This is a genomic window from Zoogloea sp. (genome assembly GCF_041911615.1).
Lineage (GTDB): Bacteria > Pseudomonadota > Gammaproteobacteria > Burkholderiales > Rhodocyclaceae > Zoogloea.
The window spans coordinates 1-49,403 of record NZ_JAYROR010000129.1; the positions used below are offsets into that span (position 1 = coordinate 1).

Consider the following 49,403-nt stretch of genomic DNA (forward strand, 5'->3'; position numbering starts at 1 on the left):
CAGGTGGGCGCGCTCGTCGTCGCGGCCGGGCCCGAAGGCGAGGCGCCCCAGCACCAGCGCGTCGGACACCGTTTCGGCCGGCGGCGCGGAACGGCGGCCGGTTTTCAGTTGCGCCATCGTCATCCTCCAGGCATCGCATCGCGGCGGATGATAGCCCGCGCGGTTTGCAGCGGGCTTGCAGACGCCCGGAACCGACACCGCCGTTTCGTATCCAATCGTTAAGATCCGCCCCGGAACCGGGCGTGGCCCACGAAGCCGCGCACCTCCCGCAGTCGCACCCCGATTTTGCGAGGATTCCACCATGGCCGAGCAGGACCCGTTGCGCGCCCCCGTCGGCGCCAGCCTCGACGACAAATACACTGCCGCCGGACGCGTCTACCTCACCGGCTACCAGGCGCTGGTGCGCCTGCTGCTGATCCAGCGCGAACGCGACCGGGCCGCCGGGCTCAACACCGCCGGCTTCATTTCGGGCTATCGCGGCTCGCCGCTGGGCGGGCTCGACCTGAGCCTCTGGAAGGCCCGCCAGCACCTCGAAAACCACGACATCGTCTTTCAGCCCGGCATCAACGAGGACATGGCCGCCACCGCCGTGTGGGGCAGCCAGCAGGTGGCCTTGTCGCCGCGGGCGCGGGTGCAGGGCGTGTTCGCGATGTGGTACGGCAAGGGGCCGGGCGTCGATCGCTGCGGCGACGTCTTCCGCCACGCCAACGCCGCCGGCAGCGGGCGCTTCGGCGGTGTGCTGGCGATCGCCGGCGACGACCACGCGGCCAAGTCGTCCACCCTGCCCCACCAGACCGACCACTTCTTCAAGTCGATGATGATGCCGGTGCTGGCCCCCGCCGGGGTGCAGGAATACCTCGACTTCGGCGTGCATGGCTGGGCCCTGTCGCGCTATTCGGGCTGCTGGGTGGCCTTCAAGGCGCTGGCCGACACGGTGGAAACCTCGGCCTCGGTGGACGTGGACCCGCAGCGGGTCGTGACGGTGATGCCCACCGACTTCGCCCTGCCGCCGGACGGGCTCAACATCCGTTGGCCCGACCCACCCCTGGTGCAGGAAAAACGCCTGCTCCACTTCAAGCTCTACGCCGCCCTGGCCTACTGCCGGGCCAACGGCCTGAACCGCGTGGTCATCGATTCGCCGACGCCCCGGCTCGGCATCATCACCAGCGGCAAGAGCTACCTCGACGTTCGCCAGGCCTTCGACGACCTGGGCATCGACGAGGCGCTCGCCGCCGAGATCGGCATCCGGCTCTACAAGGTGGGCATGGTGTGGCCGCTCGAAGCCGAAGGCGTGCGCCGCTTCGCCGAGGGGCTGGACGAGATCCTAGTCGTCGAGGAAAAGCGCCAGCTCATCGAGTACCAGCTCAAGGAAGAGCTCTACAACTGGCGCGAGGACGTGCGCCCGCGGGTGATCGGCAAGTTTGACGAAAAGGGCGAATGGGCGCTGATCGCTGCCGCCGGACCGGACGGACGGCGCACCGTGGACCACGGCGACTGGCTGCTGCCGGCCGCCGGCGAGCTCTCGCCGGCGCTGATCGCGCGGGTGATCGCAGCGCGCATCGGGCGCTTCTTCACCTCGGCCCGCATCGAGACGCGGCTGGCCTTCCTCACCGCCAAGGACCACACCCTCGCTCACCGGGTGTTCGCCATCGACCGGGTGCCCACCTTCTGTCCCGGCTGCCCCCACAACACCTCCACCCAGGTGCCCGACGGCAGCCGCGCCACCGCCGGCATCGGCTGCCACTACATGGCCAGCTTCATGCCCGACCGGCGCACCGGCGCCTTCACCCACATGGGCGGCGAAGGCGTGCCGTGGGTCGGCCAGGCGCCCTTCACCGACGAGCCGCACATCTTCGCCAACCTGGGCGACGGCACCTATTTCCACTCCGGCATCCTGGCGATCCGCCAGGCGGTGGCGGCCTTCAACCGCGCGCCCCACGGCCGTCAGCCCACCCGCGGCATCACCTACAAGATTCTCTTCAACGACGCGGTGGCGATGACCGGCGGCCAGCCGGTGGATGGCGAGCTCACCGTGCCCAGGCTGATCCGCCAGCTCCAGGCCGAAGGCGTGGGCAGCATCGTCCTCGTCACCGACGGCACCGACCGCCCGTGGCACGTGGCCGACATCCCCCACGGCGTGTCCATCCGCCACCGGGACGAACTGGACGTGATCCAGCGCGAACTGCGCACCCTGCCCGGCGTGTCGGCGCTGGTGTTCGACCAGACCTGCGCCGCCGAAAAGCGCCGCCGCCGCAAACGCGGCACCTACCCCGACCCGCAGACCCGCGTCTTCATCAACGAGGCGGTGTGCGAGGGCTGCGGCGACTGCGGGCGCGAATCCAACTGCATGGCGATCCTGCCGGTCGAGACCGAGTTCGGCCGCAAGCGGCAGATCGACCAGTCGGCCTGCAACAAGGATTTCTCGTGCATGAACGGCTTCTGCCCGAGCTTCGTGACCATCGAGGGCGGGCGGGTGCGACGCGGCAAGAGCGCCGAGGTGGACGCCAGCCGCATCAAGGCGCCGCCGCCCCCGACCCTGCCCGCCACCGCCGACCCCTGGAACATCCTCGTCACCGGCGTCGGCGGCACGGGTGTCGTCACCATCGGTGCGCTGATCGGCATGGCCGCCCACCTGGACGGCAAGGGCGTCACCGTGCTCGACATGACCGGCCTGGCCCAGAAGGGCGGCTCGGTGTTCAGCCACATCCGCATCGCCGACCGGCCCGAACATCTCCACGCGGTGCGCATCGCGGTGGGCGAGGCCAACGCGGTGATCGGCGGCGACGTGGTCGTCACCGCCAGCACCGACGCCCTGTCGCGGATGGCGGTGGGCACCACCCACGGGGTCGTCAATTGCAGCGAAACGCCCACCTCGGAATTCACCCGCAACCCCGACTGGCAGTTTCCCCTCGACAAGATGCAGGCCGCCATCGTCGAGGCGGTCGGCAGCGACGCCTGCCGCTTCCTCGACGCCCACGCGCTGGCCACCGCGCTCATGGGCGACGCCATCGCCACCAACCTGTTCCTGCTCGGTTTTGCCTGGCAGAAGGGCTGGGTGCCGGTGAGCGAAGCCAGCCTCGACAAGGCGATCGACCTCAACGGGGCCGCGGTGGAGATGAACCGCCAGGCCTTCCTGTGGGGCCGCCGCGCGGCGGTGGACCTGACCGGCGTGCAGCGCCTGGTCAACCCGGCGCCGGTCATCCCGATCCGCCCGGCCACTGGCGCGGACGCCCTGGACGCCCGCATCGCCCGCCGCGCAGCCTTCCTCACCGACTACCAGGACGCCGCCTACGCAAAGCGCTACACCGATTTCGTCGCCCGCGTACGCGCTGCCGAGGCGCCCTTCGGCGGCCAGCGCCTCACCGAGGCGGTGGCCGACAACCACTTCAAGCTGCTCGCCTGCAAGGACGAGTACGAAGTGGCCCGCCTGTTCGCCGACCCGGCCTTCTGGGCGCAGATCGACGCGCGCTTCGAGGGCGATTTCACGGTGAACTTCCACCTCGCGCCGACCTTCCTGGCGCGGCCCGACCCGGCCTCCGGGCGCATCCGCAAGCTGAAGTTCGGGCCGTGGATGAAGACCGCGTTCCGCTGGCTCGCCAAGCTGCGCCGCCTGCGCGGCACGCCCCTCGACGTGTTCGGCTACCACCCGGAACGCCGCGCCGAACGGGCCCTCACCGCCCAGTACGAGGCCGACATCGGCAAGCTCATCGGCGAACTCGACGCCGGCCGGATCGGCCTCGCCACCGAGCTCGCCCGCCTGCCCGAAGACATCCGCGGCTACGGCCACGTCAAGGCCGGCGCGATGAAGCGGGCCGCGGAAAAGCGTGAGGCGCTGCTGACGAAGTGGCGCGAAGCGGGCAAGCGGCCGGCCCACGTGGCGTGAGAGGGGGCGGCGGACGGCGCCGGTGGGTCTCCCGTAGGTCAGGGCCGCCGGTCATCCCCTCCGACTCCGCTCGAAGCCATCGGAGCCCGTCGGCGACAGCTTGCGGTCTGACGGCAAGCCGGGCGGGGCCTTCGCCGTCGGGCTACGCAGTTAGAATCCGCCCCTCGCTTCACCCCGCGCGACGCTCACGCGCGTCTCCGGGCGTGAGCGCCCTATCCGGGAGATGCTCGCGAGCCTCTCCTGGAGTGTGCTGCCCTATCGGAAAGACTCTCGCGTGCCTCTCGCGGACAGGCCTGGTCTATCCGGGAGAGGCACGGGTTGCCTCTTTTTGACGCTCGCGAGCCTCTCCGGGAGTGCGCTGTCCTATCGGAAAGATGCTCGCGTGCCTCTCGTGGACAGGCTTGGTCTATCCGCGAGAGGGACGGGTTGCCTCTTTTTGACGCTCGCGAGCCACTCCGGGAGTGTGCAGCCCTATCGGAAAGATGCTCGCGTGCCTCTCGCAGACAGGCTTGGTCTATCCGGGAGAGGGACGGCTTGCCTCTTTTTGACGCTCGCGAGCCACTCCGGGAGTGCGCCGCCCTATCCGGAGACGCTCGCGAGGGGCTCGCCGACTGGCGCGGGCAGCTCGCCGGTGGTCGTGGGGGTGTCGGCTGGCGGCGCGACGGTGTCCGCCCCCGTCCGACGCGACACGCTAAACTGGCGCCCCATGCGCCGCCCGCTCCCCTTCGTCCTGCCGCCCGCCCTCAAGGCCTTGCTCGCCCAGCTGGCCGGCCTCGCCGTGGCCTTCGGCGTCGGGCGCAGCGGCGTGCTGCCGGCGGGCATCTGGCCGCTGGTGGCGGTGCAGGCGCTGGCCGCCGCCGGGGCCGCCACGCTGCTCAAAAGCGCCCGCTGGTGGCGCTGGATTCACCTGGGTTTCACGCCCCTGGTGGCCGGGGCGCTGCTGCTGGGGATCGCGCCGGGCTGGTATCTGGCGGCCTTCGTGGTGTTTGCGCTGATCTACTGGAGCAGCTTCCGCACCCAGGTGCCCCTGTTCCTGTCCAACCCGCAGGTCGCCGAGGCCGTCGCCGGGCTGCTGCCGCGGGAGCTGCCGCCACGGGTCATCGACCTGGGCAGCGGCACCGGCTCGCTGCTGCGCCCGCTGGCGCGCCTGCGCCCCGACTGCCGCTGCGAAGGGGTCGAGTCGGCCCCCGCGCCCTACCTGCTGTCGCGCCTGCTGGCTCGCCGCCAACCCAACATCGCCCTGGCGCGGGGCGATTTCTGGAAGATCGACTGGTCGGACTACGACCTAGTGTACGCCTTCCTCTCGCCGGTGCCGATGCCCGCGGTGTGGCGCAAGGCCTGCGCCGAGCTGCGCCCCGGCGCCGTGCTGGTGAGCAACAGTTTTCCGGTCGAGGATGTCGAGCCGGAACGCATCGTCACCCTCGACGACCGGCGCGGCACGCGACTCTACTGCTACCTGCCGGCCGGCCCCAAGCCTTTGGCGAAAAAAGGAATTGGCAACCGATAAGCGGCCTTTTCCGCCCTCAATTCCATCGCTCCCCGTGCCGTTAGTGCGGCAATAATGGCGTCATCGCGCCGTGCGTTCAGCGAGAGGAATTCGACCATGTCCCGGATCATCTGCATCATCGGCAACAAGGGCGGCACCGGCAAGACGACCCTGTCCCACATGCTGTGCCAGGGGCTCGGCCTGCTCGGCCAGCGCTCCGCCTGCGTGCTCACCGACACCCACCGGGAGCCCCTGTCGCCCGACGGCCGCCGCTACGTGACCGCCGACGCCCGCACCCCCGAGGCGCTGACCAAGATCGTCGGCAAGCTGCGCACGATGCAGGGCTGGGTCGGCGTCGTCGATGGCGGCGGCAACCGCGCCGAGGTGGATCGCACCCTCGACGGCCTCGCCGACGTGGTCATCCTGCCCTTCCGCGACTCCCACGAAGACCTGCGCACCGTGCTGGGCGACCTGCAGCAGTTTCCCCACGCCTACGCCCTGCCGTCCCAATGGCCCACCAACGCCTGGCAGCGCGACGCGGCCGACCGCAACGTGGCGCAGCTGCTCGGCGACTACCGCGATCGCCTGCTCAACCCGGTCGTCAGCCTCTCCGCATCCAAGCTGCTGCTGCAGAAGCACATCCCGGACGGCCTTCCATCCAACCTCGCCAACGCCTGCCGGGCGCTCGCGCGGCAGGTGATGGAGGTGGTCGAGATCGGCGACACCGACGGCGCGCACGCCGTATCCGGCACCGACGCCCCCGTGCGTGCGTCCGGCCCGACCGGCTACGAAGCGGCAGCCCACCCCTGACAGCACGGCCACCGGGCGCCGACGACCGCAAAAAAAACCCTACTCACCCCTGGAGAATTCCCCCCGCCACGCCGAAAACAATCCATCGAGCCGCCAATTCGAGCCGGCCGGGGGGATTTTCGATGCGAACCAATCAACCGATCACCAGCAACGAACACGTTTTCGGCGACGACGTCGCGATCATCTCCCACACCGACGCCGAGGGACGGATCACCTTCGTCAATGACGACTTCGTCGCCGTCAGCGGCTTCGACGTGGACGAACTGATCGGCGAACACCACAACATCGTCCGCCACCCGGACATGCCCGAAGGCGCCTTCCGCGACCTGTGGGCCACCCTGCGGCGCGGCCGGCCCTGGTCGGGGCTGGTCAAGAACCGCTGCAAGAACGGCGACTTCTACTGGGTGCGCGCCTCGGTCACGCCCAAGCCCGACGGTGGCTTCATGTCGGTACGGGTCAAGCCCGGCGCCGCCGAAGTGCGGGCCGCCGACGCCCTGTACCGGCGCATGAAGGCCGACCCCACGCTTCGCCTGCGCGAAGGCCGGCTGCGGCGCAGCGGCCCCGCCGGACTGGCCGACCGCGCCCTGGCGCTGATCGACGACATGCCGATCGGCCGCCGCCTGCTCGGCGTGATGCTGATCGTGATGATCCTGCTGGCCGGCACGCTGGTGGACAGTCAGCGCTCGGCCAGCCAGATCGAGGCCCGCTACCACGCCCACATCAGCCGCGACGTGGCGCGCCGGGTGGATTTCTACGGCCTCTACGCCCAGGGGCTGCAGATGGGGCAGGCACTGCGCAACGCGATGCTCGACCCGACCAACCCGAAGGCCTACGAAAACTACCAGAGAGCCGCCCGCAGCTTCGACGACATCGTCGGCAAGGCCCGCGGCCTCGACGAGCAAGCCTTCAAGTCCGGCCTGCCCGACCGCATCCAGCAACTGCGCAACGAGCAGAAAGCCATCCACGACACGCTGTTCGCCCTGGTCAAGGCCGGCCAGGCCGACGACGCCCGCGCGGCCCTCAACAAGGACGAAACACCCAAGTGGCGGGCCATGCGCGACCTGCTGCTGGCCGAGATCCAGCGCCTCGACGACGCCTCGCCACGCCTGCTCGAAGCGCTCAGCGCCGAATCCGACGCCGCCCGCCAGCGCAGCCTGGCCTTCGGGCTCGGCGCCATCGTGCTCGGGCTGGCCCTCGGCGCCGGGCTGCTCGCCCGCACCGCCCATCAGGCCGAACACGCCAAGACCACCGTGGCGGCCGTCGCCGGCGGCAACCTGACCCTCGCGATCCAGCCCGGCAGCAGCGACGAGATCGGCGAAATCCTCACCCACGTCGCCATGCTGCGCAACCGCCTGCACGAGGCGATCAGCCTGATCCAGCAAAGCGCCCGCACCCTCGCCGACTGCAGCGGCCGGCTCGCCCAGGCCAGCGACGCCACCGTGCGGGCCACCGCCCAGCAATCGGCTACCCTGGTCAGCGTCGCGGCCACCGTCGAGCAGCTCTCCGCCGGCGCCGCCACGATGAGCGACGACGCCCACGCCGCGATGGAAGCCACCCAGCGCTCCGTGAGCACCACCCGCGACAGCGCCGCGATCAGCCGCGGCGCCGCCGAACGCATTGGCAGCGCCGCCACCCTGGTGGCCAACACCGAGGGGCGCATCGCCGAGCTGTCGCAAATGTCCGGCGAGATCGGCCGCGTCACCCAGGTCATCCGCGAGATCGCCGACCAGACCAACCTGCTCGCCCTCAACGCCGCCATCGAAGCCGCCCGGGCCGGCGAGCAGGGCCGCGGCTTCGCGGTGGTGGCCGACGAGGTGCGCAAGCTGGCCGAACGCACCGGCCAGTCCACCCAGGAAATCTCCACCGTGATCCAGCGCATCCAGGCGATCAGCGGCGCGGTGGCCGGCGACATGGCCACCAGCAGCCGCGAAGTGGGCGACGGCGCACGCAACGCCCTGCACGCCGGCGACGTGGCGGCCTCGGTCGAAACCGAAGCGGTCGCCGCCGGGCTCGCCGTCGAACGCATCAACGCCGCCCTCGCGGAAAGCAGCAGCGCCACCCGCGACATCGCCCGACGCATGGAAGAGGTGGCCAACGACGCCCGCAGCGACGCCGAGATCGCCCGCCACTCCGCCGACGAAGCCCGCGAGATCGGCCGCCTCGCCGAAAAGCTCAACGCCCTGGCAGCGCAGTTCCACGCCTGACGGCCGGACATCGGCCACGCAGGCGTTTACCCACCCCGGGCGGTCGGGCAGAATGCGCGCGACTCCGACTTTCTGCCCCGCCGATGCTCACTGCCCACGGCCTAGCCTGCGACCGCGGCGACCGCCGACTCTTCTCCGCCGTGGATCTGTCCCTGGCCCCCGGCCAATGGCTGCAGGTCGAAGGCCCCAACGGCGTGGGCAAGACCAGCCTGCTGCGCATCCTCGCCGGGCTCGCCCCCGCGGCAGCCGGGCACATCGCATGGGAAGGCCGCCCGGTGGCCGAGGTGCGCGACGACTTCAACGCCCGCCTGCTTTACCTCGGCCACGCGCCGACCATCAAGGACGACCTCTCGGCCCTCGAGAACCTGCAGGGCGCCGCCGCCATCGCCGGCCGCCCGCTCGACGAATCCACCGCCCTCGCGGCGCTGCGCCGCATCGGCCTGAAGGGTCGTGAAGACCTGCCGACCCGGGTGCTCTCGCAGGGCCAGAAGCGCCGCGTCGCCCTGGCCCGCCTGCTGTGCAGCCAGGCCCGCCTGTGGATCCTCGACGAGCCTTTCGTGGCGCTGGACGTGGCCGCCGTCGCCCAGCTGTGCGAGATCCTCGACGAACACCTGGCCCGCGGCGGGCTGCTGATCTTCACCAGCCACCAGGCGGTCCACCTCGGCGGCGACGGCAGCAGCCTGCAACTGGCCGGAGCTGCCCGATGAACGCCTTCGTCGCCATCGTCCGCCGCGACCTGCTGCTCGCCGCCCGGCGCAAGAGCGAGGTGCTCACCGCGCTGTTCTTCTTCATGATCGTGGTGAGCATGTTCCCCCTCGGCATCGGGCCCGAGACGGCGCTGCTGCGGCGCATCGCCCCCGGCGTGCTATGGGTGGCGGCACTGCTGGCGGCGATGCTGTCCCTCAACCGCCTGTTCGCCGCCGACCACGCCGACGGCACGCTCGAGCAGATGGCCCTGTCGCCCACCCCGCTGGCCCTGCTGGTGGGCGGCAAGGTGCTCGCCCACTGGCTCACCGCCGGGCTGCCGCTGGTGCTGCTGGCGCCGGTGCTGGGCTTGCAGTTCGACCTCTCGGCGCGGGCGCTGGGCATCCTGATGCTGTCGCTGCTGCTGGGCACCCCGCTGCTGTCGCTGATCGGCGCGATCGGCGCGGCGCTCACCCTGGGCCTGCGCGGCGGCGGCGTGCTGCTGTCGCTGCTGGTGCTGCCGCTGTATATTCCCGCCCTGATCTTCGGCGCCGGCGCCGTCGAGGCCGACATGGCCGGGCTCGGCGCCGCCGGGCACCTGTCCCTGCTCGGCGCCCTGCTGGCGCTGGGCGCCTTCTTCGCCCCGTGGGCCGCCACCGCGGCGCTGCGGATCGCGCTCGAATAGCGTCGCCACCCTTTCGGATTCACGCCATGAGTCAGCGTCTCATCAACTGGTTCAAGTTCGCCTCGCCGGCCAGCTTCTACCCCCTCGCGGGCAAGGCCTGGCCCTGGTTCGCCGCACTCGCCACGGCCTTTTGCGCGGCCGGGCTGTGGATCGGCTTCTTCGTCGCCCCCACCGATTTCCAGCAGGGCGAGGGCTACCGGATCATCTTCATCCACGTTCCGGCCTCGTGGATGTCGATGTTCATCTACTGCGTGATGGCCTTCTGGGCCGCCATCGGCATCACCTTCAACACCCGCCTGTCGGGCATGATGAGCTCGGCCCTGGCCCCCACCGGCGCGCTGTTCGCCTTCCTGTCGCTGTGGACCGGCGCCCTGTGGGGCAAGCCCATGTGGGGCGCCTGGTGGGTGTGGGACGCGCGGCTCACCTCCGAGCTGATCCTGTTCTTCCTCTACCTGGGCTACATCGCCCTCACCGCCGCCATCGACGATCCGCGCCGGGCCGACAAGGCAGGTGCCATCGTGGCGCTGGTGGGCGTGGTCAATGTGCCGATCATCTATTTCTCGGTGAAGTGGTGGAACACCCTGCACCAGGGCGCGTCGGTGTCGATGACCAAGGCCCCGACCATGGCCACCACCATGCTGTGGGGCATGCTGCTGATGGCACTGGCCTTCTGGATGTACAGCATCGCCATCGCGCTCTACCGGGTGCGGGCGATCATCCTCGAACGGGAACGCCACACCACGTGGGTCGCCGAACTGCCGGAGATGCAACGATGAACTGGGGCAGCACCAGCGAATTCTTCGCGATGGGGGGCTACGGCCTCTACGTGTGGGGCAGCTTCGGCGTCACCGCCGCGGCCCTGCTGGTCGAGGCCCTGCTTGCCCGCAAGCGTTTTTCCGACACCCGCCGGGCCTTGCGCCGGGAACTGGCGGCCGACCGGGGCAGTCAAGACTGAACCTTTCCAGGACCACGCCATGAAACCACGTCACAAACGCCTCGCCATCATCGTCGGCGGCCTGGCGGCCCTCGGGATCGCCGCCGCCCTGGTCCTCAACGCCTTCCAGAGCAACCTGGTGTTCTTCTTCACGCCAACCCAGGTGGCGGCGGGCGAAGCGCCCAAAGGCCGCGCCTTCCGCATCGGCGGACTGGTGAAGGAAGGCAGCCTGCAGCGCACCGACATCACCGCCCGTTTCGTCGTGACCGACACCGCCAAGGAAATCCCGGTGAGCTACACCGGCATCCTGCCGGACCTGTTCTCGGAGGGCAAAGGCGTGGTCGCCCAGGGCACGCTCGCGGCCGACGGCCAATTCACCGCCACCGAGGTGCTGGCCAAGCACGACGAAAACTACATGCCGCCGGAAGCGAAGGCTGCCGTCGATCAGGCCCACGAGGCATCACGGACCTTGAAGCAGTGACAAGAACCGTGAGGAGCGAGGCGTCAGGAGCCCTTTCCTTCAGCCTTGTGCGCTCCCGACTCGTCTGATCACCACGCCACGCCTCAGCCCATACTCCTATCTCCTCACTAGAAAAACCATGATCCCCGAAATCGGTACCTTCGCCCTCGTTCTGGCCCTGCTGGTCGCCATCGTCCAGGGCACGCTACCGCTGATCGGCGCCCAGCGCGGCGTGGCGGCGTGGGTGCAGCTCGCCCGGCCGGCTTCGGCGACGCTGTTCCTGCTGGTGGCCATCGCCTTCGGCTGCCTCACCGCCAGCTTCATCGACAACGATTTCTCGGTGCTCTACGTCGCCCAGCACTCCAACTCCCGCCTGCCGATCGAGTACCGCATCGCCGGCGTGTGGGGCGGCCACGAAGGCTCGCTGCTGCTGTGGGTGATGATGCTGTCGCTGTGGGCGCTGGCGGTGGCGGCCTTCTCGCGCAGTCTGCCGGACGACATGGTGGCGCGGGTGCAGGGGGTGCTCGGCCTCGTCGCCGCCGGCTTCATCCTGTTCATCCTGACCACCTCCAGCCCCTTCGCACGCCTGCTCCCCGGCGCCGAGGACGGCCGCGACCTCAACCCGCTGCTGCAGGACCCGGGCCTGATCTTCCATCCGCCGATGCTCTACATGGGCTACGTGGGCTTCTCGGTGGCCTTCGCCTTCGCCATCGCGGCGCTGCTGTCCGGTCGCCTCGACGCCGCCTGGGCGCGCTGGTCACGGCCGTGGACCACCGCGGCGTGGATCTTCCTTACCCTCGGCATCGGCCTCGGCTCCATCTGGGCCTACTACGAGCTGGGCTGGGGCGGCTGGTGGTTCTGGGACCCGGTCGAGAACGCGTCCTTCATGCCGTGGCTCGTAGGCACCGCGCTGATCCACTCGCTGGCCGTCACCGAGAAGCGCGGCAGCTTCAAGAACTGGACGGTGCTGCTCGCCATCGGCGCCTTCTCCCTGTCGCTGCTGGGCACCTTCCTGGTCCGCTCGGGCGTGCTGAGCTCGGTGCACGCCTTCGCGTCCGACCCCAAGCGCGGCATCTTCATCCTGCTGTTCCTCGCGGTGGTGGTCGGCTCGTCGCTCACCCTGTTCGCCTGGCGGGCGCCCAAGGTCAGCCTCGGCGGCGCCTTCGCGCTGGTGTCCCGCGAGACTTTCCTGCTCATCAACAACCTGCTGCTGCTGTGCGCGGCCGGCGCGGTGCTGCTCGGCACCCTGTATCCGCTGGTGATCGACGCGCTCAATCTGGGCAAGCTGTCGGTCGGCCCCCCGTATTTCAACGCCGTGTTCACCCCGCTGATGGTGCCGGTGCTGTTCCTGATGGCCGCCGGGCCGGTGGCGCGCTGGAAGCAGGCCAGTCTGGCCGACATCGCCCGCCCGCTGAAGGGCGCCTTCCTGCTGGCGGTGATCGTCGGCATCGCCGTACCCTTCGCGGCGGGTGAATGGGCGGGTGGCGTCGCGCTGGGCATCGGGCTGGCGATGTGGATCGTCGGCGCGTCGGTGCTGCAGATCCTCGCCCGCAGCAAGTCCGGCGCCGCGCCGCGCGCCTTCTGGGGGATGCACCTCGCCCACATCGGCGTCGCCGTCACGGTGGTCGGCATCGTGATGGTCAAGCATTTCGAGACCGAGCGCGACGTGCGCATGGCCCCGGGCGACACTGTCGCGGCCGGCGGCTACACGATCCGCTTCCTGGGCGTCGAGGATGCCCCCGGCCCCAACTACACGGCCGCCCGCGGCAACCTCGAGCTGCTGAAGGACGGCGCGGTGGTCATGCCGCTGCACCCCGAGAAGCGCAAATATCTCTCGTCGGCGATGCCGATGACCGAGGCCTTCATCGATCCCGGCCTGACCCGCGATATCTACGTCTCGCTGGGCGATCCGCTCGAAGGCGGCGACGGCGCCTGGAGCGTGCGCGTCTACTTCAAGCCCTTCGTCAGCTGGATCTGGGCCGGCGCCGTGCTGATGGCCCTCGGTGGCCTGCTCGCCGCCAGCGACCGCCGCTATCGTCTCAAATCCACCGCGCGGGCCGCCACGCTCGCCTCCGGAGCCGCATCGTGAAACGTTTCCTGATCCCCCTCGGCATCTTCCTGGTGCTGGTCGTTTTCCTGGCGATCGGTCTCAACCGCGACCCGCACGAAGTCCCTTCGCCGCTGGTCGGCAAGCCGGCGCCCGAGTTCCGCCTCGAGACCCTCGCCGAGCCGGGCAAGCAGTTCTCGCCGGCCGACATGCGCGGCCAGGTGTGGCTGCTCAACGTGTGGGCCTCGTGGTGCGTGTCGTGCCGGGCCGAGCACCCGCTGCTGGTGGTCTTCGCCAAGCAGGGCCAGCTGCCGGTGGTCGGCCTCAACTACAAGGAAGTGCGCGGCGACGGCGAGACCGACGTGAAGAAGCTCGCCGCCGGCGAGGAGGCCACCCTCACCCGCCAGCGCGCCAACGCCTGGCTGGAACGCCACGGCAACCCCTACGCCCTGTCGGTGCTCGACATGGACGGCCGAGTCGGCATCGACTACGGCGTGTATGGCGTGCCCGAAACCTACCTGATCGACAAGAAAGGCGTGATCCGCTTCAAGCAGATCGGCCCGATCACCCCCGAAGCGCTGGAACAGAAGATCCTGCCGCTGGCCAAGCAGCTCGCCGAGGAATCCTGACATGCGCGCCCGCCCCCTTGCCGCCACGCTGGCCGGCCTGCTGCTGACGGCCAGCTGCCAGCTCCTCGCCGCCGACGCCACCCCGATGGCCGACGATCCCGTCGTCGAGGCGCGGATGGTCACCATCTCCGAAGAGCTGCGCTGCCTGGTCTGCCAGAACGAAAGCCTCGCCGCCTCCCGCGCCGAGCTCGCCAACGACCTGCGCGAGGAAGTCCGCAAGCTGATCCGCGACGGCAAGTCCGACGCCGAGATCCGCGACTACCTGGTCGCCCGCTACGGCGACTTCGTGCTCTACCGTCCGCCGGTCAAACCCACCACGTGGCTGCTGTGGTTCGGCCCCTTCGCGCTGCTCGCTGGCGGCGCGATCGGTCTCGTCGCCTACCTGCGCCGCCGTGCCGGCCGCATCGCGCCCGCCGAACTCAGCGCCGAACAGCGCGCCGCCGCCCGGGCGCTCCTCGCCGACGCCGCCCCTCAACGCCCGAAGAACCACCAATGACCGCATTCTGGATTGCCGCCGGGCTGCTCACCGCCCTCGTCCTGGCCGTGCTGTGCCGGCCCCTGCTGCGCCGCAAGACGGCGGCCCACGCCTCCCGCCAGGCCATCAACAGCGCGATCTACCGCGACCAGTTCGCTGAGCTCGAGCGCGATCTCGCCAGCGGCGCCCTGTCCGAGGCCGACTACGCCAGCGCCCGCGACGAGCTGGAGCGCCGCGTCCTCGAGGACGTCGCCACCGACGGCGCCGCCGCGCCCGTAGAAACCCACCGGCGCCTGCCCCGTACGGCCCTCGCCCTCGGCGTCGTCTTGCCGGCGGCGGCCGTGGCACTGTATTTCGTCCTCGGCACGCCCGCCGCCCTCGACCCCACGGCCCGCCAGGGTACCGAGCCCACCGCCGCCGAAGTCGAGAAGATGGTCGCCAGTCTCGCCGCCAAACTCGAAAAGAGCCCGGACAACCCCGAAGGCTGGGTCATGCTCGGACGCAGCTACAAAGTGCTCGGCCGCTTCGCGGAGGCCGCCGCGGCCTTCGACAAGGCCGGACCCGTCATCGAGGACGCCCCCGAGCTGATGCTCGAAGTCGCCGAACTGTCCGCCGAGCTCAACAGCGGCCGGATCGAAGGCAAGGGTCACGACTACCTCGAGCGGGTGCTCAAGTCACAGCCCGACAATCCCCAGGCCCTCGCCCTCGCCGGCACCGATGCCTTCTTCCGCCAGCAATACGCCGACGCCGTGCGCCACTGGGAGGCCGTCCTCGCCCAGGTCGCCCCGGATTCCCAGGATGCCCAGAACCTCAGCGCCGGCATCGACAAGGCCCGGAGCCTGATGGCCTCCGCCGGGCAGACGCCGCCGCCGGCCAAGCCCACGCCTCCCGCCACCGCCAAGGTCGGCGCGGCCGTCGCCACCAGCATCACCGGCCGGGTCGAACTGGCGCCAGCCCTCAAGACCAAGGCCGCGCCGGACGACGTGGTGTACGTCTTCGCCCGCGCCCTCCAGGGGCCGCGGATGCCCCTCGCCGTCGTCCGCGCCAAGGTGTCTGACCTGCCAATGGATTTCGCCCTGGACGACAGCATGGCCATGAGCCCCGAACTCAAGCTCTCCTCCGCCACCGAACTGCGCATCGAGGCCCGCGTCTCCAGGTCGGGCGACGCCATCGCCAAGCCGGGCGACCTCACCGGCGAACTGAGCCCGGTCAAGCCCGGGGCGAAGGGGCTCCAGCTCAGCATCGACCGCGTCGTCCCCTGAACCGGCGGCGTCGTCGAGCCCGGCGGCCGGGTCTCGATAGGCACAGCCTATTCAGAGCATACGCACAAACAATTGGCGCTATTCCTGCGCTCCCGTAGGATGGATCCATTCGTCACGGCTTCACGCCCGCAAGTGTGGCAGACGCGATTGAAGTGAGCTTGAGCGCGCCGGGATACCCAAAAGCACCCCCAAAAACCCAACAGAGAACCATCCCGGCGCAGCTTTTTTCCCTGCGCCCGACGGCCCCGCCGCCGTCCCTCAACTGCGATGCGCTGCGCCAATCTCCTCGCCGACCTGCCGCCCCCCGCGGCAGCCGAGCATCTCGAGACCCTCTTCGCCAACCCCCACGTGCGCATCGAGCGCATCGTCTCCCACCGTCACGCCAGCCCGCCGGACTTCTGGTACGACCAGCCCCACGACGAGTGGGTGATGCTCGTACAAGGCCACGCCGAACTTGCCTTCGACGATGGGCGCCGCCAGGCCCTGCAGCAGGGTGACTGGCTGCTGATCCCCGCCGGCTGCCGCCATCGCGTCGCCGAAACGGGCCCCGACACCGTGTGGCTGGCCGTACACGTCGCGGCCTGAACGCCACCCGTTTCTGTTTGTCGTATCCTTTCTTCCTTACGACATCAGCCCCCGCTGGTTTTTTTCCCAAGACGGAGCCCGCCTCATGATTCGACGCAGTCTCAGCGCCCTGGCCTTCGCCCTCGGCGCCGCCTTCCTCCCCTTCAGCGCCAGCGCCGAGGCCCCCGCCGCCGGCACCCAGGTTCCCGGCTACTACCGCGCCGCCCTGGGCGACCTGGAAATCACCGCCCTCTACGATGGCTACGTCGACCTGGGCGCCAACCTGCTGCTGGGCGCCAGCAAGGCCGACGTGCAACGCCTGCTGGCCAGACAGTTCCTTGCCGGCGAAAAGGTGCAGACCGCCGTCAACGCCTACCTCATCAACGCCGGCGGCAAGCTGATCCTCGTCGATGCCGGCGCCGCCAAGGCCTTCGGCCCGACCCTCGGTTTCGTCGGCGAGCAGCTGCGCGCAGCCGGCTACGCACCCGAGCAGGTGGACGTGGTGCTCCTCACCCACCTGCACGCCGACCACGTGGCCGGCGTGCTCACCCCGGACGGCAAGCCGCTGTTCCCCAACGCCGAGATCCACGTCGCCCAGACCGAAGCCGACTTCTGGCTGTCCGACGAGAACGCCGCCAAGGCGCCGAAAGACTTCAAGCCCTTCTTCGAGCTCGCCCGCAAGTCCGTCGCCCCCTACCAGGCGGCCGGCAAGTTCAAGACCTTCAGCGGCGAGGCGGATTTCGGCGGCATCAAGGCCGTGCCGTCCAACGGCCACACGCCCGGCCACACCAGCTATCTCGTCGAATCGAAGGGGCAGCGCCTGCTGATCCTCGGCGACGCGGTGCACAGCCACGCGGTGCAGTTTGCCCACCCGGAAGTCGCCATCGAATTCGACGCCGACAAGAAGGCCGCCATCGCCGCCCGCAAGCAACTGTTCGCCTGGGCCGCCAAGGACAAGCTGCTGGTCTCCGGCATGCACCTGCCCTTCCCGGGGCTCGGCCACGTCCGCGCCGAAGCCAAGGGCTTTGCCTGGGTGCCGGTGGAGTACAGCCCGCTCCGCAAGGACAAATAAGCCGCCGCGTCGGCAACAAAAAGGGCGACCCGCGGGTCGCCCTTTTTGCTGGCCCGGCCGGCGGGTCCGCCGCTTACAGGCCGGCGTCGGCGCGAAGCTGGGCGGCCTTGTCGGTGGTTTCCCAGGTGAAATCCACTTCGTCGCGGCCGAAGTGGCCATAGGCGGCGGTGCGCGAGTAGATCGGGCGGAGCAGATCGAGACTGGCGATGATGCCCTTCGGACGCAGGTCGAAGTGCTGCTGGACCAGCTCGACGATACGCTCGTCCGACACCTTGCCGGTGCCGAAGGTTTCGACCATCAGCGAAACCGGCTTGGCGACGCCGATGGCGTAGGCCACCTGCACCTCGCAGCGGTCGGCGAGACCGGCGGCGACGATGTTCTTCGCCACGTAGCGGCCGGCGTAGGCGGCCGAGCGGTCTACCTTCGACGGGTCCTTGCCCGAGAACGCGCCGCCCCCGTGGTGGGCCGCGCCGCCGTAGGTGTCGACGATGATCTTGCGGCCAGTGAGGCCGCAGTCGCCGTTCGGGCCGCCGATGACGAAACGGCCGGTCGGGTTGATGAGGTAGCGGGTGCTGTCGGTGAGCATGTCCTTGGGCAGCACCGGCTTGATGACTTCCTCGATCACCGCCTCGGTGAGCGCGGCATGGGAGATGTCCGGATGATGCTGGGTGGACACCACCACGGTGTCGATCGCCACCGGCTTGCCGTCCACGTACTTCACGGTGAGCTGGCTCTTGGCGTCCGGACGCAGCCACGGCAGACGGCCATCCTTCCGCACCTCGCCCTGGCGCTGCATGATGCGGTGGGCGTAGTAGATGGGGAAGGGCATCAGGCTGGGCGTCTCGTTGCAGGCGTAGCCGAACATCAGGCCCTGGTCGCCGGCGCCCTGGTCGAGGTCGAGCCCTTCGCCTTCGTTCACGCCCTGGGCAATGTCGGAAGACTGGCGGTTGATCGCGGTGAGCACCGCGCAGCTCTTGTAGTCGAAGCCGATGTCGGAATCGTCGTAGCCGATGCGCTTGATCGTCTCGCGGGCGATGTCCATGTAGTTGATGTCGGCCTTGGTGGTGATTTCGCCGGAAATCACCACCAGACCGGTGGACACCAGCGTTTCGCAGGCGACGCGGCCGCGCGGATCCTGGGCCAGGATGGCATCCAGCACCGCGTCGGAAATCTGGTCGGCAACCTTGTCGGGATGGCCTTCGGAGACGGATTCCGAGGTAAACAGGTATTCTTTGGCCATGAAGCACTCCTCCAAACAAAAATCCCCAGAACAGGCGCCGTTGCCGTCTCTGGGGATTTCTGGGAGCGGCGACGCTTTAGCAGTATTTTTTTGGCCCGGCACGCGCGAAATCCGCTAGCCTCCTCCGCCCTGCAAGTTGTCGGATTAACTCGGCGGAATCACAATTATAACTTTGCGTGTCCGGCCGTCAATTCGGCCGTTTTCCTACATTCCCGCACCCGGCCCGATGGCGTCGTTCATCCTATCGCTCCTCGCCCGCCTGCCCCTCGGCGCGCTCCAGAAATTCGGTGTCTTTGCCGGCTGGCTGACCTACGCCCTGTCGCCCACCTACCGGCGTCGCCTGCGCGCCAACCTCGAAAACGCCCTCGGCCCGACCGAAGCGGCGCGGGTGTGGCGCAGCGCGGTGGGCGAAACCGGCAAGCAGGCACTGGAACTGCCGTGGATGCTCAAGCGCCCGCAGGCCGAACTGGTCGCCAAGATGGTGAAGGTGAGCGGCTGGGAGCACGTCGAGGCGGCCGAGGCCAAGGGCGGCGGCATCCTGTTCATCACGCCGCACCTGGGCTGCTTCGAGATCACCGCGCAGTATTTTTCGACCCACCGGCCGATCACCGTGCTCTACCGCGCGCCCAAGAAGGCCGTGCTGCAACCGCTCATCAACGCCGGGCGCAGCCGTGGCGACATGCACATCGCGCCGGCCGACGTGGGCGGCGTGCGGCGGCTCATCAAGGCGCTGCGCGCACGCGAAGCGGTCGGGATGCTGCCCGACCAGGTGCCCGGCAGCGGCGAAGGCGCCTGGCTGCCCTTCTTCGGCCGCCCCGCCTACACCATGACGCTGGCGGCCCGCCTTTCGGAAGTCGCCGGGGTCACGACGATCTTCGCCTGGGCCGAACGCCTGCCCCACGGGCAGGGCTTCCACCTGCGCCTGCGCCCGCCGCTCGTCCCGCTCGAAGGTGACACCGAGACCCGCGCCGCCGCCATCAACCGCGAGATGGAAGCCCAGATCCGCGAGAACCCGGCCCAATACCTGTGGGGCTACAACCGCTACAAGCGCCCCAAGGGCGGAGCCCCCGCCCCTTCGACTCCGGAAAACCAAGCATGAGCCGAATCCTCGTCGCCCTGTTGTGGCTGCTCCACTGGCTGCCGCTATCCGTGCAGGCCCCCATCGGCCGCGGCCTGGGCCACCTGTTGTACTGGCTGATTCCGCCGCGCCGCAAGATCACCCTCACCAACCTGCGGCTGTGCTTTCCCGAGCTTTCCGAAGCCGAGCGCAAGGCCCTGGCGAAGGAGCATTTCGCGCTCGCCGGGCGCAGCATGATCGAGCGCGGGCTGGCGTGGTTCGCCCCCGAGGAACGCCTGCGCAAGCTGATCCGCATCGACGGCGAGGCGCGCCTTCGCGCGCTGGTAGACGCCCGCCAGCCGGTCATCCTGCTCACGCCCCACTTCCTCGGGCTCGATCTGGGCGGGAGCCGGATGGCGATGTCCTTCGACTGCGTCAGCATCTACGCCCGCCAGAAGGACCCGGTGATCGACCGCTGGCTCTACCACGGCCGCAGCCGCTTCGGCAGTCAGGTGCTGCTGCGCCGCGACGAGAGCGTCCGGGCATCGATCAAGGCGATGAAGGAAATCCGGCCGTTCTACTACCTCCCGGACATGGACAACGGGCCTCAGGATTCGATTTTCGTGCCGTTCTTCGGCGTGCCGGCGGCCACCCTGTCGGCGCTACCGCGCCTCAGCAAGCTGGGTGGCGCGGTGGTGATGCCGTGCGTCACCCGCATGCTCCCGGGCGGCCAGGGCTATGTGGTGGAGCTGGGGGAGCCGTGGACGGATTTCCCCTCCGCCGACGTGGAAGCCGACGTGCGCCGCATGAACGCCTGCATCGAGGACCGGGTGCGCACCATGCCGGCCCAGTACTACTGGGTGCATCGGCGCTTCAAGACCCGCCCGCCGGGCGAACCGAAAATCTACTGAACAGCGGGACGGCGCCTCAGCCGTCCTGGCGATCCTTGGCCGCCAGCTCGGCCAGCACTAGCGGAAACGCCGCGCTGCCCACCAGCGCCACGCCGGATACGACCAGCACCAGCCCGGCGCCCGATTCCTGCAGCAACGGGTGCAGCCCCTCGCCGAAGCCGGCGAGCAGCAGCAGGCCGGCGCCGAGGCAGGCCAGACCCGGAACGCCCATCAGCCAGGCGCCCGCCGGCAGTCGCTTGAGCGCCATCTTCACACCCGCTTGAAGACCAGATCCCACACCCCGTGGCCGAGCTTGATGCCGCGGTTCTCGAACTTGGTGAGCGGGCGGTAATCCGGCTTGGGCGCGTAGCCGTCGGCGGTGTTGGCGAGCAGCGGCTCGGCGCCGAGCACTTCGAGCATCTGCTGGGCGTATTCCTCCCAGTCGGTGGCGCAGTGCAGGTAGCCGCCAGGGGCAAGGCGGCTGGCGATCAGCTTGACGAACGGCCCCTGCACCAGACGGCGCTTGTGGTGACGCTTCTTCGGCCACGGATCGGGGAAGTAGATATGCACGCCAGCCAGCGAACCCTCGGGGATCATGTCGCGCAGCACCTCCACGGCGTCGTGCTGGACGATGCGCAGGTTGGTGATGCCGCCCTCGTCGATCAGCTTGCACAGGCTGCCCACGCCGGGCGCGTGCACCTCGATGCCGAGGAAGTCGTCTCCCGGCCGTGCCTGGGCGATGGCGGCGGTGGATTGGCCCATGCCAAAGCCGATCTCGACGATCTGCGGCGCCTTGCGGCCGAAAACCTCCGCCAGATCGAGCGGCGCGGGGCGGTACTGCACGCCCACCTTGGGCATCATCTCGTCGAGAAAACGATGCTGGGCGTCGGACATGCGGCCCTGGCGCAGGACGAAACTGCGAATGGACTGGGAAGTGAGGCGGCTGCCGGCTTGCGGCTGCTCGTCGGTCGGGGCGTGCTCTTGTGCGTCGCTCATGGCGGAATCCGGAATGGAAAACGGCGCGCCTGAGCGCGCCGCGGGTCGATCAGATACGGGGAATCACGAGCCGATCAGGCCGGTGGTCGGCGAACTCGGGCTGGCGGTGTAGAACTTCCTGGGCATGCGACCGGCGAGGAAGGCCTCACGGCCGGCCTCGACACCCTTCTTCATGGCGCCAGCCATCCTGACCGGGTCCTGCGCCAGGGCGATGGCGGTGTTCATCAGCACGCCGTCGCAACCCAGCTCCATCGCGATCGCCGCGTCGGAAGCCGTACCGACACCCGCGTCGAGCAGCACCGGCACCTTCACGGCATCGCGCACCAGCTGGACGTTCCAGGGGTTCAGCACGCCCATGCCGGAGCCAATGAGGCTGGCCAGCGGCATGATCGCCACACAGCCAATGTCCTCGAGCATCTTCGCCTGGATCGGATCGTCGGAGCAGTAAACCATCACCTCGAAGCCTTCCTTCACCAGCACCTCGGCGGCCTTGAGGGTTTCGGGCATGTTGGGGAACAAGGTGTGCGGATCGCCCAGCACCTCGAGCTTCACGAGGCGGTGGTCGTCCAGCAGTTCCCGCGCCAGGCGAAGGGTGCGCACCGCGTCGTCGGCGGTGTAGCAGCCGGCGGTGTTGGGCAGGTAGGTGAACTGCGAGGGCGGCAGGGCGTCGAGCAGGCTCGGCGCGTTCGGGTCCTGGCCGATGTTGGTACGGCGAATCGCCACCGTGACGATCTGCGCGCCACTCGCGTCGATGGCGGCGCGGGTCTCGGTGAAATCCTTGTACTTGCCGGTACCCACCAGCAGCCGGGAAGAATAGCGCTTGCCTGCAATCGTCAGGAAATCGTCCATCGGAGCATCAGCCTCATCAAAATCGGATCGAAAAAAACGCACGCACGGGCCGACAGGCCCGACCGGCAGGTACGAATCAACCGCCGCCCACCGCCACGACGATCTCGAGCTTGTCGCCATCGGCCAACGCCGTGCCGGCGTGCAGCCCCTTGGGCACGATCTCACCGTTGCGCTCGACGGCCAGCCGCTTGCCGGTCAGCCCCATCTCGTCGAGCAGGGCCGCAACCGTGGCCGGCGCAGCCAGCACCCGCGGCTCGCCGTTGATCGTCAGGGACAGCAAAGAAGAAGTCGTAGGCGTCATCATGGCCGCAGTTTACCACGCCCTCCCGGTTGCCCTCGCCCCTGCCGATGCGTACAATCCCGGGTTCCCGAGCGGGCGTCGTATAATGGTAATACCTCAGCTTCCCAAGCTGATGCCGTGGGTTCGATTCCCATCGCCCGCTCCACATCGAATTCCGGCAGGTCGTTGATCTGTAAAAGAAAAAGCCAACCGAGGACGGTTGGCTTTTTTGTTGTCTGGTCGATATCTGGTCTGAGCTGGGTAGGGCTCTATCGTTCTACATCCAGCACTTTCCAATCGGCAGGTCGTCGGCCTTTACGGTCATTGGGGTCCTAGGCGGCGTCGGTCAGCAATGCCCTGGTAAGCCGACCTTTACGAGGAAAACGCGATGAGTTGCAGCTTTTCTGGCCAGCGAACTCCCACTCCCGACCCGGAGCGGTCTTCAGTTTGACCTGAATGGCTGCCCGAAAGCGGGCGCTTAACGTAGAGCCAGCCGAACTCGTCGAGAACGAAGCAGCTCCGCGAGCAAACGCTTGGCAGGCCGAGGCGCGTATATGACCGCCTCTTCAACGGACGCTGCGCAAACATCATGCGTACAGCCGCAGGTCAGCTAATAGAGAGCAATCGCCCGAGTGCAACCCTCACCAGCGGAGCGATTCCTTCGCAGCCGACTGGTCCGCCTGCTCGGCTTCTCGCAGCCAGCTCTCCGCCACACGCATCAGCATGGCCGAGGTTCGCGGTGAGGCCGGCATCGCTGCAGCCCAGTCTTGGCACTGTTTTGCGAGCACCCGCTCCTGCTGCCCCCCTTCACCAATAGCCTTGCCGTAGACCCCCCGCATATTGAATCGCTCGATGACAAGCCCCCGCTCTACCTCTTCAGACGCGAGGTGCTCAATGACGGCCCGAACGGCCTCGTGGGGCCAGGCTCCGTCGGCTTGGCTGGAAGGCGCATGTGCGAACAGGGCGCCAATCCGTTGGTCTGTAATCTTTACGCGGTCGGCTTCAACCGCAATCCGTCGAACCTCTTGGCACCAAGCCCAAAGTGCGGCGTAGTCGACCTCTGCGCCGCTTTGCCCAGGAAGCACCTGCAAGCCCGTCAAAAGCTCGTACGCGGCCACTGCGAGCTTCTCGGCCCCCTCCGACACAGGCTCTGGCTCCCGATTCGCCGGCCTGAACACTGCGCAAATCGCATCCATGAACATACGAGGCCGCTGCACCAACAAAGTGTGGAGGACGAGCGGCTGCCGACGCGAATGAAAGACCGGCAGGTACCTGAACTCCAGCGCAGCTAGGTCGTCAGGGACGATGTCGCCCCGCTTGCGCAGTTCATCAAAGGCACGCTCAATGTTGTAAATACTGAGGTTCCCGCCGCCCCGTGCTGACGCATTGAGCTCTGGAACTGCGCCGTCAAGTAGCTGCACAAGCAGCGTCGTTGGCAACTCACCCAATCTGCGTGTTGCAGCATCCAGCGCGGCAAGGGGACGCCCATACTCGAGATAGCGCCGAACTCCAAAGAGCAACTCATCAGCATCCCCACGTACAAAGTACGAATGTTTCAGACGCCAATAGGCATCGTTCACCTCTGGACCGTATTCCTGAACATAGTTCCAGGTTTGAATCGAGTCATCCAACGCTGTGAGGAGTCGGGCCACCCGCTCAGGCACCACCTGCTCATGGACAAAAGTCTCACGTGCGAATTGAGTCCATTGCCCCTGGAATCGAGTGGCGCCCTCCGCCAGTACAGAGCCGGCAACGACATCAATGTTGGGAGCTGCGCGGAGGACCTCCAGGAAAAACTGCCCAAGCTCATCGAAACCAAACTCAAGGCTCCTTGCAGCCATAGCAACGTGCTGCGGAAGCTTTGACCGCTGGGCCAGCTCAATCAGGCCTTGTCTGCCTGACTCCCTCATCACATCCAAAACTGCTTCGTGCCGAGCCGCGTCAATCGCCTCAGTGGGGTCGTCAGAGTCAACCTTTCCGGGCACATCCGGCATCCAGTCATCGAACAGCCAGACGGATTTCTCCACTGCGGTTTGAGGGGCAAACCGGGCGAGCAAGGGGTCAATGCGGGTCAATGCCTCCTCCGAAACTGCCCAGTCAGTTCCCGCGTACGTCCGATGCTTGTTCACTTCCTTCCGAAGTGCGTCCCAAACATTGAATCGAGCCTCGCCGGCAGAACTGCTAAGCACGAGGTCCAACCCAGCAACCATCCTGTCGAACCCATCCTTCGGGAACTGACTCATCGCATCTATGAGCGTCATCCATCTGCCTGGCTCGGTTCCCGCACGCGCGATTGCCTGTTCGACAACAAAGTTTTGAGCGTCCCAGACGACAGCGTATGTCAGAACCTCCGACTCATCGAACTCTCGAAAGACCGGCGCCTGCGTCGGGCTTGAATGGTCATGTGGCCGAGGAAGGAGTTTGACCAGTAGGTCCCAGGCAACCTCCTGCACGGCATTCAAGACGTGCGCCAAGACACCCTTGCGCTGCGCGGCGTTGGCGCCTGTGTTCGGAGCCCAAGACAGGAAGATAGCCCTTAGGCTATTTATGGGTCGATTTGAAACGGTACCACCGGGGTCAATTTTGGCCAGCTTGGCAAGGCATACTGATGCACGCAGGAGGAACTGCGGGTCCCAAGCAACAACCTCAAGGCCCCACAGAACACCGTAGTAGTACGCGTGGGAACCAATCAGCCCCTTTTGCTCCTCGAAGATTGGCCGGATAGCCATGGCGTCGCCCTCGAGCAGACGCTCGAGGGCTTCAAGGAAAGGGATGGGAGCGGCCTCCGCGAGCAGTGCCATCTGGTCTTGCAGGCTGACCAAGAGCCGGTGGTCTCGTGAAAGGCCTGGAAGCCCTCTAACAATGCCATTAACATAGTCCTGAGGAGTGGTTCCCGGAACTACAAACTCAGCCTGCTCATGAAGCACTGCCATATGGAGCAGGGTATTCATCATCCCGTCGCGCACCCAACGGCTATGTGTGTCGGTACCTCTCTGCTCCGCGGGCCTGTAGACCTCATCCGCCTTTGGAGGTTCAATCGCCTTCCCAAACACCGCCTGTGCAGCTGCCGAAAACCTTTCAAGGTGCTCCGCCCCAATGAGGTGTCCCAGATTTACAAAGGCATCAACAGAGGCCCGAAGCGCCCAGACGTCCGAGACGTAGTCAATCGGTGGGTCCTGCAGTTTCGCGAGTTGCCGAAGCGGCGCCTCGCAAGCTGCGTAGTCCCGTACTGACGCGAGACCGCAGATGACCTGTTGGTCCGATTTATTCCTCACATGCCAGGCACCAGCCAGCAAGGCTGGCAAGAGCATCGCGCCTTTGTCTATCCACTCCGGCTTTGGCGCAGTACCGCTCGGAATTAGACGCGCAAGCACAGCCAAGCTGCGGCCGCAACTTCGCGCCATCGCGTAGGCATCCTTGGAATTGAACCCCATCCCTTCGAGTGCGTGCCCAAGGTCGGTACTTGATGGGCGACGTAGCACCTCATGGCCATGCTTCTTGTCGTCTGCTCCCGCGCTGACCACTGTCGGACCCTTTTGGGCAAGGAGGCCGGCCAACTGACGTGCCTGCGACCGAGGGAGGAATGACAGCCCTGACGACGCAGCAACTTGACGGGCTGCTTCCTCGGTGTCTACGACAAGAGTCCTTGCTTCAAGGAAGAAGCGGACATCAGTCGGGGCGCTGCGAATCGCAGCAATCGCGAAGGCAACCACCTCGTCGGTTGAGTCGGCCGCGTAAGGCAGTTTGCTGACGCCCTCGCTGAGCTTTCGAACGAGGTCCTCGGCCTGCTGCACTCGCCCGGCCAAGAGCACGGCTTCCACAAGTTGCGGTCCAAATCTGGTGGAGTATTCATCCCAGAACTCGTCTGTGCTTCGCACTCCAGCCGCCGGAAAACAGTTCAACTCATACTTGGCGTACCTGGCTGCGACCGCGGGCGCACTGCAAAGCCAGTCCTCGACCATAGTGCCATCGAGGTAAAGAACGTCCTTCCACTCAGCAAGCTTCTTTTTGTCGTCTACCCAGTCAGCCAGCTTCTCCTTCGGGTTGTCCCAAGTCCGCGGAGACACAAAGACAAAGGATGTTTCCATGCGCTTCGCCTTCTCGACTTCCTTGGTTCTCTTCGCGAAATCGGACTCGGCCTTGGCTGCGGCGCCGGCGTTGACGCCGAACTCCCAAATTGACAAGCCATCGGGCACGTATGGGGGAACACCAGCGGCTTCCAGTACGCCGTCAAATCCGCGCACCTGCCCCTTGTCGCCGTTGGGGAACCTGATGTTCGAGATGTCTCTTGCGGACGCCCGAATCAAGTCGGCGACCATTCCTGGGAAAACATTTCGAGCTGCAAGCGTGTCCGCCCACTGCTGCAGATTCAGAGCAGTAATCCATCGCATTTCTGTCCTCCCTCTCAATGCACGAACCAAAGTGCTTTCTGCTTGGTCATTCCGCAGCTCGGGCCCACAGCGCCTCATGCAACTGCGCAGGGCCCTAGAGAATGTCGCGCAGCCCTTCTCGAACCCTCACTGAGCCGAGCGCCTGCGAGCTCATCGTCTGGTGAGCTTCAAAGGCATCCATGATGGCATGATGAATGCGTATGCCGAAGATGCAGTGGACTATACACGCGCCAAGTTTGGCATTGCGCTCGATTACACCAACGAAAGCGTCGAGCATGTTGTCCGCTCACATAGGGGCCGAGGACCGCATTGGGTCGATAGCACGCGTTCATCCGGGGTAAACCGGTCGCTGGCTGACGCTTTGCGTTGTTGGTCCAGTGTGCGCCCTCAAGCTGACCCTCCTAACAGAACCCGCCAATGGCCGCTTCGGTTTAGGTTTGTTTGACGTCTGCCCTCCACGTGACGAAGCGTGGATGAGGCAAGAGCGCCTGCGGGCAGACGTTGAATAAACCTCCAGGGACGAAACCGCGGAACGCCGCTGCGCGGTTTGGGTGGGATGAGGCCTATGGTGATTTGACGCCAGCCGCTCTTCCCGAGAGGATCGATGATTGACGCATCGAACCATCGGCAACGTACAGATCGACACTGACCGCGGTCATTGGCGCCACGGTCACACGTGCCAGAGGCGGGGAATTCTGGCGATACGGCATCGAGCAACAGCTGGTCGCTCTCGGCGCCGGGAACGCGAGTGCCGATGCGGTCGTGTAACGAGAGCGTTGCAGGCGATGCTTCATGGCGGCGCGCGAATCGGCAGTCGACGCATCATGATCTCGACGACCTGCATGGTGCCGCCGCAGCAACGACAGACGAAGGTCGGCGATGGCGTGACGGCGCTGGCGTTGCCGGCCGGTTCGGGTCGAGGCACATCGAGCAAGGCACGCGCCGTGGCCAGATTCTGCTGTCGCCCGGCATTGGCCAGCAGGCCGTAGTGACGGATGCGGTGGAAACCCGTTGGCAACACATGCAGCAGAAAGCGCCGCATGAACTCGTCAGCGGCGATCGTCATCGTCTTGTGGCGGGTAGGTCCCTTGGCCCGGTAGTCCTTCCAGCGGAAGGACACGCCATGCTCATCCATCGCCACCAATCGCCGGTTTGAGATGGCCACCCGGTGGGTGTAGCGGGAAAGGTAGGCCAATACGGCCTCGGGACCGGCGAACGGACGCTTGGCATACACCACCCACTCGCACCCGCGCAGCGGCACCAACCACCTGCGGAACGCGCCGGCATCGACCAGGGGCGCGTACTCGCCGAAGAATTGCAGCTGGCCGGTGCGATAGCGCTTCTCGAGTTCCTCGATAAAGCGCCGACGGAACAGGCGCGACAGCACGCGCACCGGCAGGAAGAACCCGCGCCGGCAAGCGACCCAGCGTTGCCTATCTGGAGAAACGCCACCGCCGGGGACGATGCCATGCACGTGGGGATGATGCGTCAATGCCGAACCCCAGGTGTGCAGGACCAAGGTGGCGCTGATCTGGGCGCCGAGATGTTTCGGATCGGCGGCGAGGGTCGTCAGCGTTTCCGCTGCGACGTCGAACAACAGCCGGTAGATCACGGCCTTGTTGGTGTAGGCGATGGCACTGATGGGTTCGGGCAGCGTGAAGACGACGTGGTAATACTCGACGGGCAGCAGATCGGCGTGTTGGGCCTCGAGCCAGCGCTGGGCGGCACGCGCCTGGCACTTCGGGCAATGTCGATTGCGGCAGGAGTTGTAGCTGATCTCCTCATGCCCGCAGGCATGGCAACGCAATGCGTGTCCGCCCAGCGCCGCGGTACGGCACTGTTCGATGGCCGACATGACCTTGAGCTGGCCGAGGCTCAGGTGGCCTGACTGCTTTGCTCGCCACGCGGGGCCATGGGTGCGGAAGATGTCGGCGACCTCCAGGGCAGGCCGCTCCATGGCGGCGCTACGGGGCGTTCAGCCTCTCCAACGGACTGACGACCTCGCGCAGGATGTCGGTGGCGACCTGGGCATACAGGGCGGTGGTTTCCAGCTTCTTGTGCCCGAGCAGGACCTGGATCAGGCGGATGTCGACCTTCTGCTCCAGCAGGTGGGTGGCAAAGGCATGGCGCAGCGAGTGCATCGAGACCCGCTTCCCGATACCGGCTTCGTCGGCGGCAGCGTGGATGGCACGGTCGAGTTGCCGGGCGCTGAGATGCCGGACCGGATCCTGGCCAGGGAACAGCCAGCCGCCATCGAGCATCCTGCCCTGCGCGCGGGCCACCCGCCACCAGACGCGCAGCCGTTCCAGCAGCAACGGCGAAAGCATCGCATAACGATCCTTCTGGCCCTTGCCTTGTTCAACCCGCAGCGTCATGCGCTGGCTGTCGATGTCGGTGACCTTCAGGGACACGACTTCGCTGATCCGCAGGCCCGTCGCATAGGCCAGTGCCAGGGCGGTTTGGTGCTTCAGATTGCCGGCCGCTGCGATCAGGCGCTTCACCTCGTCCGGGCTCAGGATCACGGGTAACTTGCGCGGCAGATGCACCGGCTGCATCTTGGCCATCAGTTCGGGACGGTCGAGTGTGACGGAGAAGAAGAACTTCAAGCCGCAAATTGCTGCGTTGAGCGACGTGGGGGACGCCCCGTGATCAACGAGGTACAGCTGGTAGTTCCGCAGATCCTCGACGGTCGCGGTATCGGGGGAGTGCCCAAGATACTTCGCGAAGTAGCGCACGGCGCGCACGTACCCGTCCTGGGTTCTGTCGCCCAGCTTACGCATCCGCATGTCCTCGATCATGCGCTGGCGCAATGGGCTGATGGTGTGTGGGGAGGCGGTCATGGCTGCGGCTCCTTGAGAACGAGGCGGAGTGCCTCAGTTCTCAAGGTAGGAAACCGCGCGCTTCTGTCAGCAACCACTGCGCAGAATCGGAGGGCTACCGCGAGAGCGGTTTAGTCCAAGGCCGATGAACAGCCGATCCAATCCAACGTCCATAAGAATCTCGCCTTCCCCCAAAGGGGGAAAGCGAGATTCTGGAGCAGTAGCCTAATCAATCCTTGGCGGTGGCCGGCGTGCTGCTCAAGCGCTTCCGAAAAAGCGATTTCCCAGCCGTGGGCGCCGCACTTGGCAAAGGGCTAGCCGGTTTGGATGCTTGGCCATGCTGGCGCACCGCCAGCCATTCCTCAACGACAGCGACGTCATAGCGGATCGTGTGTCGGCCAATCACCAGATGCGGCGGCAGCTGGCCCTCACCCCGGGCACGTAGCCTTTCGATAGTGGACGTCGATAAACCCAGCCGCTTGGCGAGCCAGGACGTGGATTGCAGGGTGTTGGTGGTCATGGGGTCCTCCGGGGTCACAAAGTTGGTATCTACCGATTTGTTTCGGCAAAGGCCCGCCAAAAACATCAACTGCCGCAAACAGTGTGTTGATACCCACCCGCTCACCGAGGATTTAAAGATGATTGATACCAAAGCAGTACCTACCCCCGACCAAGGCCTTTCCGACGAGGCCATCGACACGTGCAGGGACTCGCTAGGCTGGTCTGTTTGGGCCTTGGGTCTGGCAACGGACATGACCGCCATACCGATGGACGACCTCGCCACCGAAATCACCCTGGATCCCGATTACGCCGGGCAGGTGGTCGAGGTGTACAAGATGATGGCGATCGAACGTGCCATCGCATCAAGTCGGGAACGGATCGCCGACGAGATACTCGATCGCCTCCGCCAGGCGTTGACCCAGGCCAAACAGTTGCCGGCCGGCGATCCGCTCTCGCTGGCCATCGACTACAACAAAGTCGGCCCGTGCTTCGGCATCCACCCAGACGACGTTCATTTCCTGCGGCCGGATCGACGCTAACTTCAAGACAACAGGAACCCCGTCAGGCGTGAGGCCTGACGGGGCGTCATGGCTCGCGATGTCATATCCATATCATCTCCTTAGGAGCATCCCTCCATCGCAGGCTCCAGGCCGGCGACACCCATCTCTTCCTAATGAGGTCCGAAATGTTTAATAACCCGCTTCCCGTCGTCGTCGACGCTCTCTGGCCCGACCATATTGAAATCGAATTGCGCATCGAGATCGATCGCTAATCAGCCTACCCCCAGCCCATCCAGAAGCCCGTGATCCTCCGCGATCACGGGCTTTTCTGTTTCTGGGCCACCGAAAGGATGCAAACCATGAGCAACGCACCCATTTATCTTCATCTCGCCACGCTGACCGCGCCCAAGACCAGCCTGAACGCGCAGGGCGAAATCGTTTACGCCATCCTCAAGGACGAGGCCTCCACCGAAGTCTTCTTCACCCTCCTGGAAAACCAGGGAGGCAGCGGTTACTTCGGCCGAGAGATCATCCCATTCGCCAATATCGAGGCTTGCCTGAACGGCGTCGACCTCAAGCAAACCATCCCGGCCAAGCGCTTCCTCAAGGCCTTTACGGCATCGCGCTCCGTCAATAACGGCGGCTTCCTCTGCGCCTGCCTTCGTCATCAAGGTCTGCTCAAGCCAGCGCCGGAATCACCTCAGCAGCATGTCATCGGCGACGACTGGGCCGCCTGGAAGGCCAAGATGCTGGAAACCCAATCCGACAAGGTGTACATCACCCCGGATGCGGAAAAACCGGCAAAGGCTGAGCCGGCCAGCAGTAAGGCCAGCGACAAGAAGGAGAAGAAGCAGGCCAAGGCCAAGAAGGAGGTTGCAATCCCGGTCGGCACTGAGGGCGACGGCAATGTTGATCCTGCGTGACCCTTCCCAACTCGACCAGGTTGAGGATGCATATATCCGGGGCCTCATCGCGCAGCGCTTTCAGGAAATCACCATCGAAGGCTATAGCTACGACGATCTGGGCATGTTCGTGCTGGCTCAGCCCGGCGACAGCATCGCCGACCTTGAGAAGGCTGGCGGGGTGTGGATCACTACGGGAATCTTCTCTGACGCGAAGTTCGGCGATCCAGATTTCGCGCCGTGCTTCGAGGTCCTGGAGGAACACACCAGCCACTGCTTTGAAATGGTCCACATTCTTGCCGGCGACTACGGCGTGTGCACCGTTATCCCTGATCAACAGGGCATCGATCCCGAACTGCTGCGCTTTTGCCGGGAGTATGCCGAACCGGTGCCGGTCATCGGCTGATTCCTATGCTCCGGGTACCTGACCTCGGATTGCCCACCACAAAACCTTAAGGCCAACTGCCCAGCGGCGGTTGGCCTTTCTATTTGGAGATATACGCATGTACCAAATCCAGACCACCACGGCCGACAGCGACATCGCCAAGGTGTTGGCCAGCCCGAAGTTCAGCCCCGGCCAGATCGTGGCGACACCCGGCGCACTGGCCGCCATGGAGGAACACCAGTGCTCACCCCTTACGCTTTTGGCACGTCACCTTTCAGCAGATTGGGGAGTACTGCCCAACGAAGACGCCCAATTGAACGATGAGGCCCTGAAATCAGACGGGCGCTTGCTATCGAGCTACCCGCTGGGTGGCGATACGCGAATCTGGGTCATTACCGAGTGGGATCGGTCGGTGACGACCTTCCTCAAGCCCGACGAGTATTGAGCCATGAATGCGCCGAAATACTCGCCGCCCCTCGACCCCAACCTCGCCATAAAGGTAGATGCCCTCGATGACGCAGCTCAAGAGTTTTATCAGGAACGGGCCGGCATTCGGCATTATGACGGAGGCATGTCGCGAACTGAAGCCGAGGCAGCCGCCTGGGAAGACACGCTGCGTTATCTGGAACAGCGCGATGCCGGCGGCAATAGGCCCTAACCACCGCCAGTAAAACCGGACATGGACCAGAGGTCGGTAGCGGCCAACGCTAGTCGTTACGTGCCGTTGCCGATCTCCAAGCCTATCTAGAAACCCTGACACGCCGCGTGGCATGCCAATGCCCCGGGCAAGGGATTTGTACATCTCAGCCCCAACTTCTACAGGAGAAATTTTCGATGACCTTCGTGTCCGCCATTCAACAACTCCCCGATGCTGAGTTACTGCGCATCATCCTTGGCGAAGAGTCCGCCGCGCGTATTGCCAACCGGCCGCTGATGGAGGTCTTCCGCCTGCTTCAGGCGCATTTCCCGCTGGAAGATGCGGAAACCTGCGTTTCTCTCCGCCCGCTGACGGCAGCGCGTGAGCTATTGGCGCGAATGCTCAACGGCACCTTGAGTACGCGGGATTGCATGACCGACCCCAAAGCCGTCCGCGAGCTATTACGGATGCGTCTTGCCGACCTCCAGCATGAGGTCTTCGTCGTGATGCTGCTCGATGCCCAGAACCAGCTGATCGAGTGTGTCGAGCTGTTTCGCGGGACGCTGACCGAGACGGCAGTCTATCCCCGGGAGGTGGTCAAGCTGGCCCTATCCTGGAACGCCGCCGCCGTCATCTTCGCCCATAACCACCCCTCTGGTGTCGCCGAGCCCAGCCAAGCCGATGAAGGTCTGACCAAGGCCCTGAAGCAGGCCTTGGCCTTGGTCGACGTCCGCGTGCTCGACCACTTCATCGTGGCCGGCGGCGCATCGCCCCTGTCCTTCACCGAGCGAGGTTTGCTCTGACCGAATGAAACCCACCTCAAGGAATTTACGACCATGAAACGGCAATTCCGCTTCAACAAACGCGGCATCGACGCCTTGCCGCCATGCCCGGCCGATGCGCGCAGCAAGGAGATAGAGCATGGAGACACCGATGTCGGCGGATTGCGGCTTCAGGTGAACCGGATTGGCCGCAAGTCCTTCCTTTTCCGATACCAGATCAACGGCCGCAAGCGGGCCATGAAAATCGGTGGCTATCCGGAAACGACCATCGAGGAAGCCCGCAACAAGGCAATCGAATGGAAAGCGATGATTGCCAAGGGGCAAGACCCGCAGGAGGCCAGGGACGAGGCGAGGGTGACGGGTATGACCTACCAGACCTTCTACGACGACTATCTATGGCCCCACATCCTGAGCACGAAACGTAGCCACCGCTCGGACGCCAGCCGTTACCGGGGACACATCCTTCCGGTGCTGGCTGATAAGGAGCTAAGCAAGATCACAACTCTCGAATTGCAGCGCTTTCATAACGAGAGCAAGAGCAAGGTTGCCGTTGCCACCAGCAACCGTATCTTCGAGTTGGTTCGGCATAGCTTCACCCTGGCCGAGCAGTGGGCCTTAATCCCACCGGGCAGCAATCCCGCCCGTGGCATCAAGCTTTGGAAAGAAAACAACAAGCGCGAGCGCTACCTGACCCAGGAAGAGTTGGTGCGGTTTATGAAAGCGCTGGAAGAGGAACGTTCGCTGACGGCGGCCGATTATTTCCGGTTTCTGCTGGCCACAGGATGTAGAGCGGCCGAGGCGGCAAAATTGCAGTGGTCCCACATCAGCATGGAGCGCCAGCAATGGCACCTGCCGATCGGCAAGTCCGGCAAGGGCCGGATGATTATCTTGAACGAGGTGGCGATGGAGATATTGCAGCGCCGGCCGCGTATCGAGGGAAATCCTTACGTCTTTGCCGGAAAGAAAGCCGGTCAGTCCATCGGCAACACGACGCGGGCCTGGCGCAGGGTGCTGAAACGGGCGGGTATCGACTGGCAGAATTTACGACGACATGATCTCCGGCACACGCATGCCTCGTATCTGGTGGAAGTGGCGAGTCTGCATGAAATCGCCGGCATCCTTGGCCACGCGAATACGTCCACAACGCAGCGCTACGCCCATTTGAATGACCAGCGGCTTCGGAAATGCAGTTCGCATGTATCCTCATTGATGCGCGCAGCGGCGAACGGCAGATAAGCAAAAGCCCGGTTTTCGCCGGGCTTCTGCTTTTTTTATTTTGATCAGGCCAGTTACGCCTGGCTACCGTCAGTGTTGAAAGTGCGCTGACGCAGCCACACTTCAATATCAGAGCGACGATAACGGATCGCGTGTCCAATGCGCAGGAAGGGTGGAAAGTCACCCAAGCGGGTGGAACGCGCCTTTTCCAGCGTGCAGCGCCGGATACCCAGCCAGGTCGCGAGCTCGTCGGTCGTGAGGAGCTTTTCCGGGACGTCGGCGGTAGTGCCAGCCGGCAGTTGTTGAGCGGATTTCAAGGGTGTCTCCTTGGGCGATCAGGCCGCTTTCGGCGGCATGAAGAGGGTGGAAATAAGCTCATTGGCTGCGACCAAATTCTCAGGCAGCGCATGGCTGTATATGCGTGTGACATTCACGCTAGAGTGCCGCGCACCCTGACTCATGATTTCGATGGGAATGCCGGCATTGACACCAGCGGATATCCATCCGTGGCGAAGATCGTGCGGGCGAAAGCCATCGGAAATACCTGCCTGCTTGCACAGGCGGCGGAAGACCCGGATGGCGCGGCCGGAACGTTCATTGCCGCGCTGGCCGGGGAAGACGAAATCGTTGCAACGGAACGCTTCCATGCGACGAATTACGTCTTTGGCGGGGGACGAGAGGTAGATCTTGCCCGGTCGATTCGATTTTTGGTCGGTCAGGTACCAGATACCGGCCTCCAGATCGATCTGATCCCATCGGCATTGATGGGTCAGTTCTCCCTGGCGAGCACCGGTCAGCGCCGACAGCATCAGCTTGTGACTGCCGATGACGTTCGGGTCGCGCTGGGCTGCCTCGAAAAATGCCCTGACCTGATCGGCCGTCAGGCATTGTTCGCGACGGTTATTGACCCTTGGCGTGCGCACGCCCTTGGTCGGATTACGGTCGATGATCTCGAGATCGACGGCCAATTCGAGGACCGTGCGGATCTGGCCGACGATGGTACGGATCGTGGCCGGGGCCAGGCCGGCATCGATCATTTTGACGACCAGTTGGTGGATATGCGACTTATTGATCTCGGTCACCGCGAGATGATCGAGCGCCTCGCCAATCCAGTTGTGGTGTCGGGAGATGTCAGTTTTGATCGTCTTCTTGCGCCGGCTCTGGCACTGGACGATGTAATGCTCCCAGAATAGCTCCCGGTAGAGCATTGGGGCGGTTTTGGGCTGGCGGGGGTTTTGCCCTTGCGCGGCCAATACGCGATTGGCGCGGTGCTGCTGCTTGGCTTGATCGATGGAGATCAGGCCGAATTCGCCCAACTTAATGCGGTATGGGCGGCGGAGGTACGAGTACCTCGAATAGAAGACGATCCGCCCGCTGGCGCCATAAATCAGCGCGAGCAGACCCGGATCGGTTTCGCACGTAAATTGGACTTGCACGAGTCCGAGGGCGCGAACCCGGGCTGCTTCCTCGCGCAACCGGGTCACCGTAAATGAGATACGAGTTGGGAATGAATATTTACGGGGCTTCATGATGCCGACCGTTTGATACTCCGAAGGGTTGGAATACGGACTTACGCAGATGCGTAAGCCCTACCAGGGCCAAGCGATCGTTGCTCTGCGAGCACCGCCCGCTTGGCAAAAGCGGTGCTCGATGGGTTTTCATCAACCCGAGGTGCGCTGCGCGCACCTCGGACTGCGTCCTTACCCATCGAAAAAGAAGTCCTTGACCGAAATTCCGGGAAAGCGCCGGGTGAGCTTCTTCCACATGGCCTCGGTTTGTGACGTGCGGGGAACGACACCCTGTACGAGGGCGCCTTTACTCGCGTTTTTCACATCGAATTCGCTGGTGTCACAACCACAGGCGGTGACCTGCTTGGCGAGATCGGCATTCATCAGGTCGCGCTGCAGCCCCCATTTCCCCCGGACATACGCCCGCAAGAAAACCCGCTGCAAAATCCCCGGGCTACCTTCCTTGGTAACCTGCAGCCCGTGGGCCTTGCCGGCCCGTCGGGTCAAGGTCAAGGTGCGGTGCGACAGATAGAAGTCGTGCCAGTCGGCCCAATCACCGAGGGTCTTCAAGCAGCGCTTTTCACGCCACTTATCAAAGAGGTCACGGGCAAGTTCCGCTTCCATCAGGTTCGGCCACGGCTCCGTGTCAAAAGCCAGATGCTCACCACCAGAAAATGCCACCATCCGGGGATTGACCGGGCGACGCTTGAAATCGAATTCGAGATTCATCGTCGTTAGCCTTTCCAGGCGGACGACGTCCCGGCCATGAACCATCTGATCCCGGATCGAGACGAAGGGCATGGTCATTGTTTTCTGGTCAGCTTCGCGGTTGGTATAGAGCTCCACCATGTACCGGTTGCGGTCCTTGACCGATTCCGGCGGCGAGATCGAACCCTTGGCCAGTAGCGGTCCGTATTCCATGAGCGCGTTGTAGTCGATGGCGAGGGTGGCAACCGCACGGGTGCGCATGGGCAAGACCTGAAGGGCCGTATGCTTGACCTTGAGCATTTGGGTCATGCTTCCACCCTCCGGCAGAGGTCGAGATAGCGCTGGCAGAGCGGTCCCGAGAGTTCGATTTCGTCCTCGCGGGCATTCGTCAGAAAGCCGTCGGTTGTTACCGAGGCCACTTGGCGATGCGCGGGAATGCCATGCAACATTTCACCAATGACAGCGCGGACGAAACCGGTGACGTGGGCGGCGATGGCGGCGTTGGTGATGGCAGACGGCCCGATCTTGCGGCTATCCAAGGTGGCGAGCTCGAATGCATTTCGGTCGCGCAGGCTTTGCGCTGTCTTGCCATAAACCGAATTGCCCAGCAGCTTGGCGTATTCGTCGAAGACGGGGTCATGCGCATAGGCTTTGCGCAGCGCCCGAATCTTGCGCACAAAGGCCTCGAAAATGCGGATGTCGTTGGGATCGTCCGACCAGGGCCAGATGACCCCACGGATAATCCTGATTTTGCAGCCCTGACGGATGGCCAGCGCGATTTCCGGAGCTGTGGCGTAGGTTCGGCCGGCCTGGGGGTAGATCAGGCCGCGCTCATCAGAGTGCACGGCCAGCCCTGGAAAGCGGACCGGTTTCGTGTAACGAAAGTCGATCCAGGCCACGCCAAGGACGTCACCGAGGAAATCCTTGAGGTGACGGGTCTCGTATGACTTGCTGAATGCAATTCGGCGGACCGAAACCATGCCGGTGGTGTAAGCGCCGACCAGATCGACATCAATCCACTGGTCGAGGTCGCTCGGTCCGCACTGGAAGCATTCATTTCGACCACCATGAAAACCTTCAATGGCGAATGGCTCGTGAAACGCACGATCGCCACCGACGACCATCTGCTTACGCGTACGGCGTCGGCCGGTAGACACATCCCACTCGATGACTTCCTTCTGGTGGACGTCGAAGGTCGCACCATAGTCGAGGCCAGCCTCGTCCATGGTTTTTCGGCAGAGCTGAACGGCGAGCGCCCCGGCAGATACCGGCGCATCATCGACACCGACGACTTCCTGGGCGAACGCGAGCACGCGCAGCCAGTACAGCAAGGTGATCTCTGCGTCCCGGATGCCGTAGCGCCGGAAATAGTCGAAGTGGTCTCGCTTGACGAGGTCCATGCGCGATTTCTTGTAGCCGGGCAGATCATTTTCGAGTTCAAGTTTCTTGATACCCAGGGACTCCCCAAGCTTGGCCAGTGACGTTCGCGGAGGTGCATGCAAGCTGATGTCGACAAAGCGGGTCGAGATGATGAAGGACGCCTCGCCTAGCTGCACGCTGATCGCGGGCGGCGTCATCAGCCGCTTTACATCCTTGAGCTTGTGCACAATCTCGAAGTCGATGCCAGCCGCTGCTGTCGCGACCTTGCCTCCGACGTTGGTCAGGCGGCGTTTGTAGACAGGCAGGTCAGCCGTGACCGCCAGATCGCTGCGCAGGCTAAAGCCACTGACCTCCTGTTCCACCGGGGTCGCGACAATACAGCCGGTTTCGCGAGCCAGGCGCATTACTTCGCCGAGCATTTCGGCGAGACTCAAGCGGTCTTCGATGGCGGGTGAATTCGGGTAGCAGATGACAGCCAGGTCACCACCGATGCCGCTGGCGTAAAACTGGTACGACTCCACACCGAGTACACTGTCAGTGATGGCAGTCCATTCGGCGTCATAGCCGACGTAGAAGGGATCGCCCGTGCCGAGAAGCGGATGACTTGGATCGGTGCGACCAATCCGGGCCATAGCTTCCGCAATGTGATTCTTGGCCAAAACGTCGAGCGCGTCTTCATCGCTGAGACGATCAAGCGCTTTGGGGTGGCTGCCTTCGCCGACGATCAGGCAATAGTCGATCGCGAAAGGCTTGTCGGTTTGGGATTCGGTGCGAATGAATTCCAAGATGATCTCCGGGAGGTTGAAGACCCCCGATGCCCTGCCGAGCATCGGAGGCGAGTGTCGTTGCTTACGCGGTGACACCCCGGATCAGCTTTTCGAAATCCGGCTGCTTGAAGCCCTTTCCGGCGTCCAAGCAATCCATGATCGCGTCGGCAACACGTTGCTGAGCAAGCGGGTCGGTGGTATCCACTCGGCCCAGCAGGTTTCCGTTGCTGTCGTAACAACCCACCCCGTTGTCATCGGGGGTGACGTTTGCGATAACCCATGTGCGGCAGCCGCTGCCGTTCGGGAATCGGAGGATGCAAATTGCCATTGGCAATCTCCTGTAGAGGCGGAAATTGGCTCCGCTAAACCATCGGACAACACTGCGTTGTCCGACGGCCTCAACTCTAATGACGCAAACACCATCGAAAAATCGGCAAGTACGTCACGACGCCCATACGAAATCGACCAAAAAGCTTATTTTTTGGGAGGTAAATTGGCTTTCTTGATGAGTTCCCCAGGCCACTCCCGCGAAATGCTTAGTCTTCTAGCTTTCCTTGGCGCTACCATTCGAGAGTTATGCCAGCTCCCAAAAAAGACCAATCTCTCAAGGATCAAACCCGCCGCCGACGGGAGGTGCGTCAATACCGAAAGGCATGCCGGGCGGCGCTGGGGCCCTTGGGCACAAGGGCCTTTCGAGAGTTTCTGAACTTACACGACCGGCTCCCGATCGAGACAACCGCATGTTGGGCGGAAGCGCTGGCTTGGGTCTTTGGAACGAAAGGCACGGCGCTGCCAGGAAAAAAGCCGGAAAAACTGAGTCGTCTGGATCTCAAGGCCTATCGAGGGCAGTTCGGCGGTTGGAGCCAGGCGCTACTCCGTAGACGTCTTGATCTGACAAAGACCATGGGCCTGTCTTTTACAGTCCGCATCCTCGAAGTCGTGGGCGATTCACCCAAACCCTGGCGCGGCCGGCTTTTTATCCTCTATGAACGGCAGCACGGGGTCGTTTTCCATTACCTGAAGACGATTAGCAAGCCCGATCGCCAAGACGGAGCGCTGATCTGGGAAGTGCTCAACCAAGCGGTTCACCAACTAGGGAATTGCCGGTGGCGGTATTTCGATACAGCTCAGGAAAGCCCTATCCGGCCATCCGTCGCATTTCCAGTCCGGGACAACGGGAAATTCGTTCATCCGCTTTTGTATGAGGCTGTGACCATGCTGCACGATCAAAACGGCGATTCGCTTTCATGGCAAGTGACAACATTCCGAGGTCTCAGGTCTACGCCACTCAAGCTCGGGGCAAAGTCATTTTTCGACTTCCATTGGGAACTCCGCTGGCGATCACGCAGGGTTTCGGCGGCGCTCAGAGCCTTGAGGCCACGTCGCCATCCAGCGATAGGCGGGAAAAAAATTGAGCTAGGAGTTCCCGCTCGTCCCGCTTGGCTTCTCCTGTTTCCGGACGAGTACCCCTACGATTTCCAGCGCTATTCCTAGCTAGAACGTCGATTGGGACCTGGATGAGCGGGAGTAACTTTTCTGTTCTACCCCCATAGCAAGCGTTACCCCTCTGCCGCTGTTGCGTGGATTGATGGTATTCGGCTTGCGGCGTATTCTTGGCGTAACGTCTGGGCTACGTCGGTTCGCCGGCGTTGATTGTGGCAAGGTGAGTCATGGCCGGTGAGGGCAATTCCGCTCTTATCGGTATGAAGTAGGGATGGATACCCTGGACGCTTCCAGTCCGCTCTTCATTTCACTACTTTTGAAATGGAGATCACCATGATGTCGAATCAGCAAGAACGTGCAGTTAAGGCCCTGGAACAACGCGCGCGTCGCAAGGCAAAGAGCGTTGGGCTCGCAGCGATCAAGGCTCGCAAAGGCGTCGGTTCAGTCGACAACCTCGGCGGGTTCAGGATCATCGATGCAATTCTGGGCACCATTGAAGCAGGAGAGCGGTTCGAATTGACCGCGGAAGAGGTGATTGCCTACTGCTCAGCTGAGTAAAGCGTCAAGCTAGAGAACCTGGGGGAGCGATCCCCCGGTTCTTTTCCAACGCAATTTAGATGCACCTCAGGCAACTGTCGGCCACGACCCGCCGTTCAGCTCGCAGGCAGAACGGCCGTTCGGGTGGCCGCTCTGCCCAGAAACCGGCCATCCGATCGACGCGATCAACTCAGAATCCACGCACGGAAGCACTTGGGTGAACCGTAGTCAAATCAGTAAGGGTGGCGGCATCGAGTTCAGACCGCGCGCGGCCCGGGCAGTGCGCTCGGCGTCGGCGGGCCTCAAGGGTCGATGGCGGCAAACAGGATCGAGTCATGCAGGTCCGAACGGTTCTCCTTCACGCACAGCACGTAATGCGCGCCGCGCTCACGGGTCGTGCGCGCAATCACAATTGAGTGCAATGACCCTCTCCCGATCCGCGCCAAAGCACCCGCAACGCTTCCATCGGCGCCGTGCCCAGCGGGTGCTGCGGGCGAACGATGGCGTGCTCTAACGCGACCGGCCACCTGCAAGGCATGGATCGGCCCCTTGGTGACCTGCTGGCGAACCTCACTTGGGGCGATAGGCGCCCGGTGTGCTGCCGGTCCATTTCCGGAACGCGCGATGAAAGGCGTTGGGGTCCTCGAAGCCGATCTCCTGGCCAATGACGGCGATCGGGGTATTGGTTTTCGTCAGCAGTTGAATCGTCGCGTCCCGGCGGAGTTCATCCTTGATCGCCTGGAAGGTGGTGCCTTCCGCAGCCAGCCGGCGGGTCAGCGTGCGCACGGACAGGTGCAGCGCGCTCGCGGTCTGCCCGGCGGTGGTCGGGAGGCTGAGGCGCGGACGCAAATGCTCGCGGACCTTATGCCTGGTCGGGTGCTGCTCGAAGGCGACGAACAGCCAGTCGCCGGGGGCTCGGGCGAGGAAACGGGCGAGCGAGCGCCGATCCTGGCGGATCGGCGTCGCCAACTGGGCGGCCTCGAAGTAGAGCGCTGAAACCGCTTGCTCGAAAAACACCGGGCCGGGATAGAGAAAACCGTATTCCGACGCGTGGCTCGGGCGCTGATAACTGCAATCGACGCGCGCCAGAGTCATGCGGTGCCCGGTGAGCCAGGAGGCCACACCGTGGATCAGCTTGAGCAAGATCTCCTGTCCGAAGGTATTCGCCGCGGCCCGCGCCATCTGCGGAATCAGGGCCATCCGGATGAGGTTGCCCTCGCGGGAGAGTTCGATGCGGAAGTCTTCCAGGAGCAGGTGAAAGAAGCGGCTGAGTCGGAACAGGGCAGTCTGCAGAGTCGCCGAGTCCAACAGACTGAGGCAGAGAAACTTCAACGAGCCCGAGCGCACGGGCCGCGAAAACATCCCCGGCAGTTCGTCATCCAGTTGGCGCGCCAGTTGCCGGTAGAGCGTGGCGAACTGTTCGGTGGTCACCCTGGCCGTTTCCGCACCCAGGAGTACCTGAGCGATACCCGCCCGCGCCAGCGCTTCCGCCTGCCCCGCCGGATCGAGCAGCGTGCCGCCCAACAGATTCAGCACGAAGGACATCGGGACCGTGCCTGCAGCGATTTCGGTCGGGGCCATGGTGCTGCGCTTTGCATCGAAAGAATGGCTGATTATGCAAGTGTTTCGGCGCAAATGGTAGTCGGCATCGGGAGAGATCGTTCTTAGAATCGCGTCTGAAATCCATGTCTTATATGGATTTTATTGCCAGATCGCCTGGCCGCACCTGCAGTCTTCTGCCTATGCGGGAAGCCGGGTTCAGGCGCAAAGCGCATGGCGGCTGGTGTTTGATGGCCCAAGCCGGCGCGCAAGAAAAGAGAAAATTCTCAGGAGACCTCGCTCGTGCCCACCGAACCCATCCACGCCGCAACTTCGGCCTACGCCTACCCACTGCTGATCAAGCAACTCCTGCATACACCGTTGGCGACCGCCGCCGATCAGGAGATCGTCTACCGCGACAGCCACCGCCAGACCTACCGCGACCTGGCCGTCCGGATCCGCCGCCTGGCCAATACGCTGCAGGCCGCCGGGATCGGCCCCGGCGATACCGTCGCGGTGATGGACTGGGATAGCCACCGCTATCTGGAATGCTTCTTCGCCGTGCCGATGATGGGCGCGGTGCTGCAGACGGTGAATGTCCGCCTGTCGCCCGAACAGATCCTGTACACGCTGAATCACGCCGGTGCCGACATCGTGCTGGTCAATGCCGATTTCATCCCGGTGCTGGCGGGCATCAAGGGACAGCTGGAGACGGTGAAGCGGTTCGTGCTGATCTCCGATACCGGCAACGACATGGCCATGTGGGGGATTCCCTTTGTCGGCGAGTACGAGACCTTGCTGGCGAAGGCGTCGAGCGAGTACGACTTCCCCGACTTCGACGAGAACACGCGGGCGACGACCTTCTACACGACCGGTACGACCGGGCTGCCGAAGGGCGTCTATTTCAGCCACCGCCAACTGGTGCTGCACACGCTGGCGGTCGCCACCCATCTGGGTACCGCAGAGGACCACGGCCGCCTGCACCGCGGCGACGTGTACATGCCGATCACCCCGATGTTCCACGTCCACGCGTGGGGCGTGCCCTACATCGCGACGCTGCTCGGCCTCAAGCAGGTCTATCCCGGCCGCTATGCGCCCGAGACCCTGGCCCGCTACATCCAGGACGAGAAGGTCACCTTCTCGCACTGCGTGCCGACCATCCTGCAGATGCTGCTGACCAACGCCGAGGCGAAGGCGGTCGATCTCAAGGGCTGGAAGGTCATCATCGGCGGTTCGGCGCTGCCCAAAGGGCTCGCCGCCGCGGCGCTGGAGCGCGGTATCGACGTCTTCGCCGGTTACGGCATGTCGGAAACCTGCCCGATCCTGACCATCGCCCGAGTGCCCGGCGACCTCCCGGCCGAGGATCTGGACGGCCAGGCCGACCAGCGCATCCGCACCGGCTATCCGGTGCCGCTGGTCGATCTCCACACCGTCGACGGCGACCTCCTCGACGCCCCCCGTGACGGCAAGAGCACCGGCGAGATCGTCGTCCGCGCGCCGTGGCTGACCATGGGCTACCTGCACAACCCGTCCGCATCGGACGAGCTGTGGGCCGGCGGCTACCTCCATACCGGCGACATCGGGACCATCGACCCGGCCGGCTGCCTGCAGGTGACCGACCGTCTGAAGGACGTGATCAAGACCGGCGGCGAGTGGGTGTCCTCGCTCGAGCTCGAAAACATCATCTCCCAGCACCCGGCGGTCAGCGAGGTCGCGGTCATCGGGGTGAAGGACGACAAGTGGGGCGAGCGTCCGCTGGCGACGGTCGTCCTCAAGCCGGGGCAGACGGCCACGGCCGACGAGATCAAGGCCACCGTCGCGAAATCGGCCGAGGCGGGCCACATCTCGCGCTACGCGGTGCCCGACGAGATCCGATTCGTCGAGGAGCTGGCGCGCACCAGCGTCGGCAAGATCAACAAGAAAGCCATTCGCGAACATCTGGCCTGACGGCCATCGCAAACCAGGAGTCAATCGCGTGAACAGACTGCATATCAAGAAAGCCGCCGTACTCGGCGCCGGGGTCATGGGTGCGCAGATCGCGGCGCATCTCGCCAATGCCGGCGTGCCGGTCGTCCTCTTCGACCTGCCCGCGAAGGAAGGCGACAAGAACGGCATCGTCAGGAAGGCCATCGACGGGCTGAAGAAGCTCGAACCGGCGCCGCTGGCGAACAAGGCGGCGCTGAAGCTGATCTCGGCCGCCAACTACGATGAGCATCTGGCCGAGTTGGCCGGCTGCGAGCTGATCATCGAGGCGATCGCCGAGCGCATGGACTGGAAGAACGACCTGTACGGCAAGATCGTGCCGCACATTTCGGCCAATGCCATCATCGCCTCCAACACCTCCGGACTGTCGATCGACGCGCTGTCGCAGGCGCTGCCGGCCGATGTTCGTCCGCGCTTCTGCGGCATCCACTTCTTCAACCCGCCGCGCTACATGCGCCTGGTCGAGATCATCGCCACCCGCACGACCGATGCGGGCACGCTCGATGCGCTCGAGACCTGGCTGACCTCGCGCCTCGGCAAGGGTGTGATCCGCGCCCTCGACACGCCCAACTTCGTCGCCAACCGTATCGGCGTGCTCTCGATCCTGGCGGTGATGCATCACACCCAGCGCTTCGAGCTTGGTTTCGATGTGGTCGACGCCCTGACCGGGCCGAAGATCGGCCGCCCGAAGAGCGCCACCTACCGCACCGCGGACGTCGTCGGCCTGGATACGCTGGCCCACGTCGTGCGCAACATGCACGGCACGCTGCCCGACGATCCATGGCATGGCCACTTCAATGTGCCGGCCTGGCTGGAACAGCTTATCGCGCAGGGGGCTCTGGGTCAGAAGACCAAGGGCGGCATCTACCGCAAGGTCGGCAAGGAAGTCCACGTGCTGGACCTTGGCCTGCAGGATTTCCGCCCCTCGAGCGGCGAACTCAGCGCCGAGGTGGCGGGCATCCTCAAGGACAGGAACCCGGCCAGCCGCTTCGCCGCACTGCGTGCCTCGAAGGACCCGCAGGCGAAGTTCCTGTGGGCGATCTTCCGCGACGTTTTCCACTATGCCGCCGTGCAGCTCGAATCCATCGCCGACAATGCCCGCGATCTGGATCTCGCGATGCGCTGGGGTTTTGGTTGGACGCAGGGGCCGTTCGAGATCTGGCAATCCGCCGGCTGGGCGGACATCGCCCGGGCGATCGCCGCCGACATCGCCGCCGGCGAGACGATGAGCGATACGCCGCTGCCCGCCTGGGTGCTGGAAGATCGTGAGGGTGTGCACACGCCGCAGGGCTCGTGGTCGCCGCGCCGTAAGGCCTATGTGCCGCGTTCCGCGCTGCCGGTGTACCAGCGCCAGCTCTTCCAGGAAGCCGTCCTCGGCGACGGTTCGTTGGCGCCCGAGCAGTCCGGCGAGACCCTGTTCGAGAACGACGGTGTCCGTCTGTGGCGTTTGCCGGCGGTCGACGCCGGCATCGGCATCCTCTCCTTCAAGTCCAAGATGCACGCCATCGGCAGCGAAGTGGTCGATGGGGTGGTGGCAGCGGTGCGCCAGGCCGAGCAGAGCCTGTCCGGCCTGGTCATCTGGCACCAGCCGCCGTTCGCCGTCGGCGCCAACCTGGCCCAGGTGGCCGAGGGGTGCGCGGCCGGCGATTTTGCGCAGCTCGACCGCTATGTCGCCGCCTTCCAGCAGGCCGGTCAGGCGCTGAAGTATGCGGCGGTGCCGGTGGTGGCGGCGGTGCAGGGCATGGCGCTGGGCGGCGGCTGCGAGTTCGCCATGCAGGCAACGCGCCGCGTGGTGGCGCTGGAGAGCTACATGGGCCTGGTCGAAGCGGGCGTCGGCCTGATCCCGGCCGGCGGCGGCTGCAAGGAGTTCGCGCTGCAGGCGGCGGAATGGGCGGGGCGGACCGCGACCCCGGCCGAGCTGATGGCCTTCCTGCAACCGGTGTTCATGAACATCGCCACGGCCAAGGTCTCGAAGAGCGCCGCGGAGGCGGTGGGCTACGGCTTCGCCCGCGCGACCGATACCGTGCTGTTCCATCCCGACGAGCTGCTCTACGTGGCGATCCGCGAAGCCCGTGCGCTGGCCGAATCCGGCTATGCGCCCCCCGCCACGGCGCGTGCCGTGCCGGTGGCCGGGCGCGGCGGCATCGCGACCCTGGAGATGACGCTGGTCAACATGCGTGACGGCGGCATGATCTCCGCGTACGACTACCAGGTCGCCCGTGCCGCGGCGGTTGCGCTGTGCGGTGGTGAAGTCGATAGCGGCAGTCTGGTCGATGAGGCCTGGCTGCTCACGGTCGAGCGCCGCCTGTTCGTCGAGCTGCTGAAGAACCCCCAAACCCAGGCCCGGATCCAGCACATGCTCGAGACCGGCAAGCCGCTCCGCAACTGATCCGGCCCAGGAGAACACCATAATGAGCAAACAGATTCAGGAAGCCTACATCGTCGCCGCAACCCGCCTGCCGGTGGGCAAGCGCAACGGCATGTTCAGGAATGCGCGGCCGGACGACATGCTGGCCCACGCCATCCGCGCCGTGGTCGCGCAGGCGCCCGGCGTCGACCCGACCCGCATCGGCGACGTCATCGTCGGCTGCGCCATCCCCGAAGCCGAGCAGGGCATGAACGTGGCCCGCATCGGTGCGCTGCTCGCCGGTCTGCCGAATACCGTCCCGGGCATCACCATCAACCGCTTCTGCTCCTCCGGACTGCAGGCCGTCGCCGACGCCGCCAATCAGATCCGTCTCGGCCTGGCCGACGTGATGATCGCCGCCGGTACGGAGTCGATGACCGCGATGTCCAACATCATGGGCAACAAGGTGGCGGCCAACCCCGCCTGGTTCTCCGATGAAAACATCGGCATTGCCTACGGCATGGGCCTGACCGCCGAGAAGGTGGCGCAGCAGTGGGGCATCGGCCGCGAGGCGCAGGATGCCTTTGCCGAGGCGTCCCACCGCAAGGCCTGCGCCGCGATCGCTGCCGGGCATTTCAAGGCCGAGACCTCGCCCTTCACCGTGCGTGACTACAAGCCCGATCTGGCCAGCGGCGAAATCCGCCAGCGCGACCGCACGCCGACCGACGACGAGGGCGCACGCCCGGACATCTCCGTCGAGAAGCTCGCCAGGCTGCGCCCGGTCTTCCACGCCAGGGGCTCGGTCACCGCGGGCAACGCCTCGCAGATGTCCGATGGCGCCGGCGCCGTGATGCTGGTCTCGGAGAAGGTCCTGAAGGAACACAACCTGACCCCGCTCGCCCGCTTTGCCGGCTTTGCCGTCGGCGGGGTGGCGCCGGAGATTATGGGCGTCGGTCCGATCGTCGCGATCCCCAAGGTGCTGCAGCAAGCCGGCATCCGCAAGGAAGACCTGGACTGGATCGAGCTGAACGAAGCCTTTGCAGCGCAGGCGCTCGCCGTAGTCAAGGAGCTCGACCTCGACCCGTCGAAGATCAACCCGCTGGGCGGCGCGATCGCGCTCGGCCACCCGCTCGGTGCCACCGGCGCCATCCGCACGGCGACGCTGCTGCACGGCATGCGCCGTACCGGCGGCAAGTACGGGATGGTCAGCATGTGCATCGGCACGGGCATGGGTGCCGCCGGCATCTTCGAAAGCATCTGAACGAACAGATCGAAAGAGAGAACACCATGAGTGATTACATCGCCCCCGTGAAGGACATGCGCTTCGTGATGGACGAGATCGTCGGTCTCGACGCCATCGCCGCGCTTCCCGGCTACGAAGAAGCCACGCCCGACATGGCGGACGCCATCCTCGAGGAGGCGGCCAAGTTCGCCAGCGGCGTGCTGGCCCCGCTCAACTGGATCGGCGACACGCAGGGCTGCAAGCTCGGGCCTGACGGCGTCGTCACCGCCGACGGATGGAAGGAAGCCTACAAGGCCTTCTGCGACGCCGGCTGGAACGGCCTGGCCTCGCCGACGGCGTACGGCGGGCAGGGCCTGCCGGAAACCATCGGCATCGCGGTCAAGGAGATGGCCTCGTCCGCCAACCTGTCCTTCTCGCTCGGCCCGCTGCTGACCAGCGGCGCCGCGGCCGCGCTGCTGACCTGCGCCAGCGACGAACTGAAGGCCATCTACCTGGAGAAGATGATCTCCGGCGAATGGACCGGCACGATGAACCTGACGGAGCCGAATGCGGGCTCCGATCTGGCCCTGATCCGCAGCCGCGCCGAGCCACAGGCCGACGGCAGCTACCGCGTCTTCGGCCAGAAGATCTTCATCACCTATGGCGACCACGACATGACGGACAACATCGTTCATCTCGTCCTCGCCCGCCTGCCGGACGCCCCGGCCGGCGTGAAGGGCATCTCGCTCTTCCTGGTGCCGAAGTTCCTGGTCAATGCCGACGGTTCGCTCGGCGAGCGCAACGACGCCTACTGCGTGTCGATCGAGCACAAGCTCGGCATCCACGCCAGCCCGACCTGCGTCATGGCCTTCGGTGATGGTGAAAAATTCGGCGGCGGCGCCGTCGGCTATCTGCTGGGCGAGGCGAACCGCGGCCTCGAGTACATGTTCATCATGATGAACGAAGCCCGCATGGGCGTCGGCCTGCAGGGGGTCGCCCTCGGCGAGCGCGCCTACCAGCAGGCGCTCGGCTACGCCCGTGAACGCAAGCAGGGGCGGGACGCCGTGACCGGCGAAGCGCTGGTCACGATCGACAAGCATCCGGACGTGCGCCGCATGCTGATGCTGATGAAGTCGCGCGTCGAAGCCTGCCGCGCCGTCACCTACTTCACCGCCGGGCTGCTCGACCGTGCGCACGCCGGCACCGACCCGGAGCAGAAGAAGCGCGACCTGTTCCTGGCCGAACTGCTGATTCCCGTGGTCAAGGGCGGTGGCACGGAGATGGCGGTCGAGGTCACTTCGCTCGGCATCCAGGTGCACGGCGGCATGGG

At 65.1% G+C, this 49,403-nt stretch carries 46 protein-coding genes and 1 tRNA gene; 31 read left to right on the forward strand and 16 right to left on the reverse strand.

Going from position 1 to position 49,403, the window contains the following annotated elements:
• The first annotated feature begins 301 nt into the window (after window positions 1-301).
• The 15 genes from ACE3P2_RS17040 (at window position 302) to ACE3P2_RS17110 (ending at window position 17,195) form a co-directional block, all read left to right on the forward strand.
• Window positions 302-3,883 carry an indolepyruvate ferredoxin oxidoreductase family protein gene (locus tag ACE3P2_RS17040; protein WP_374266654.1) on the forward strand — a complete coding sequence of 1,194 codons (3,582 nt, stop codon included), beginning with the start codon at window positions 302-304 and terminating at the stop codon, window positions 3,881-3,883.
• A gap of 730 nt (window positions 3,884-4,613) precedes the next feature.
• The gene (locus tag ACE3P2_RS17045; RefSeq protein WP_374266742.1) at window positions 4,614-5,390 is read left to right on the forward strand and encodes a trans-aconitate 2-methyltransferase; all 777 of its coding nucleotides are present in this window, start codon (window positions 4,614-4,616) and stop codon (window positions 5,388-5,390) included.
• A gap of 96 nt (window positions 5,391-5,486) precedes the next feature.
• On the forward strand, window positions 5,487-6,179 hold the full coding sequence (locus ACE3P2_RS17050; RefSeq protein WP_374266656.1) for a hypothetical protein: 693 nt from the start codon (window positions 5,487-5,489) through the stop codon (window positions 6,177-6,179).
• Between the two features lie 122 nt (window positions 6,180-6,301).
• On the forward strand, window positions 6,302-8,383 hold the full coding sequence (locus ACE3P2_RS17055) for a PAS domain-containing methyl-accepting chemotaxis protein (protein WP_374266658.1): 2,082 nt from the start codon (window positions 6,302-6,304) through the stop codon (window positions 8,381-8,383).
• Window positions 8,384-8,466: 83 nt separating this feature from the next.
• On the forward strand, window positions 8,467-9,090 hold the full coding sequence (gene ccmA / locus ACE3P2_RS17060; RefSeq protein WP_374266660.1) for a cytochrome c biogenesis heme-transporting ATPase CcmA: 624 nt from the start codon (window positions 8,467-8,469) through the stop codon (window positions 9,088-9,090).
• The gene (gene ccmB / locus ACE3P2_RS17065; protein ID WP_374266662.1) at window positions 9,087-9,752 is read left to right on the forward strand and encodes a heme exporter protein CcmB; all 666 of its coding nucleotides are present in this window, start codon (window positions 9,087-9,089) and stop codon (window positions 9,750-9,752) included. Before ccmA ends, ccmB begins: the two co-directional genes overlap by 4 nt.
• 26 nt (window positions 9,753-9,778) lie before the next feature.
• A complete protein-coding gene (gene ccmC, locus ACE3P2_RS17070) occupies window positions 9,779-10,528 on the forward strand; it encodes a heme ABC transporter permease CcmC (protein ID WP_374266663.1) in 750 nt (249 codons plus the stop codon).
• On the forward strand, window positions 10,525-10,707 hold the full coding sequence (gene ccmD, locus ACE3P2_RS17075) for a heme exporter protein CcmD (RefSeq protein WP_374266665.1): 183 nt from the start codon (window positions 10,525-10,527) through the stop codon (window positions 10,705-10,707). The genes ccmC and ccmD overlap by 4 nt, the downstream gene beginning before the upstream one ends.
• 19 nt (window positions 10,708-10,726) lie before the next feature.
• The gene (gene ccmE / locus ACE3P2_RS17080; protein ID WP_374266667.1) at window positions 10,727-11,167 is read left to right on the forward strand and encodes a cytochrome c maturation protein CcmE; all 441 of its coding nucleotides are present in this window, start codon (window positions 10,727-10,729) and stop codon (window positions 11,165-11,167) included.
• Window positions 11,168-11,285: 118 nt separating this feature from the next.
• Entirely contained in the window at window positions 11,286-13,235 is a 1,950-nt protein-coding gene (locus ACE3P2_RS17085) for a heme lyase CcmF/NrfE family subunit (RefSeq protein ID WP_374266669.1), read from the forward strand.
• Window positions 13,232-13,822 (forward strand): DsbE family thiol:disulfide interchange protein, encoded by a 591-nt coding sequence (locus tag ACE3P2_RS17090; RefSeq protein ID WP_374266671.1) that lies wholly within the window; start codon window positions 13,232-13,234, stop codon window positions 13,820-13,822. Before ACE3P2_RS17085 ends, ACE3P2_RS17090 begins: the two co-directional genes overlap by 4 nt.
• 1 nt (window position 13,823) lies before the next feature.
• Window positions 13,824-14,318 carry a cytochrome c-type biogenesis protein gene (locus ACE3P2_RS17095; protein ID WP_374266674.1) on the forward strand — a complete coding sequence of 165 codons (495 nt, stop codon included), beginning with the start codon at window positions 13,824-13,826 and terminating at the stop codon, window positions 14,316-14,318.
• On the forward strand, window positions 14,315-15,559 hold the full coding sequence (gene ccmI / locus ACE3P2_RS17100) for a c-type cytochrome biogenesis protein CcmI (protein WP_374266676.1): 1,245 nt from the start codon (window positions 14,315-14,317) through the stop codon (window positions 15,557-15,559). Before ACE3P2_RS17095 ends, ccmI begins: the two co-directional genes overlap by 4 nt.
• A 267-nt stretch (window positions 15,560-15,826) precedes the next feature.
• Entirely contained in the window at window positions 15,827-16,144 is a 318-nt protein-coding gene (locus ACE3P2_RS17105) for a cupin domain-containing protein (protein ID WP_374266678.1), read from the forward strand.
• Between the two features lie 85 nt (window positions 16,145-16,229).
• Window positions 16,230-17,195, forward strand: coding sequence for an MBL fold metallo-hydrolase (locus ACE3P2_RS17110; protein ID WP_374266680.1), 966 nt, complete (start codon window positions 16,230-16,232; stop codon window positions 17,193-17,195).
• A 73-nt stretch (window positions 17,196-17,268) separates the two neighbouring features.
• Here the strand turns inward: ACE3P2_RS17110 and metK are convergent, their stop codons facing one another.
• Window positions 17,269-18,435 (reverse strand): methionine adenosyltransferase, encoded by a 1,167-nt coding sequence (gene metK / locus ACE3P2_RS17115; RefSeq protein WP_374266682.1) that lies wholly within the window; start codon window positions 18,433-18,435, stop codon window positions 17,269-17,271.
• Between the two features lie 226 nt (window positions 18,436-18,661).
• Between metK and ACE3P2_RS17120 the strand changes: the two genes are divergently transcribed.
• Entirely contained in the window at window positions 18,662-19,534 is an 873-nt protein-coding gene (locus ACE3P2_RS17120; RefSeq protein ID WP_374266684.1) for a lysophospholipid acyltransferase family protein, read from the forward strand.
• Window positions 19,531-20,403, forward strand: coding sequence for a lipid A biosynthesis acyltransferase (locus ACE3P2_RS17125; protein ID WP_374266686.1), 873 nt, complete (start codon window positions 19,531-19,533; stop codon window positions 20,401-20,403). The genes ACE3P2_RS17120 and ACE3P2_RS17125 overlap by 4 nt, the downstream gene beginning before the upstream one ends.
• 16 nt (window positions 20,404-20,419) lie before the next feature.
• Here the strand turns inward: ACE3P2_RS17125 and ACE3P2_RS17130 are convergent, their stop codons facing one another.
• The 4 genes from ACE3P2_RS17130 to thiS form a co-directional block, all read right to left on the reverse strand.
• Window positions 20,420-20,650, reverse strand: a complete 231-nt coding sequence (locus ACE3P2_RS17130; protein WP_374266688.1) for a hypothetical protein — start codon at window positions 20,648-20,650, stop codon at window positions 20,420-20,422.
• Between the two features lie 2 nt (window positions 20,651-20,652).
• Complete coding sequence (gene trmB / locus ACE3P2_RS17135; protein ID WP_374266690.1) at window positions 20,653-21,378, reverse strand: tRNA (guanosine(46)-N7)-methyltransferase TrmB; 726 nt, start codon at window positions 21,376-21,378, stop codon at window positions 20,653-20,655.
• A 63-nt stretch (window positions 21,379-21,441) separates the two neighbouring features.
• On the reverse strand, window positions 21,442-22,227 hold the full coding sequence (locus ACE3P2_RS17140; protein WP_374266692.1) for a thiazole synthase: 786 nt from the start codon (window positions 22,225-22,227) through the stop codon (window positions 21,442-21,444).
• Between the two features lie 76 nt (window positions 22,228-22,303).
• On the reverse strand, window positions 22,304-22,507 hold the full coding sequence (thiS, locus tag ACE3P2_RS17145; RefSeq protein ID WP_374266744.1) for a sulfur carrier protein ThiS: 204 nt from the start codon (window positions 22,505-22,507) through the stop codon (window positions 22,304-22,306).
• A 92-nt stretch (window positions 22,508-22,599) separates the two neighbouring features.
• Between thiS and ACE3P2_RS17150 the strand changes: the two genes are divergently transcribed.
• A tRNA-Gly gene (locus ACE3P2_RS17150) sits at window positions 22,600-22,673 on the forward strand.
• Between the two features lie 475 nt (window positions 22,674-23,148).
• On the opposite strand, the gene ACE3P2_RS17155 is transcribed toward ACE3P2_RS17150, so the two are convergent.
• From ACE3P2_RS17155 to ACE3P2_RS17175, 5 genes are all read right to left on the reverse strand, one after another.
• Window positions 23,149-26,898 (reverse strand): hypothetical protein, encoded by a 3,750-nt coding sequence (locus ACE3P2_RS17155; RefSeq protein ID WP_374266694.1) that lies wholly within the window; start codon window positions 26,896-26,898, stop codon window positions 23,149-23,151.
• Between the two features lie 94 nt (window positions 26,899-26,992).
• The gene (locus ACE3P2_RS17160; protein WP_374266696.1) at window positions 26,993-27,175 is read right to left on the reverse strand and encodes a hypothetical protein; all 183 of its coding nucleotides are present in this window, start codon (window positions 27,173-27,175) and stop codon (window positions 26,993-26,995) included.
• 513 nt (window positions 27,176-27,688) lie between these two features.
• Window positions 27,689-28,855, reverse strand: a complete 1,167-nt coding sequence (locus ACE3P2_RS17165) for an IS91 family transposase (protein ID WP_374266698.1) — start codon at window positions 28,853-28,855, stop codon at window positions 27,689-27,691.
• A gap of 7 nt (window positions 28,856-28,862) precedes the next feature.
• The gene (locus tag ACE3P2_RS17170) at window positions 28,863-29,738 is read right to left on the reverse strand and encodes a tyrosine-type recombinase/integrase (RefSeq protein ID WP_374266700.1); all 876 of its coding nucleotides are present in this window, start codon (window positions 29,736-29,738) and stop codon (window positions 28,863-28,865) included.
• 208 nt (window positions 29,739-29,946) lie between these two features.
• The gene (locus ACE3P2_RS17175) at window positions 29,947-30,237 is read right to left on the reverse strand and encodes a helix-turn-helix transcriptional regulator (RefSeq protein WP_374266702.1); all 291 of its coding nucleotides are present in this window, start codon (window positions 30,235-30,237) and stop codon (window positions 29,947-29,949) included.
• Between the two features lie 118 nt (window positions 30,238-30,355).
• Between ACE3P2_RS17175 and ACE3P2_RS17180 the strand changes: the two genes are divergently transcribed.
• The 7 genes from ACE3P2_RS17180 (at window position 30,356) to ACE3P2_RS17210 (ending at window position 34,660) form a co-directional block, all read left to right on the forward strand.
• Window positions 30,356-30,757 (forward strand): hypothetical protein, encoded by a 402-nt coding sequence (locus ACE3P2_RS17180; protein ID WP_374266704.1) that lies wholly within the window; start codon window positions 30,356-30,358, stop codon window positions 30,755-30,757.
• A gap of 320 nt (window positions 30,758-31,077) precedes the next feature.
• The gene (locus ACE3P2_RS17185) at window positions 31,078-31,641 is read left to right on the forward strand and encodes a hypothetical protein (RefSeq protein WP_374266706.1); all 564 of its coding nucleotides are present in this window, start codon (window positions 31,078-31,080) and stop codon (window positions 31,639-31,641) included.
• Window positions 31,625-32,026 (forward strand): hypothetical protein, encoded by a 402-nt coding sequence (locus ACE3P2_RS17190; protein WP_374266708.1) that lies wholly within the window; start codon window positions 31,625-31,627, stop codon window positions 32,024-32,026. The genes ACE3P2_RS17185 and ACE3P2_RS17190 overlap by 17 nt, the downstream gene beginning before the upstream one ends.
• A gap of 97 nt (window positions 32,027-32,123) precedes the next feature.
• Window positions 32,124-32,450: a hypothetical protein gene (locus tag ACE3P2_RS17195; protein WP_374266710.1), complete on the forward strand. Its 327-nt coding sequence runs from the start codon at window positions 32,124-32,126 to the stop codon at window positions 32,448-32,450.
• A gap of 3 nt (window positions 32,451-32,453) precedes the next feature.
• Entirely contained in the window at window positions 32,454-32,663 is a 210-nt protein-coding gene (locus ACE3P2_RS17200; protein ID WP_374266712.1) for a hypothetical protein, read from the forward strand.
• A gap of 176 nt (window positions 32,664-32,839) precedes the next feature.
• The gene (gene radC / locus ACE3P2_RS17205) at window positions 32,840-33,445 is read left to right on the forward strand and encodes a DNA repair protein RadC (RefSeq protein WP_374266714.1); all 606 of its coding nucleotides are present in this window, start codon (window positions 32,840-32,842) and stop codon (window positions 33,443-33,445) included.
• A gap of 33 nt (window positions 33,446-33,478) precedes the next feature.
• Window positions 33,479-34,660 carry a tyrosine-type recombinase/integrase gene (locus tag ACE3P2_RS17210; RefSeq protein WP_374266716.1) on the forward strand — a complete coding sequence of 394 codons (1,182 nt, stop codon included), beginning with the start codon at window positions 33,479-33,481 and terminating at the stop codon, window positions 34,658-34,660.
• A gap of 53 nt (window positions 34,661-34,713) precedes the next feature.
• Here ACE3P2_RS17210 and ACE3P2_RS17215 read toward each other — a convergent pair whose 3' ends face one another.
• The 5 genes from ACE3P2_RS17215 to ACE3P2_RS17235 form a co-directional block, all read right to left on the reverse strand.
• A complete protein-coding gene (locus tag ACE3P2_RS17215; RefSeq protein WP_374266718.1) occupies window positions 34,714-34,956 on the reverse strand; it encodes a helix-turn-helix transcriptional regulator in 243 nt (80 codons plus the stop codon).
• 18 nt (window positions 34,957-34,974) lie between these two features.
• The gene (locus tag ACE3P2_RS17220) at window positions 34,975-36,168 is read right to left on the reverse strand and encodes a tyrosine-type recombinase/integrase (RefSeq protein ID WP_374266720.1); all 1,194 of its coding nucleotides are present in this window, start codon (window positions 36,166-36,168) and stop codon (window positions 34,975-34,977) included.
• A gap of 171 nt (window positions 36,169-36,339) precedes the next feature.
• Window positions 36,340-37,164, reverse strand: a complete 825-nt coding sequence (locus ACE3P2_RS17225; protein WP_374266722.1) for a hypothetical protein — start codon at window positions 37,162-37,164, stop codon at window positions 36,340-36,342.
• Window positions 37,161-39,020, reverse strand: coding sequence for a DNA polymerase (locus ACE3P2_RS17230; protein WP_374266724.1), 1,860 nt, complete (start codon window positions 39,018-39,020; stop codon window positions 37,161-37,163). Before ACE3P2_RS17230 ends, ACE3P2_RS17225 begins: the two co-directional genes overlap by 4 nt.
• Window positions 39,021-39,084: 64 nt before the next feature.
• Complete coding sequence (locus ACE3P2_RS17235; RefSeq protein ID WP_374266726.1) at window positions 39,085-39,330, reverse strand: hypothetical protein; 246 nt, start codon at window positions 39,328-39,330, stop codon at window positions 39,085-39,087.
• A 248-nt stretch (window positions 39,331-39,578) separates the two neighbouring features.
• Here ACE3P2_RS17235 and ACE3P2_RS17240 point away from each other — a divergent pair, with 248 nt between their 5' ends.
• Window positions 39,579-40,496: a hypothetical protein gene (locus tag ACE3P2_RS17240; protein WP_374266728.1), complete on the forward strand. Its 918-nt coding sequence runs from the start codon at window positions 39,579-39,581 to the stop codon at window positions 40,494-40,496.
• Between the two features lie 282 nt (window positions 40,497-40,778).
• The gene (locus ACE3P2_RS17245; RefSeq protein WP_374266730.1) at window positions 40,779-41,003 is read left to right on the forward strand and encodes a hypothetical protein; all 225 of its coding nucleotides are present in this window, start codon (window positions 40,779-40,781) and stop codon (window positions 41,001-41,003) included.
• Window positions 41,004-41,552: 549 nt separating this feature from the next.
• On the opposite strand, the gene ACE3P2_RS17250 is transcribed toward ACE3P2_RS17245, so the two are convergent.
• Complete coding sequence (locus ACE3P2_RS17250; RefSeq protein ID WP_374266732.1) at window positions 41,553-42,527, reverse strand: AraC family transcriptional regulator; 975 nt, start codon at window positions 42,525-42,527, stop codon at window positions 41,553-41,555.
• Between the two features lie 297 nt (window positions 42,528-42,824).
• On the opposite strand from ACE3P2_RS17250, the gene ACE3P2_RS17255 reads away from it, so the two are divergent.
• From ACE3P2_RS17255 to ACE3P2_RS17270, 4 genes are all read left to right on the forward strand, one after another.
• Complete coding sequence (locus ACE3P2_RS17255) at window positions 42,825-44,468, forward strand: fatty acid--CoA ligase (RefSeq protein ID WP_374266734.1); 1,644 nt, start codon at window positions 42,825-42,827, stop codon at window positions 44,466-44,468.
• A 28-nt stretch (window positions 44,469-44,496) separates the two neighbouring features.
• On the forward strand, window positions 44,497-46,893 hold the full coding sequence (locus ACE3P2_RS17260; RefSeq protein ID WP_374266736.1) for a 3-hydroxyacyl-CoA dehydrogenase/enoyl-CoA hydratase family protein: 2,397 nt from the start codon (window positions 44,497-44,499) through the stop codon (window positions 46,891-46,893).
• A gap of 22 nt (window positions 46,894-46,915) precedes the next feature.
• Complete coding sequence (locus tag ACE3P2_RS17265; protein ID WP_374266738.1) at window positions 46,916-48,112, forward strand: acetyl-CoA C-acyltransferase; 1,197 nt, start codon at window positions 46,916-46,918, stop codon at window positions 48,110-48,112.
• 26 nt (window positions 48,113-48,138) lie between these two features.
• Window positions 48,139-49,403: acyl-CoA dehydrogenase family protein (locus ACE3P2_RS17270; RefSeq protein WP_374266740.1), on the forward strand; the 1,265-nt coding region annotated here is incomplete at its 3' end.

Excerpts from the sequence above, each read along its gene's own strand:
- radC (WP_374266714.1), top strand. The coding sequence starts at position 32,840 with ATGACCTTCGTGTCCGCCATTCAACAACTCCCCGATGCTGAGTTACTG.
- ACE3P2_RS17140 (WP_374266692.1), bottom strand. The coding sequence starts at position 22,227 with ATGGACGATTTCCTGACGATTGCAGGCAAGCGCTATTCTTCCCGGCTG.
- ccmB (WP_374266662.1), top strand. The coding sequence starts at position 9,087 with ATGAACGCCTTCGTCGCCATCGTCCGCCGCGACCTGCTGCTCGCCGCC.
- ACE3P2_RS17265 (WP_374266738.1), top strand. The coding sequence starts at position 46,916 with ATGAGCAAACAGATTCAGGAAGCCTACATCGTCGCCGCAACCCGCCTG.
- ACE3P2_RS17250 (WP_374266732.1), bottom strand. The coding sequence starts at position 42,527 with ATGTCCTTCGTGCTGAATCTGTTGGGCGGCACGCTGCTCGATCCGGCG.
- ccmA (WP_374266660.1), top strand. The coding sequence starts at position 8,467 with ATGCTCACTGCCCACGGCCTAGCCTGCGACCGCGGCGACCGCCGACTC.
- ACE3P2_RS17130 (WP_374266688.1), bottom strand. The coding sequence starts at position 20,650 with ATGGCGCTCAAGCGACTGCCGGCGGGCGCCTGGCTGATGGGCGTTCCG.
- ACE3P2_RS17120 (WP_374266684.1), top strand. The coding sequence starts at position 18,662 with ATGGCGTCGTTCATCCTATCGCTCCTCGCCCGCCTGCCCCTCGGCGCG.
- ACE3P2_RS17170 (WP_374266700.1), bottom strand. The coding sequence starts at position 29,738 with ATGACCGCCTCCCCACACACCATCAGCCCATTGCGCCAGCGCATGATC.
- ccmC (WP_374266663.1), top strand. The coding sequence starts at position 9,779 with ATGAGTCAGCGTCTCATCAACTGGTTCAAGTTCGCCTCGCCGGCCAGC.
- ACE3P2_RS17200 (WP_374266712.1), top strand. The coding sequence starts at position 32,454 with ATGAATGCGCCGAAATACTCGCCGCCCCTCGACCCCAACCTCGCCATA.
- trmB (WP_374266690.1), bottom strand. The coding sequence starts at position 21,378 with ATGAGCGACGCACAAGAGCACGCCCCGACCGACGAGCAGCCGCAAGCC.
- ACE3P2_RS17185 (WP_374266706.1), top strand. The coding sequence starts at position 31,078 with ATGAGCAACGCACCCATTTATCTTCATCTCGCCACGCTGACCGCGCCC.
- ACE3P2_RS17240 (WP_374266728.1), top strand. The coding sequence starts at position 39,579 with ATGCCAGCTCCCAAAAAAGACCAATCTCTCAAGGATCAAACCCGCCGC.
- ACE3P2_RS17040 (WP_374266654.1), top strand. The coding sequence starts at position 302 with ATGGCCGAGCAGGACCCGTTGCGCGCCCCCGTCGGCGCCAGCCTCGAC.
- ACE3P2_RS17195 (WP_374266710.1), top strand. The coding sequence starts at position 32,124 with ATGTACCAAATCCAGACCACCACGGCCGACAGCGACATCGCCAAGGTG.
- ACE3P2_RS17160 (WP_374266696.1), bottom strand. The coding sequence starts at position 27,175 with ATGCTCGACGCTTTCGTTGGTGTAATCGAGCGCAATGCCAAACTTGGC.
- ACE3P2_RS17105 (WP_374266678.1), top strand. The coding sequence starts at position 15,827 with ATGCGCTGCGCCAATCTCCTCGCCGACCTGCCGCCCCCCGCGGCAGCC.
- ACE3P2_RS17190 (WP_374266708.1), top strand. The coding sequence starts at position 31,625 with ATGTTGATCCTGCGTGACCCTTCCCAACTCGACCAGGTTGAGGATGCA.
- ACE3P2_RS17220 (WP_374266720.1), bottom strand. The coding sequence starts at position 36,168 with ATGAAGCCCCGTAAATATTCATTCCCAACTCGTATCTCATTTACGGTG.
- ACE3P2_RS17110 (WP_374266680.1), top strand. The coding sequence starts at position 16,230 with ATGATTCGACGCAGTCTCAGCGCCCTGGCCTTCGCCCTCGGCGCCGCC.
- ccmE (WP_374266667.1), top strand. The coding sequence starts at position 10,727 with ATGAAACCACGTCACAAACGCCTCGCCATCATCGTCGGCGGCCTGGCG.
- ACE3P2_RS17210 (WP_374266716.1), top strand. The coding sequence starts at position 33,479 with ATGAAACGGCAATTCCGCTTCAACAAACGCGGCATCGACGCCTTGCCG.
- ACE3P2_RS17125 (WP_374266686.1), top strand. The coding sequence starts at position 19,531 with ATGAGCCGAATCCTCGTCGCCCTGTTGTGGCTGCTCCACTGGCTGCCG.
- ccmI (WP_374266676.1), top strand. The coding sequence starts at position 14,315 with ATGACCGCATTCTGGATTGCCGCCGGGCTGCTCACCGCCCTCGTCCTG.
- ACE3P2_RS17095 (WP_374266674.1), top strand. The coding sequence starts at position 13,824 with ATGCGCGCCCGCCCCCTTGCCGCCACGCTGGCCGGCCTGCTGCTGACG.
- ACE3P2_RS17225 (WP_374266722.1), bottom strand. The coding sequence starts at position 37,164 with ATGACCCAAATGCTCAAGGTCAAGCATACGGCCCTTCAGGTCTTGCCC.
- ACE3P2_RS17235 (WP_374266726.1), bottom strand. The coding sequence starts at position 39,330 with ATGGCAATTTGCATCCTCCGATTCCCGAACGGCAGCGGCTGCCGCACA.
- ACE3P2_RS17155 (WP_374266694.1), bottom strand. The coding sequence starts at position 26,898 with ATGCGATGGATTACTGCTCTGAATCTGCAGCAGTGGGCGGACACGCTT.
- ACE3P2_RS17175 (WP_374266702.1), bottom strand. The coding sequence starts at position 30,237 with ATGACCACCAACACCCTGCAATCCACGTCCTGGCTCGCCAAGCGGCTG.
- ACE3P2_RS17055 (WP_374266658.1), top strand. The coding sequence starts at position 6,302 with ATGCGAACCAATCAACCGATCACCAGCAACGAACACGTTTTCGGCGAC.
- ACE3P2_RS17165 (WP_374266698.1), bottom strand. The coding sequence starts at position 28,855 with ATGGAGCGGCCTGCCCTGGAGGTCGCCGACATCTTCCGCACCCATGGC.
- ACE3P2_RS17085 (WP_374266669.1), top strand. The coding sequence starts at position 11,286 with ATGATCCCCGAAATCGGTACCTTCGCCCTCGTTCTGGCCCTGCTGGTC.
- metK (WP_374266682.1), bottom strand. The coding sequence starts at position 18,435 with ATGGCCAAAGAATACCTGTTTACCTCGGAATCCGTCTCCGAAGGCCAT.
- ccmD (WP_374266665.1), top strand. The coding sequence starts at position 10,525 with ATGAACTGGGGCAGCACCAGCGAATTCTTCGCGATGGGGGGCTACGGC.
- ACE3P2_RS17245 (WP_374266730.1), top strand. The coding sequence starts at position 40,779 with ATGATGTCGAATCAGCAAGAACGTGCAGTTAAGGCCCTGGAACAACGC.
- ACE3P2_RS17180 (WP_374266704.1), top strand. The coding sequence starts at position 30,356 with ATGATTGATACCAAAGCAGTACCTACCCCCGACCAAGGCCTTTCCGAC.
- ACE3P2_RS17050 (WP_374266656.1), top strand. The coding sequence starts at position 5,487 with ATGTCCCGGATCATCTGCATCATCGGCAACAAGGGCGGCACCGGCAAG.